Source organism: Pelagicoccus sp. SDUM812003, assembly GCF_031127815.1.
Classification (GTDB): Bacteria; Verrucomicrobiota; Verrucomicrobiia; order Opitutales; family Opitutaceae; genus Pelagicoccus.
Genome location: NZ_JARXHY010000003.1, coordinates 1 through 56,117 on the forward strand (window position 1 = coordinate 1; position 56,117 = coordinate 56,117).

Consider the following 56,117-nt stretch of genomic DNA (forward strand, 5'->3'; position numbering starts at 1 on the left):
GTTTGGACTGCGTTATAAAAAATGGTGCGGGTAGACGGTTCAGCCCAACGGGCTAGGCCCGCCATCGAACCTTGGTTCGATTCCCATGAAAGCGTCCGAACGCAAAAAAACGCAGACCGTTTGGACTGCGTTATAAAAAATGGTGCGGGTAGACGGAATCGAACCGACGCAACCAGCTTGGAAGGCTGGAGTTCTACCACTAAACTATACCCGCTTTGGTGGAGAGGGAGTAAACATCAGATCGTGGGGAGGCGCGTCAAGCCATTTGTGGCTCTTTTAGAGCGGCGGCTTTCGATTTTGCGACCGGCCTGTTGACGGTCGCGGGATCTCGCCCGGCTCAGCGGAAATGGGCGCCTTTCCCGCTCACGTACGGCGCATTCCAGACCCCTCTTAGGCGTTTAAACGTGAAAAGGGGCTTTTTGTGATATTATGAGGGTAAAAAATCTGCGAAGTGGACGTTTTTCCAGGAAGGAGAAAAGGGTTTTCTGGCGGTTCCTACTCAGTTTTTAGATTCGCTGCGGGTTCGGTGAGCCTCAAAGGGGCGCCTCAAAAGGTCTAAATCAGGGTCAAGCTCTAGGGTTTTGATGGAGGATACTCAGGTTGTTGCGCAGAATTAACCTTGAGTGGCCGATTTTTTACGTACTACCACTTAACGCGAAAGGATAGCCGTGCCGATAGCTTTTCTGCCAAAATGTGATATTCTCTTTTCCGGGTTTAGGATTCCGATCGAACTCATCTCTTCGGAGATGGCTAGGGTAACAGCAGGCTATATTCGATCGGGAGCTTTTGCTCACATACAAGAGTTGGATTCCTGGGCCGGCGATCTCAGATCGTCGGCCTTCTTGTTTTCCGGCATCGGCCGCGCCCCTGGTTTCTTATGGGGTTGCATGCGGCGCGGTCGCTGGGCAGAAGTCGAATCGCTGGCCTTATGCTGAGACCCTTCGCTACCGCTCTGATCGTGCTCTTGTTACTCGCCGTTTTGGTGGGCAGCTATGTTTTGACGCGGGACGAGGCCGCTTGGCGCGACGCTCAGGAACGCTGGCAGGCCTTTCAGGATAACGGCTTTCGGGCGCCTCGGGCGGATCAGGAAGGCTCGAGCGATGCGGCGACGGAAGATGGGGTTGGGACTGCTGAGGAAGAGGGAGCGGATTGGCGAAGCAGCCTGTCGCTCGGAGCGATCGACGAACGGGAGTTCGCGGATCGGCTGCTGGAGGAGAACGAGGTGGCGAGCGAGCTGCTGCTAGAGGCCTCTTTGAAAGACCTCGACGCTGCGGGGTTACAGGCGCGGTTCATCGAGTTGATGGCCCGGGATCTGGACGATCGGAGATCGGTGGAGTACGCTGGGCGGGTCTTGCGCGAGATCGCCAAGCTGGACCCTCAGATGGGGGTGGCTCTGCTTTACGAAATGACTCCGGCCGAGCGCGAGCAGCTGGTGCCGTCGCTGGCTCGCGGCTGGGTGGCGAGCGACCCCGCTGCGGCGTTTCGATGGATCGAGACGGCGTGGATCGACGTGGAGGGCAGCTTCATCGATCGGGATCTGCAGAACCGGCTTTTTGTAAACGCGATGGATGCCTTCCTCAGCGAAGATGGCGACTACGCCTTTGCTGCTTCGGTGCTGCATGGGGTGGTTGATCCTGAATTGAGGGAAACCTTGGTGCAACAGGTGGCAGAGCGCATGGTGATGGACGGGCCGGAGACGGCGTTCGCTCGACTGGCGGAGCTGGAAAACTCCATTTTGGATCAGTCGGTGTTGGACGCGGTAGCGGATCAGTGGGCGGCGCGCGACAGCGTGGGAGCGATGGAGTGGGCTTTGGGAAACGAGATGGATGTGAGCTCCAAGGCTGCTCGCAGCATCGCCAAGCAGCTTGTGCTCAACGGACAGACCGATTCGCTGCTGACGTTTTTCGCTGGCTTGGAGGATTTGGAAAAGCGCGACAGCGTGGCGGCGGAGGCGGCTCGCTTGTCGGCCCGACGCGACTTGGAGCGATCGGCGAACTGGGCTCTGGCGATCGAGGATCCGCTCGATCGGCGCCTGGCGGTGCAGGATGGTCTGAGAGAGCTCGGTTTCGAGAGTGTGCAGCGGACGGTGGCTTACGTCGAGGCGGTCTACGGCGAGCAGGGGGCGGATCGGGAGAGCCTGGTCTTCGAGTCGCTGGTTTCATGGCTCGAGGTGGATGAGGACGCTGTGGTGGACTTTCTTGGATCTGGGCGGGCGAATCTCTCTCAAGCGTCCAGCGAAGTCTTGTTGGAGCGCATCGGGCTCGCGCGGTAGCCGAGGCCTAGGACCGGTGTGGGGTCGCGCGGCTTGGTTTTCCGGAATCAGAGGCCTTGCCTTTGCGAGGCCTTGCGCGCTTGTGTGGCCGGTCTCGCGAAACGCGACAGTCGAAAATGAGAAACGTCATCTGCATGAAATGGGGCACGCGCTATGGTCCCGAATACGTGAACCGCCTTCGCTCCATGGTGCAGCGCCATCTGAGCTACGAGCATCGTTTCGTGTGCTTCACCGATCGTCCCGAAGGCATCGATGACGGAGTGGATGTGCTGCCGTTGCCCAAACTGGATCTGCCCGAGGGGGCGCCGGAGCGCGGCTGGAACAAGCTCACCATGTTTCCCGAGAAGCTGCACGATCTGGAGGGCGATACGCTGTTTCTGGATCTGGACGTGGTGGTGCTGGACAGCCTGGATCCGTTTTTCGAGGAGGAGGGCGAGTTTCTCATCATCAACGATTGGAAGTACCCGCGACGGGTGACGGGCAATTCGTCGGTGTTTCGCTTCCGTCCCGGAGCGCATCCCTACGTGCTGGACTACTTTCTCAACAACCTGGAGGAGGTGCGGGCCCGATTCCGCAACGAGCAGGCCTATCTGAGCGACCAGATCCACCAGCATGGCAAGCTCAAGTATTGGCCGGAGGAATGGTGCGTGAGCTACAAGTACCACTGCCTGCCCAAGGCTCCGCTCAACTACTTTTTGAAGCCGAGGTTTCCCAAGGGGGCCCGCATCGCCATCTTTCATGGAAATCCGAAGCTGCAAGAGGCCCTGGAGGGCACGAGCTTCTGGGTGCGCCGTTTCTCTCGACCCGCGGCATGGGTCGCGGAGAACTGGAAGTAGGGAGAGGCGTTTCCTACCGCAAGCGTCGGGCGGCTGCGGAGAGGTCGGCTACGGCGGCAAGGTGACTGCGGTTTTTGAGCGCGCCCGGAGGTCACGCTCCACCTGAGGAAGTTCGGGAAGGCGTCTGCGGCCGATTGTGAGTAAGTTTGTAAAGAATCTGCTTAACATCCCGCGAGCGGCTCGCAAGGTTTTGAGGCTATGTACGAAATGGTCGGAGCAGTTAAGGTTATCGAAGATACGCAGACGTTCTCTAGCGGCTTTTCTAAGCGGGAGTTCGTGATCACCACGGAGGACCGCTATCCTCAGGATGTGAAATTCGAGGCGACCAAGGAGAAGATAGAAATGGTGGACCGCCTGAAGGAAGGCGACCGGGTGAAGGTTTCCTTCAACATCCGCGGAAACGAGTACAAGGGGCGCTACTACGTGAACTTGCAGGCTTGGAAGATCGAGAACGCGGGCGGCGAAGTGGACCCGGCCTTGAATCAAGTGACCTCGGAAGCGGAGGGCGGCGGCAATTTGGACGACCTGGAAGAGTCGCCCTTCTAAGCGCTCGTCTCCGAGACCTGACTTTCGAACGCGGCTTGCTTGATAGCAGCCGCGTTTTTCGCGTCCGGGCGGTGTCCGAAAATGGAGGAAGACAGCGCGTGGCGCCGGTTAAAAGGGAGCCGCGTCGTCTTTCGGGTCCCAGTAGCCGATGGAGGAAATGTTGCCCGCTTCGTCGAGGGTGAAAACGGTGACCTTGCCTTTCTCCTGTGGCCAGTCGTCGAAGAGCCCGTCCTCGTCCATTACGAGGATGCGGTGGGCGTACTTGCGCATTTTCGGCAATGCGAAGGTGCTGGCGATGAGGCCCGGCATCCCATGGATGTTAGCCACGTAAACCGCGTCGTTTTCCGGAAGGAAGTCAGCTCCCTTTTCGTCCAAGTACTTGTTGGCCTGTTTCCCTGGCCCCATATCGAAGCTCACCAGCACGTAGCGCGTGTCTTGGGAAATCCCATACGGCTTTTCGTGTTGATCTTCCGCCTGCAGCTGCGGCATTGGGGAGCCGACCGAGAGGGGTTCGGCGAGCGAAAGGGAGAGTACGTTCAGGCCGATGGCGAAAAGGGACGCCAGGCGCAAAGGGTGTTTCAGCATGTTCATGGAGCCTTCTTAGCCGAGGAGCAGCGGATCTGCAACGTAGCTGTGGCTCTATGAATAAAAATTAATTTTTCGTTCAGAATCGGTTCATGAAGAGGCGCTAGGCTAGCGGTCATGATCAAGCCATTGGTTTCTTTCGCCGTCTTTTCTCTTTTGGCCGTGTGGGCCAGCGCCGGGTCCGTCGCGGTCGATCCGGAACGCTCCTCGGTGGAGGTGCAAGTTAAGGCGACGGGCCATTCCTTTCCGGTCGTTCTTACCGGCTATCAAGCGGATATCGAGTTGAGTCCGGAAGCGGAGGTATCGTCAGCCAAGTTCTCGTTTTCACCTACAAATCTCGTTTCCGATAACCGCAAGCGTGACAAGAAGATGCTCGGCTGGTTGGAAGTAGAAGCTTATCCGCGTATCGAGTTCGCCATGACAGGCGTTGAGCAGGATGGAAACGAAGGCCGCTTGCTGGGCGAATTGACTATGCACGGCGTGACGCGACCTGTGGAGGTGCCCTTCAAGATTGAACGGCAGGGCGAGCAGGTGACGATCTCCGGAACGTCGACAGTCAACCACGAGCCGTTCGACCTCGAGGTGATCACTATGCTGTTTTTCAAAGTGAATCCGGAACTCAATCTGACCTTCACCTTAGTAGGGTCGATCGTGGAGTAGCACATGACTATCTTGCGAACGGAACAGGAATTGGAGGAGGTCGTGCTGCTGGACGAGTCTGGCTGCGAGATCGGGACTCTCCCTAAAAACGAGGCACATCATAAGGCCACGCCGCTGCATCTAGCGTTTTCTCTTTTTCTCTTCGACGATGCCGGTCGCTTCCTGATCCAGCAGCGAGCATGGAGCAAGCTGACCTGGCCGGGCGTCTGGTCGAACTCCTGCTGCGGGCATCCTGCCCCCGGCGAGGCGATGGAGGATGCGGTTCGTCGCCGCGCTCGCTACGAGCTCGGAGTATCCATAGAACAGTTACGATGCGCGTTGCCTGACTTTCGGTACCGGGCGTGTTCCAACGGGATCTGGGAAAACGAATACTGTCCGGTCTGGATTGGGCAGGTGCTAGGGTATCCGGGCGAGCTTTGCTCGGACGAAGTAGCTGCGGTCTCTTGGGAGTCGTGGAACGACTTCGCCGCCGCAAGCGCTCGCCCGCAGGGAACTCGCTTCGCCGAGTTTTCGCCTTGGTCCTTGATGGAAGCTCGCCAGCTAAGAACCGCTCCGATCCTTGTCCAAGCTCTCGCTCGCTGGACCCGTTAACCATCTCTCAAAACAACCAATCACTCTTTTGCCGTATGCCATTCCAAACGTTGACCCAGCTTAAAGCGCTTCTGCCTGACCTAAGCCGCAGCGAGCGACACTTGAGAGATGCCTTGCTCTACGTGCTTGAAACGCAGGGCAGCTTGTCGCGAGCTCGGCTTGCTTATTCAGTCGGCTGCGAGCTGGAGCTCCCGGAGCATCGCCGAATCTGTCTCGCTGCGGGGATTGAGTTTTTTCATGTAGCGTCGCTTCTTCTGGATGACCTGCCCTGTATGGATGATGCGGATACGAGACGCGGGCGGATGTGCGCCCATCGTCGGTTTGGAGAAAGCTCCGCAATCTTGGCGGCCTTGGCATTGATCAACCGAGCGTACGCATTGCTTTTCGAGTCGTTTGTCGGACTCGAGCACGCGAGCTTGCGCGAAGCGAACCATCTTGCGGATGATTGCTTAGGGCTCGCTGGCATCGTCAACGGCCAGGCCTTGGACCTGAATTTTCAGGATGGATCACGAGATGCGGACGCGGTGGTCAGAGTGGCCTTGCTCAAAACGGGAGCGCTGTTCCGCCTTTGTCTCGTGTTGCCAGCGATCGTGGGAAACGCCAGTCGCTACGAAAAGATGCACCTTTCGCGACTCGCCGATGTTTGGGGCGTCGCCTATCAGGTGGCGGACGATTTGAAGGACGTGCTGCAGGGCGCACTGGTGACGGGTAAGAACGTGCAGCAGGACGAGACCCTCGGTCGACCGAACCTAGCGGTGTTGCTGGGGGTTGAAAAAGCGACGGGCGAACTGGGTCGGCTGTTGGGCGAAGCGGACGGAATTGTGCGAGCTCTCTCGGATTCCGAGGCGGATCGTTGGGTTGGCATTGCCCTGTTTCAAAAAGAGTTTCTCACAAAAGTGGAGCCTCTTCTAGCGAAGCAGGAAGTGGCATGAATTTCAGAAGGCTCGTCCTAATAAACGTATCCAGACACTGGGTGCGCTCGCTCATTGGGTGCGCGGGCATCGCTTTCGGAGTGGCGGCGATGCTCACCGTCTTGTCAGTGGTGCTGGGAGCCATTGGCATGTTCGAACGCATCCTCTCAAACGATAGTCACTACCTTGTTTTCGAGCGAAACGTTTCCGACCTGTTTTTCAGCAGTGTTCCGGAGGAGGCGGTCGAGGTAGTGAGACGTTTCGATTTGGTGGAATCTGCCAATCCGATGCTGTTCGGAATCGTCTCATCGGACGAAAGTCCGGTGATCACCTGTTTCGGCGTGAGCGCCCAGGACCCGAGAATGAGAGATTCGATCTGGCTGGAAGGAGAAAAGAAAGGCTTTGGCGAAGGCGACCGTTTGATCTACCTCGGTTCGCGAGCGGCGGCCTTTCTAGAAGCTAGGATCGGCGACGAAGTTCCTATCGGCAAGGAGTTGCTGACGGTGGGAGGCGTGCTGAAGATGGAAAACGGCTTCGAGGACGGAGGCGTCTTCATGCCGCTTCCGCTGGCGCAGGAGTTCTTTCATCGCGAAGGGTATTGTTCCGTGGTCTCGGTGAAGCTGAAGGACCGCGATCAAGGGGAGGCCTTCGAGGCGGCGGTAAGCGCGCGCTACGACGATCTGATCGCTTTGGAAAACGAGGAATTCAGCCAGAGCTACAGCCAGTTCAAAATTCTCTCCGCGACCGCATGGGCGGTAGGAGTGTGCGCGTTTTTACTTGGAGGTATGGGAGTTGCGAATACAATGCTCATGTCGGTGTTTAGCCGCATTCGCGAGATTGCTATCTTGCGGGTGGCTGGATTCTCCAAGTCACAGGTAGGGTTGATGATTATCGGCGAATCGCTCCTACTAGCGATCGGCGGGTCGACGGCGGGGTTCGGAATTGGCTATCTCGCTCTGCTGGTGATGAAGAACATCCCGCAGTTGAACGGCTATGTCAGTCCGCTCGTGGAAGCGCCGATCGTCGCTGGCGTGGTGGCGGTCGCCTTTCTCACTAGCGTGGCCGGTTCGCTCTATCCAGCCTGGCACGCGACGCGTATCCAACCGGCTGAGGCGCTTCGATATGAATAATCCGAGACGAATGAACAAGGCGCCAATCGTGGCTGTGCGCACTGTATCCAAAAGTTTCGACGATGGCACGATTCAGGTACTCTCCAACGTTACCTTGGATATTTATCCCGGCGAGATCGTGGCGCTTTGGGGGGCTTCGGGGTCGGGAAAAACGACATTGCTGCACCTGATGGGCGGTTTGGATGCGGCGGATTGCGGAACGATCGAGCTCGATGGACTCAATCCAGCGAGCGAGGAGGATCGCCTTCGCCTGAGGCGCGAGAAGGTTGGATTCGTTTTTCAACTACATAATCTGATCCCGGATCTTTCCATGCAGGAAAACTGCATGATCACTGCGGTGGCGACGAAGGGAGACGGCAAGGCGTACAGTCGACGTTTCAAGCAATTGAGCGAGCTGCTTGGCATTGATCACCGAAAGGATCGACGGATTCAGGAGCTATCCGGTGGCGAGCGCCAGCGGGTGGCGATTTGTCGCGCTCTGATGCATTCTCCCCGCGTGATTCTGGCCGACGAGCCAACGGGTTCGCTGGACGAGCAAACGGGGGAAGCGGTCTTCGATATCCTGAAGGAAACTGCTCGGCAGGAAGGCGTCACAGTGGTGATGGCGACGCACGAGCGGCGTTTTGCGGAGGCTTGTGATCGAATCGTGCAAGTACGGGGAGGCGTCGCCAAAGCGCTGTGACGGGATTGAACAGCAGTCAAATGGCGTTGATGCAACGACTGATCGCCAGAGTTAGTATTGCTTGGCTATTGTTGGCCAATGTGATCGGTTTGTGGCTGGCTAGCTTGTTGCTTTGGCCGCGGCTGGGCGATGGCGTCGCTCCGTTTACCTATGGGCGTTGGATGCCGCTGCACATGGATTGGCAGCTGTACGGCTGGTGTTCTCTGCCGCTGCTAGGCATCCTTGCTGTTTGGTATTGGAATCATAATGACAAGGCTCTCGAGCGAGCCCGCTTAGCATTCGCTCTTTGGTCGGCAGCGTTGCTGGTGGGTGGCATATACTGGTTGCTGGGCGAGGCCGTGGGGAAGCCGTTTCTGAATTGGGCCGGCGCTTCGAGATGGTTTTTCGCCGGTACGCTGGTGGCGATCTGGCTTCTGCTATGTCGCGGATGGTGGGAAGGAAGCAAACGGACGTTCCGATCGAAAGGGGAAAGGCTCGGGATCTGGATTCGCGGAATCGTGGCCGCAGCGTTGGGGGTGGTCCCGTTCGTATTGTATTTCGTTTCGGATACGCGAGTCTACCCGCCGGTCGACCCAGATAGCGGTGGGGCGACAGGTCATTCCTTGCTCGCCTCGACCTTGGGGATTGTCGCGCTGATGGGTGGATTGCCGCGTTTCGGTCTTGGACTTGGGATCGCTGCGGAATCGGAAAAATCGGCGATTCTTCGGGAGCGGGTATACTGGATGTTTTACGGGGTTTCGATTGTGGTGTATTTGCTGATACAGCACGGAGACGCTTCTAATCGGCACTTCGATCAGATCGCTGGCCTCGGTTCATTGCTCGTGTGGCCATTGCTTCTCTTGTGGTATTGGCGGGTATTTCAGTGGAGTCCTAGCTCCCGTTGGTGGAGAGTGGCGTTCTTTTTCTGGTGGGCCATGCTGGCTCTCGATGGATGGGTGAGCTTTCTCCCAGGGGTTCTGGAGTTTGTTAAGTTCACCAATGCCATGGTGGCTCATGCCCATCTGGCAATGGCAGGAATGGTGACCGGCCTCAATATGATCATCCTGCTGGAGCTAGGATCGGATGACGTTTCGCGGGCCAGCCTTTCGCGACCGCTTTGGTGTGTAGTGTGGAATTTCGCGTTGCTCGCATTTGTAGTGGTATTGACCCTACAGGGGGTGCGGGAGGGGCAGCAGCCGGGGCGCCTCTTCTACTTCGACGAAGCGACAGAGATCATATACGGAGTCCGATGGGCTTCCGGTGCTTTGATGGTGCTGTGCAGTTTGGTCTGGCTGGGCGGGCTGGTAAAAAGGAGGGACGTGAGATGAAGCGTATTCGTGATTGGGTATGTCTTGGCGCAGGGTTGATGGATGCGGGCACAGGCGTGATGCTGGTCGTGGCGCCGCTTTTCACTTACCGATTGATGGGCCTAAGTATCGAAGGCGTTGATTCAGCGTTCACGCGCTTTATAGGCGCGTTCGTTTTTTCGGTGGGCGGACTGTACCTCTTTGCTTTTCGGGAGGCGGTTGCGGGCCGTCGCCAGAGTTGGAATGCGCTTTGGCTCGCTACCGCCTGGATACGCCTATGGGTGGGAGTGGTCACCTTAGGGCTTATCTCAGCTGGAGGGCTCGAGTTCGCTTGGATCTCGGTGCCAGTGTCTGATTTGGCCTTGGCAGTGTATCAGTGGTCGAGTCGCGAGCGAAAGGATTGGGGAAACGATGTCTACTAGTCAGAATTGGAGTCGACGCGACGCCTGCATATCCGCAGCAGTGATCGCGTGCGCGTTCATTTATTTCCTTTTGTTCGCGCAGTTTGCCTTGCTGCATCGTATCGAAACGTTGGATGCGGAAAAGCGTTGGCTGCAACCGGTGATGATCTGCATGGGGCTGGGAGGCGTTTCAGGGAGCTTGTTGGCCTGGCGCCGTTTTCGGGTCTCCAATTCGGATCAGCAGCTCTTTTTCGGTTTCTTAGGGAGTGGCGTCATGGCGGTCCTCTCGACGCTCTGTTTTAGTCTTCCCTGTTTTCTCGGCGTCGGCTTTGGAGTAGGCCTCGCTCTTGGCTTTCTCACTGTCACAATTGTGCCCATTTTGCGACTACGCGTCGAACCGAAGAGATTGGGACGTTGTTGCGCGGCGGGAGTGGGGATTGCTTATGCGGTTTGTAATCTGCCATTTCTCTTCAAGGCAGCTCCGGATTTTCAATGCATGGTAGCTGCGATGGTTGTGGGTGTGGGCGCTTGCCTGCCGTTTGCATTTTCCGGTCCGGCCAAGAAGGCGAGAATGAGCGGCGATGCGGGGATGGAAGGGGAGCAGAACCTGGCGAAGGGAGCAGGAGTCTGGGGTGTCATTGTGATCTTCGCTCTGCTCGTGTGGCTGGATTCTGCGGCGTTTTACGTTATCCAAGAAACGGATACGCTGCGAGGCGTCACTTGGGGGGAATTCGAGCAACTTTGGATCTTGGCAGCTGGTCACTTGCTGGGAGCGGGTATCGCAGGATGCTTGATTGAAAACGAGAAACTGCTTTGGGTGTTGGGCTCGGCCTTGTCGTTGCTCGTTCTTGGTTCGTTTGGGATTGTCCATGGAGAAGGGCTCTGGTCGATGATTTCCGTCAGCGGATACGTGCTCGGAGTATCGTTCTATTCCACGGCTTTGGTCGCATTCGGAGCGTTGAGCGGTGAAGCGAACGGGGCCTGGCCGGTAGCGAAACGCGCCGGCATGCTCTTCGCTCTGGCAGGCTGGGTGGCCTCTGGGATGGGGATTGGCATGGCGCGCGATCTGAGCACCATCCCCGTCGGGTTTTTGGCGGCAGCGGTAGTGGTCGGCCTCGCGTCGCTTTACGGCTTGAAGCGTCTTCGGGTCTCGGGAGGTGTTTGGGGATGAAGCTTGTGGTGACATTTGCCGCATTGGCGCTGATGTCGGTTTTCGCGGCCCGCAAAACCAGCGCTCCCGTAGGGAGTCTGGAATTGGGCAAGCGCGTTTACGTCGCCGAAGGCTGTATCCACTGTCACTCCCAGTACTCGCGGCCAATCGATTTGGATGCTGATCTGTATGGTCCCGCAGCGGTCTTGCCGCTGCAGGAAGGACAATCGGTATTGATCGGAAATCGTCGGCAGGGACCGGATTTGAGCAGCGTCGGTTTACGGCGTTCCCGCGAATGGAATCGCTTGCACTTGATTAAACCAGCGGCGGTGACTCCTGGAAGCCGCATGCCCAGCTATGGCTATCTTTTCGAGGGGGAGGAAACGAAGGGGGAAGCGCTGTTGGACTACCTGCAGTCGCTAAAAGGGGCGAATGAACAAGCTTGGCTGCGGCATCGAGAGAATTGGACGCCCGCCAACACCACCGGATCGGGAAGTCTCGAACGCGGAAGGCGATTGTTCGCTGAATACTGCGCCCAGTGTCACGGTTCCCAAGGCGATGGGACTGGCGATATCAGTTCCAACTTTCGTCCCTCTCCGGCCGACTTGCGAGGCGATGGCTATCGGTTCGCGCCGAAGAGTCTGCAGCCCGAGCTGCGCAGGCTACGACTCCAGCGTATCGTGAAGTATGGAATTTTGGGTACGTCGATGCCGGGTCATGAGTATTTGACTGACCAGCAGGTTGTGGATTTGGTAGAGCTCTTAACGGATTGGTCCGAGACCGATCCCCGCAGCAGATGAGGATATTGATAGTCGAGGACGAGTCTCGAGTCGCACGTTTCATCGAAAAAGGTTTTCGAGAGAACGCGTATGCCACCTCATGGGCTCGGAGTTGCGCCGAAGCGAGCGACCTGCTGAGCGAGGGTGAGTACGATCTGATCGTCTTGGATTTGGGCCTGCCTGACGGCGATGGGCTGACTCTTCTTAAGGAGTGGCGCGACTGCGGTTTCGAGGAACCGGTGGTTATCTTGAGCGCTCGGGATTCTGTGGCGGATCGGGTGAGCGGTTTGAATCTTGGCGCAGACGACTATCTGCCCAAACCCTTTTCTTTCGACGAGCTGTTGGCTCGGGCCCGTTCGTTGATGCGGCGTCAAGGAAAGGTCCGACAGACGATCTTGAGGTATCGCAACGTGACGCTCGACCTATTGGCCCGTACCGCTCGCGTGGATGAGAAGGTGATGGAGTTGACCAATCGCGAGTTCGCCTTGTTGGAGCTGCTGATGCAAAACCAAGGCCGTGTGCTGACGCGCACCACAATCGGGGAACGCATTTGGGAAGCGCAGTATGAGATGCAGACCAACTTGATCGATGTATACATAAGAAAACTACGTCAGCACCTCGGCGACGAAGGCGATCCTCCGTTGATAAAGACGGTGCGAGGCGTCGGGTACATGATGCCATGAACTCGATTTCGTTTCGGCTCACGATTTGGTACGCTCTTGCGGCAACGATCACCGCGGCGTTGTTCCTCTGGGTGGGACGGTTCGCGTTGGAATCCAGCTACATCGCGGGAATCGACGATCTGAACGACAAAGAGCTGGAGGAAATCGCTCCGCGTATCGAAGCGAATTCCGGTTCGGACGAGGAAGTGGTGGCATCGGTATTGGAGCATACTGAGATCGATGCGTCTTTGTTTTTCTTTCAGATCGGAAGAAACGATCGCTCGGCGTTCTTCACCAGCAGCAACATGGCTCGTCACACGTTTCCCGAAGCGGTCCATGGTCAGCCGCGAGTCACCATCGAGGACGAGCACTTAGGGAGGCTTAGGGTCGCTGAGTATAAGGTGAGTGGATACGATCTGCACATCGCGTCTTCTTTGCAAGGTTGGGACACGCTCAATGCCGGTCTGGTAAGATTGGCCTCGGTGATCCTGGTGGGCGTCTTCGTCGGTAGCTTGGCGATAGGGTATCTGCTCAGTCGCCTGGCTCTCAACCCGATCGCCAATATTCAAAAGACGGCCAGTCGAATCGGCGCGGAGAATCTGAGCGAGCGTATCGCGGTACCGAATACGAAAGATGAGATCGCCCGTTTGACGGTGTTTCTCAACGAGATGTTCGAGCGCTTGGAAGCCGCGGTATTGCAGGCGCAGCAGTTCGCTGCCGACGCGTCGCATGAGTTGAAGACGCCTCTCTCGCTGGTTCGCTTGCGAACGGAGGAGCTCTTGAGCCGAACGGGCGACGGCTGGCCGGAGGCCCGGAGCGAGCTGGAAGGGCAGCTGGAGGACATTGAGCGGCTCACGCGTGTGATCGACGACCTGCTGCTTGTTTCCAAAGCGGAAGCGGGGGTGTTGAAAATGAATGCGCTCGAACGAGCGAGCAAAGAGTTTCTGGAGGACTTCGCGGAGGACGCTCGGGCGCTCTGCGAAGATGAAGGTGTGCGCTTCGAGCTTAGTTTGCGGGCGACCCCGCTGGTTAGTTTCGACGATGTCTGGATGAGGCACACGCTTTTCAACTTGTTGTCCAACGCTTTGAAGGTGACGCCCCGAGGGGGCGAGATCGCCCTTGTTTCCGACGTGAACTCGCACGCTTGGACGCTCGAATTGCGAGATAGCGGGCCGGGATTGCCCGCGAGCAAGCTCATCCGTATATTCGATCGCTTCTACAGCGAGGGATTTGATGAAGAGCGTAATCGGGGGACGGGGTTGGGCTTGGCTTTGTGTCGCTCGATCGTGGATTTGCACAAGGGCCGCATCTCGGCGCGAAATCGCAGCGAGGCAAGCGGCTTGATCCTGCGGATCGAGATTCCGCTGAAGGGAGCGTGAATGGAGGCGGGCGACAGGTGGAAAATACACTCTGGATTGAAGCTCGCCGAGGAAACAGGTAACGCGTATCCAGAACGTTGCGACGTAGAAGGATCGAGCGAGCTGCCGCAGATCGTCTGGTTGGGGCATGGTTGCTTCTTTATACGATGGGGAACGGCGCGATTGGTGATCGACCCTGTATTCAGCAAATGGATAGGGACAACGCGACGCCTAGTGCCAAGTCCCGATTGCATGCAGCTGAAACCAGTGGATCTTGTTCTGTTGTCCCACGGTCACATGGACCATTTGAACAGTGCAAGCGTGGCCGCTCTTGAGCCGAAGGGGATCGTCCTGCCTCGAAAGACGGAGCGTTTCCTCGCGAGGGCCCTTCGGCCCCTGACGACCGGGTTGAGCCTCGGCGAGCGTTTCCAATGCGAGGACATTGAGATCGAAATCGTCCCTGCCGCGCACGGCGGCTGGCGTTATCCTTGGCAGCGAGGGTATTTCGCGTGTGGATACATTCTTAGAAAAGATGGCAAGGCTTGCTACCTGGCTGGCGACACCGCTAATGGGCCGCACTTTGCGGAGATTGGGAAGAGGGATTGCATCGACGTGGCGGTCCTACCGATCGGAGCCTATGCGCCGCGTTGGTTCTTGAAGACGCGGCACATAAATCCGGAGGAAGCGTGTCGAGCGGCCTTGCAGCTCGGCGCGAAGCGGGTGATTCCCGGACACTTCGGCAGCTACCGTCTGAGTCTGGAGCCCATGGACGAGCCGATGCGGCGGTTCTTAGCGGAAGCGAAGCGGCTGGAGATCGACTGGAGATTGCCATACGCCCTTTAGCCGTTGCGCGATGCATTGCCGGAGAGGTTCAACGCGGGCTGATCGATGAGTACGGTCGGTTGAGTTTGCGGGCGGTCTTTTTGGCCTTGGCAGCGGTTTTGCGCAGCATGTCGTAGGGGAAGTAAGTCATGCGCCGCAGACCAGCCACGTTGGAGAGCGTGACGAAGGTTTGTCGCATGGACGAGATGACCTCCTCGCGCACCTGTTTCTCCTCAACGCTGCCGACTTCCTCCACCAGCGACAGGCGATGCAAGGAGTAGAAGCCGGCCAGGATGGCGGCGATGAAGACGAAATCCAGGCCTCGCAGGATGAGAGCTGGAATCTCCAGAGGTTCCAGACCCTGTGCCAAATCGCTTTGCCAAAAGAGGCGAATGCTGAGCTCCTTTTGGTCGAAGTAGTGACCGACGAGTCCGCCCACGATGGGGCCGATGGTGGCGGCGATGCCGCTGAAGAAGGCGTTGGTGGCAAGGTAAGCGGTCGCCTCCTTTCTCGGAGCCAGCTTGAGAGCGATGTTGGCGACGCAAAGGGTGAAGCCCGCGGTGGCGATGCCGCCGATCAAATGGATGAGCACCAGAATCGGCACGCTCAGGGAGTAGCGCTCCGGCATGGTGGTCAGCGGATAGAGCAGGATCATCAGCAGAAAGAGCGGGCTGGCCACCTGCAGAACGGATTTGTTGCTGAACTTGTCGGCGGTGTTTCCCCAGATGCGGAAGAAGAGAACGTTGGTGATCTGGCTGAGCACCGAGAGCAGGATCACCGTCGAGAGGCCGATCCCGATGCGGTTGAGCATATAGACCGCGAAGAAGGCGCCCGCCATGACGATGGTGAAGTTCCACGATGCGGTGAAGGCCAGCAAGCGGCGAAAGTTGCGGTCTCGCAGGGGTTTGATCAGCATGGCGAACAGCGAGACCTTTTCGGCCGGCTGGGGCACGGGCTCGGGAATTTTGTTTAGAGCCCGCACGCCGAAGAGCCCGATGAGGGCGGAAACGGAAAACAAAGCGGCGTATGGCAGGACCGGGTCGTCGATGCGCTCACGGGCCGCGTCCATGCCGAAAGCGGCTAGAATGGTGGCGGCGGCGACGAAGCCGGTGGCCAGAGCCATGCGTTTGCCCATGAATGAGCCGAAGCGATTCTCGGGGATGAAGTCGCGTATCCAGGAATTGAATCCGCACCCGCTGATGCCCGATAGGGCGAAGTAGACGCAGAAGAAAAGCAGGAAGGCCTTGAGGGCGAGCGTTTCCGGAAGCAGCCAGGCGCAGAGGGCGGCGGCGATGAGAAACAGGCGCCCGATCGCCGCGAAGACCACGGTCACGATCTTGCGGTTTTTGAGGCGCTCGACGATGAAGATGCCAGGAATCTGCATGATCTGGCTCAGGGGGCCGACCGCTGCCAGGAAGCCGATGACCAGATTCGAGGCGCCCAGCTGGATGGCGAGGGCGACCAGAAAGGCTCCTCCGGTGAGCAGGATCATGAGCTGGCCGCAGACCCCATCCACCATGAGCTGCTTGAGTCCGCTTTCGGTTTCGTCCGAGCTGATGTTTGGGCGTTGTTTGAAAGATTCCCACATGCCCACCGTTCAAGCAAGGAACGCGCCCGGGTTTCGGACCCTCGATGGGAAGGCCTTTCGACAGGGAAGATCGCCGGTCCGAAGCGCCCGGCTGGTGCGTCAGTCGATGTATTTGCTAAACAAATACGTGGCGACCTGATCCAGGTTTGCAAATGCCTGCGGCCCGCCGTCGTTTGTGGCGACGAGCACCGCCAGATCCTTTTCCGGCAGGATCCACATCATGGCCATCCACATTGTGTTCGAGCCCACCATCTGAAAGGCACGACCTCCGAAGGGCTCGATGTCGTGGGCCAGCCAGCCGCCGACGGCATGATTTTCGCTGTTTTTCAGAGTGGAGCGTAGCTTCGCCAGGCTGTTCGCGTCCTTCAGTAGGGGAGCCGGTTCTCCCTTCAAGTGGTAGCGAGCGAATTTGGCCCAATCCGTGATCGAGGCATGGGCGGTGGCGGCCGGTCCGATAGCGTCGGGATTGTCCGATTGCGGGCCCGGGGGCACGGCTATCCCGTTGCGATGGCCCCATGTCTCGTCGACAGCGCCGGGAGAAGCTGGAGCTCGGAAGCCGGCCGACTCCATGCCTAGGGGGTGGAAGACCTTTTCCGCGAGCAGCGACTCCCACGCTTGGCCGGTGACGGTTTCCAGCATGACCCCAGCGATAGCGTATCCAAGATTGGAATACACGGATCGAACGCCCGGCTGATAGCTGGGAGCGTTGGCGAGTAGATCGCTGGCGAAGGAGAGACGCTGCTCCGTCGGGGCAAGCTGGCCTTGATCCTTCCACGCTTTGAGCCATGTCGACTGCGGCGGATTGGCGGCGAATCCGCCGGTGTGGGCTAGCAGCTGGTCGAGCGTCACCGATGCGAATTCGGGATGGATGGTTTCGATTCTCGACTCGAGCGCTTCGCCGATGGTGGAATCCCAGCGAATGGATCCGCTTTCCACTAAGATGGCGGCGAGAGTCGCTGTCAGGCTCTTGGTGCAGGAGCCAAGGTGGTATTTGTCTTCGAGCGTCACGCGGGTGGGGTCGCCGATCTTTCGCACGCCCACCGCCGCGGAATCCAAGGTTTCTTGAGAGCTGATGGCGATGGCCGCAATGGAAGGCAAACCGCTGCTTTCGACCTGGGCTGCCAAGACCGATTCGAGAGAGCCTTCAGGTTCCGCAGCGTTGAGCGGAGCGAGGCAAAGGCCGACCGTGCCGGCGAGAAACGTGAGGTGGCGCTTGTTCATGCTTTTGGTTTGCGAAGCCAGGCGCGGGTTGTCGAAGTGATAATACCGAAAATTATGAGGTATCAGAAAGTGATACCTATCTAAGGCTTATGGAACTGGAATTTGGAAAAACGGAAGCGGGGCGATTGTTGAGCGCCTTGAAAGGCTTATTCAAGGAGCGGGGTCTTGGGTACAGCGAGCTTGCGGAGCGCTTGGAGGTTTCGTTGCCAACTATGAAGCGTCTGCTCAACAAGAGCAACTTGCCGCTGGACCGCATGCTGGAGCTTTGTCGCATCGCAGGGGTCGAGCTATCGGAGGTGATTTCGCGGGCGGAGGCGCAGCGTCCGCGGCATGCGCTGTTCACGGAGGAGCAGGACCGGCTATTCGCTGAGCGGCCGGAATTCATGGGCTTTTTTCTTCGATTGGTGGAGGAGGGGAAAACTCCGCTGGAGATCGAGCGCCAGGCAGGCATCAGCCGCTTGTCGACGGAGCGTTATTTGATTGGCTTGGAGCGGGTGGGATTGCTGGAGCGCTTGGAGGGGTTGCGGTGCAAAGCTCTGGTCCGGCCGCCCTTTGGCTTCGGTCCGGGGAGTCGCGTTTTGCGCCAGCAGCAGAAGCGGTTCATGGAGCGGGTGACCGCCAGCGTGGTGGAAGGGCAGTCTGGCTCGTTCGCATTGATGAAACCGCTTAGTCTGAGCCCCGGGCTGGCGCAGGAGATGCGGACCGAGCTGGTCGAGCTGCTGGATCGATACGCTTTTTTCAGCGCTCGGGCGGAATCTCGGGGCGCGGGTCATGACTGGAACCTCGCGGTGGCCCTGGCCCCTGCGGGAGATCCGGACCAGCTGCCGGCGATCGTGGAGCTGGAGCGACTGTAGGGGCTCTTGACGAGCGCTTTGCTAGAGTGTGGCGGAAGTGGACTGGCGCGAGGCCCAGGCTTCGAGGGCGTCGTGGTCGTGGCAGAGCTGCACCAGCTGGCTGAGCATGGAAAGCGGCTCCTCCGGGTCGTCGGTGGGGCTGACGATGAGGAAGACGAACTCCACCTGGGTGCGTCCGGATCGGGACGCCACCGGCGTTTCCAGCCAGCCTAGAAGGCAGATGCTGCGCTCCAGCACGGCGCTGTAGAGGTGGTGGGCAGAAACGTCCTCTCCGAAAATGGGCGATCGGCGGCGAGCCAGTTCGGCAAGTTCCTCGACCAGGGCCTTGCCATCGAGGCGTGGTTCCACGCTGAGGGCTTCGTCGCAGAGCTGGCGGTAGACCTCGTCCAGGTCTTTGGCCCCTTTGATGCGGAAAACGCCTCCGCGCTCGACCGCTCGGCCGAGACTGCTGCGCTGGCGGCTGAGGCGGAGCACCATGGCGTCTTTCTCTGGCTTCTCCTTTCGGTGCAGGGGGAGCAAGGCGCTGCCGTTGACCGACATGAGGGCGATCTCGTCCTCGGAAATCGGGTCCATGGAGAGTTTGAGGCGGGCTTTGCCTTTGTTGAGCTCTTCCGAGACGATGCTCGGTTGCGGCAGATCGTTGAAGACGGCGAAGGCGCTTTCCGTGGTTTCGGTGCCGGAGCGTTGCGACCAGGCGAAGAGATTGCTGCGGCCGACGAAGGGCTGCCAGCGGTTGGCGATCAGCTCGTTGAGGTCGGGGTTGTCGGTGAGGGCCAGCACCCGTCCGACATCCTGAAAGTGTTCGCTGTCGCGCAGGCTTTCCGCTTCTCGAGCGTCCTCGAGCACCGCGTGCAGGTCGAGCTGCTGGGCGGCGTCGATATTGCGCTGGTTGTTGTCCACCAGAACCACCGAGCGTCCACGATCGACCATGATGCGAGCGATGGCTCGACTGAGAGCGTGGGCGCCGACGATCAGCCAGCCGTCCGCCTTGCCGCGCGACACGCCGAGCTTGCGAGCCCACCAGCCGGCGCTCAGGCCTTGGATGACCACCGTGGCGCAGATGGTGGTGTAGACGAAGGTTTCCACGATGCTGGCCTCGGCGGCGTGCTGCGGCATCTGGTTGAGCTGCAAGGTGAAAAGGGACGCCATGGAGGCGGCTACGATGCCGCGCGGGGCGACCCAGGCTAGAAAGAGTTTCTCGCGACCGGTGAGGCCCGACCCGATGGAGCAAAGAGCGATGTTGAGCGGGCGCCCTACGATCATGACGATGCCCACCGCGAGTACCAGTTTCCAAAGGTGCTGCAAGAAGAGGTTGGGATCGAGTCGGCTGACCAGCAGCAGAAAGAGGGTGGCGATCAGGATGTCGGTGAGCTCCGCTTTGAAGGCCTGGATCTGTCGCACCTCCGAAGAGCGCCGTTGGCCGACGATGACGCCGGCCACCGTGACGGCCAGCAGGCCTGATTCGTGGGAAATGAATTCTGCGGAAGCGAACACTAGCACCGCTGCGGCGAGGGCGAACGGATTGGTCAACGAGTCTGGAATCCAGGCCCGCTTGAGACACTGCTGGATGATCACTCCGCCCGCGATGCCCAGACCGAGCCCGACGGCCAGACGCAGGAGCAGTCCGCCCACTGCGGATCCGCCACCTTTCGCCACCACTAGCTCGTAGCAAAAGACCGCGACGAAGACGCCCACCGCGTCGATCAGCACGCCCTCCCAGTGCAGTATGGAACCCAGCTTCGATTTCAGTCGCAGGCGGTGCAGCATGGGCACGATCACGGTGGGACCGGTGACGATGACCAGGCTGCCTGCCAGCAGGCTGATCTGCCAGGACGCTTGAAACACCAGGTAGACTGCCGCGGAGGCGCAGAGCCAGGTGACCAGCACGCCCACCGTGAGCAGGCGTTTGATGATGCGGGGCGAGGCCAGGTAGTCCTTCGGTTTGAGGGTGAGGCCGCCCTCGAAAAGTATGATGCCGATGGAGAGGGAGACGATGACGGGCAGCACGTGGCCCAGGCTCTCCGGTTGGATCCAACCCAGTCCCGCCGGACCGAGAGCCAGCCCGCCGGCGAGCAGCAGCACGATGGTCGGCAGATCGAACTTGTGAGCGATGACGGTGAGCAGGAGGCCGACCCCCAGAGCGAGGGTGATGGCGCGGAAGGCGATGTCGGATTCCATAGGAATGTTCGGGCTCAAGGCCCGCGGGAGATTTCTTTCTTGGTTGTAGCGGGTAGCCTAGGCCGCGCCACCCTGGGGGCGAGTCCCATTGCGCAAAGTTTTGATGCGCCGCGAGGGCGGCAGGCTATCAACGCGAACGCGCGGCAGGGGGGCTGCGATTGATTGGCCGTTCAATCGGGTTGCCAACGCGGGGTGTTGGGTTAAACTGGTCTCTTCCGTTCAACCCGCCTGCTTATGAAACGTCTATCGGTTTTCTTCGCGCTTTGCTCCGTGGCCCTGGCCTGGCCGCTGTATTCCACCCAGACTCAGTTCCCGGAAACCAAGGTGATCGTGCAGTCGATCGCAGCCTCGTCCTTCGCCAAGGACGCCCCTTGCTACATGGTTTACCCGGAAGGCCGAGCCTTGGAGATCTTGCAGGAATCGGGTGCTATCGACCAGCTCGAGTCGTCCCTGCGGGAGCTGGGGTACACCATCGTGCAGCGCGAGTCGGAGGCGGCGGTCTACGTGCGGGTGCGCTTCAGCGAGTTCGAGCCCTACGCCACCGAGCTCGATCTGAACGTGCGTCCGCGCATCGACTACTCCAACGCTTCCAGCACCCGCAACCACGCGGCGATGATGAAAGGAGGCCGCTATCAGGAGCTGGCGAACCCAGGTCGAAATCGCGACCGCAACATGGTCGGAGCGATTCTAGGGCCGGAGGGAGAGATTATCGATCCGTCGCGCATGGAGCCGACTGAACCCAAGGTCATCGAGACGGAAGTGGAGCCGTTCAGCGCCACGGTCTATCCCATCACGTTCGAAGTGTCGGCTTGGTCGCTCGATGGGGATTCGGAAAACCCGCTGCGTCAAGACTGGGCGGTGCTGGCGACCTACAACAATCTGCGGGACGAGGAAACGCAGTCCCAGCTGCGCGATCTCAGCGAAATCGCCACCCGCTTTCTCGGAAAGAATCTAAAGAAGGAAAAGCTGATCCACCGTCCCTAGGCGCGGCCGATTGATGCGAACCGTCAGCCCGCGCCGCTGATCCGCTCTAGCGGGCGTCGGCCGACCAGCGATCGCTTTGCAGCAAGCTGGCCCAGTTGGGCGGCGAGTAGCACACGTAGGCCCAGGCGGCGCGATCCAGACCGGCCTGGTCCTTTATCCAAATCATGCGCCGTTGATAGGCGCTCTTGACTCCAGGCGCGAAGTTTTCCCACTCGTCCATCTTGCGCAAGGCGTCGGGAGCGGGGGAGATTTCCATCAATTCGCCCTGGATCCATTTGCCTTCCGCGGGCTGGGGTGCGCTGGTCTGGGCGATCTGAGCAGCCCGCGCGGTATCAGCGAGCAGGTCGGCGCTGGCGTCGAGAATGGCGGTGTTGGGATCGATCTGCAGGATCGGATAGCCCTCTCGCAGCTTCCAAAGCGAACCCCGGGCTTGGGCCGGCTGGGTGGACAGAGGACGCTCGCAGTGGATGGCGTGCTCGGGCTGGGAGCTCATCAGAGTGCCGTAGGTGAAGAGCGGGATCGGATTCATTTTCCAACGGAGAGTGTGGGGCGTAAGCGCAGTTGCAAGCTGCGGGCGCGGTCAACTTCTAGTCGACAGGGCGGATTCGAGCCCGAGTTGACTGTAAAGCAAATAGAATCGAATCTCCCGGCGTGAAGCGTTTGCCAGCTTGAGGCGATTTTTGTGAAGTGGGCATTACGTAATAGGTGTTTCGCTTGATGCAATGTGGAGGCAGGCAAGCGCGTTCTCGCAGTAGAGGGGCGACTTCGACTCCACAGGACAGGACGACCGAACCTATGAAAGACGATGGCGAAAAGTTAGACGAGCTGTTGGCAGCGTGGGACGATGCGAGCATCGAGCACCCGCGGCTGGGGCAACGCGTGTGGTCGCGCATCGCGAACGAAGACCAGGACTCTACGGCGCTGCCCGGGTTCTTCCAGCTGGTGAGCTCGATTTTGAGCCGCCCGATCTACGCGGCCGCTTTCGTGGTCGGCTGCGTATTGCTGGGACTGCTGCTGGCGGAGGTGCGCGTTTCGCAGCGGCAAGTGGAGCGCGGCGAGCAGCTGGCGGAAAGCTACAAGCAGGTGATCGATCCTCTGCTGAGGGACACCTATCAATTCGAATAGCGTATGTGGAAGACCCTCACAGTAGTGCTGGCCGGTTTGGCCTGCGGGATCGGAGCCCATTTCGGCTATTTCAACGCCTACGCCCCGGAGTGCTCGATCGTGGCGGATTCCTGCGAGATGGAATGGCTGCGCGACGAGCTGGATCTTTCCGAAGAGCAGTACGCCCGGGTGACCCGGCTGCACAGCGACCGCGAGAAGCAGATCCGGGCCCTCTCCAAGAAGGTGCGCGAGCTGGAGCTGATTCTGGCGGAGTTCGAAGCGGAGCGTGTGCGCGAAGGCTATGTGGACTTTCTGGAGATCCAGAACTACCTGGAAGCAAAGCGCAAACTCGACGAAGCCTGCGAAAAGTCGACCAACGACTTGATCGCTTCGGTGGTTGACGTGATGAACGTCGAGCAAAGAAAGCGGTATTTTTCTATCGTAAGCAGTAGAATAAACTAGACCATTGTCTAGGCTACCTAGTAGCAAGCTTACCTACCCGCCTATCTCCGCGTCCCAGCAGACGACTTGCAATCTGCCTCGGACTTTTCCTCTGCCCCTTTACATGCCTTCCGATAACGAGACGGATCTCGCGTTGCTCGACGAGCTTCGAAAAGGTCGCGATTCTGCTCTGAACGAGCTGATGGTTCGTTGGCAGCGCCCGCTTCTGAGTTTCGCCTATCGCTACGTTCAGAGCGAAGAGGACGCCCGGGATCTGGTGGAGGAGCTCTTCGTGCGCGTTTATCGAAACCGGGACCGATTTCGGCAGGGGACCAAGTTTTCCGCTTGGGCCTTCACCTCGCTCTCCAACCTGTGCAAGAACTTCGAGCGTTGGAAGCGCCGCCACCCGGCCTTTGCCAAGGACAGCCTGACCGATGACTGGGCGACCAAGGAAGGCTCGCTGCATCCGCAGGTCGAAACCGGCGAAGCGGATCAGCCTGACCAGCGCGCCCTGAGCAACGAAAGGATTGCCATCGTGAAGGAAGCCATCGAGAAACTGCCTCACGATCTGCGGGTGACCTTGATTCTCTATCAGTACGAGTCGCTGAGCTACAAGGAGATCGGCGAAATCGTCGGCTGCTCGGTCAAAGGCGTGGAAACGCGCCTCTATCGAGCTCGCAAGGCCCTCAGGAACATCCTCAGCAGCAGGTTGGGGCCGAGTGGCGACCTCTGGGGCGAGGACGGCGTGGCCTAGGGGATGGGGCGTCTTTCCGGGTCGGCGCCTCGCCTCCGGCCTGGACGCGTCGGAGCGAAACGAGCCCTAGTCGGCCTCCACGGTGGCGAGTTTGCCCTCGCGGTGCTGAAAGGTCTGGCGGACCAAGGCGTTGGTGCGGTGTCCTTTGGATACCGGCGGCTGGAAGCGCCACTGAGCGACGGAGTCTAGCACCACGCGCGAAAAGTCGAGATTGGTGCCGCCTACGATGTTGGGGCAGCGCACGTCGCCAAGTTCGTCGATGTAGAACTCCACGGTGACCTCTCCCTCCAGCTCGTCGCTTGGCTCCACGATCTGCAAGGGCAGCGGGATCGCGTCCAGCTCCTCGATCGATCGAGCGGTGATGGGCTGCTCGATTTGGGCGGTCTGCGTGATGTTCGTTTCGGTGGGAGCCTGAAAGGTCTGCCAGCGCAGCTTCTTGTCCAATTCGAACTCGAGGTCGACCCGCACGGTGGACGGAAAGGGCTGACCGTTGTACAAGGCAGGCTCGAAGGTCCAGGTCTCGATCGACTTCAGGGCCGAGTCCGCGAAGGCTCGGCGTGAGCTTTCCACCACGAAGGCGTCCACGAGCTCTCCTTGCTCGTCGATGCTCAAGGCCAGCGATACCTTGCCTTCCTTCACTCCGATGGCTCGCATGGTGGCGGGAAACCTGACCTCGGAACGACTTGCGATCGTGGCGGCTTCGATCTCGATCTCGGTCGCGTCCTGGGCAGAGCAGGAAGCCAGCGCCAAGAAGCACGCGGCTGCGCGGAAAAGTCGTTTCAGAGTGGGTCTGGTCATTGGTCTCAAGGCAAACACCGATAGGGGGTGGCTCACTTCAGACCAATGGGATAGAGATTGGAGCGCAAGTGAAGCCCGGAAGGACTTTACCGTCGAGTGGAGAGCCGTGCCCGCTAGAGCGCCCCGAACAGGTCGTCCAGACTGCGCTCGAGTTTGATCGGAGCCGCTTCCTTCTCTTTGGCCGAAAGCAGCAAGGCGTCGAAGATCTTGGCCAGGCTGAGGGCTTGTTTGCCGGTGAAACGCGTTTCGCTTTCGCTCAGCACGGCGGAGACGAAAGCTTCCGCTTCGGCCCGATGACTGGCGGCGGGATCGAATGGCTCCGCGTACCCTTGGCTGGAACCGTTTCGCAGGAGCTGGCCCGTTTGCAGGTCGAGGCTGGCTTCGCTGCCGGAAAGCGTCAGCTCGATGGATTCGCTCGATGAGCCGAGATCGGCGTCGAGCTGGGCTTCGATCTGCAGGCAAGCTCCGTTTCGCAGTCGCACGAATCCGGCGATCGCGTCCTCTGCCACGCTCTCCAAGCTGCTGGCGTGCCTTTGGGAAAACCGATCGTAGCTCGCCGCCATCGCTTCCGTGGCGTCCGGGCATCCGAGGGCGAACCAGAGCGCGTCGATGGCTTGGGCGCCTGTCTCCAGCAGAGCGCCGCCGCCCCGCTCTCGGTCGAGTCTCCAGGAGGAGCCGTCGTAGGGCCAGGAGGCGACCTTGACGCTGGCTCGACCCATGAAGACGTCTCCCAGGGTCCCGCTTTCAACCAGCTCGGCCGCTTTTGCGAAACGAGGATCGAAGCGCAGGGGATTGGAGCCCATGAAGGTTTTTCCCACCAGCCCGGCAGAGGTCACGATGTGGGAGAGCTCGCGAGCGTTTGTCCCGATCGGCGCGGCGCAGAGCACGTGCAACCCGGCGTCGAACGCCGCTCCGATCTGGCGCTCGTGCAGGTAGGTCGGCGTGGCGATGACCACCGCGTCCAGCTGCCCGGCTCCGATCATTTCCTCCGCGTTCTCAAACTGGCTCGAGATGCGGTGGGAGTCCGCGAGGGGCTGGCGCCGCTCGCTGTCCGGATCCGCGATGGCGGCCAGAGTGACCTGGTCGATCTGGGCGAAGGCGGCAGCGAAGGCGGCCCCGTAGTTTGCTCCGGCGATTCCGATGCGAAGGGAAGGCATGTCCCGAAGGTGGGCGCGGTTTGACGCCATTGCAATGCAACGCTGCGTCCTCGAACGCCGCTCGATGCCTAGCGGCGGGGATCGAAGGGCCGTTTTCGAGATGGTATTTGGGTCTGACTCGGCTAGCGTTTGGCCCAGCAAGCGATGTTGAGGCTAGACGGATTGAGGTTTTTGGATTGGAGGGCGATTTCTCTGGCGATTTCGTCCGGAGAGGTGGCTTGCCTGATGGGCGGAAGCGGTTCTGGAAAATCGCTGCTGCTGCGGGCGGTGGCGGACTTGATCCCGCGCCAGGGCAAAGTCTGGCTGGACGACGAGGAGAGCGGCGAGGTCGAGCCGGGCCAATGGAGGCGTCGCGTAGGCTATTTGCCGGCGGAGACGCTTTGGTGGGAGGATCGCGTCGAAGATCACTACCTGAATCGGCCGGAGAACCAGGTCCTCGCTGAGCTGGGCTTGTCGGAGGAATGCCTGAGCTGGGAGGTTTCTCGTTTGTCGATGGGCGAACGACAGCGCCTGGGCATTCTGCGCCTGCTGGATCGCGGCCCTCGGGCTTTGTTGTTGGATGAACCGACTTCCAACCTCGACGAGCGAACGGCCCGGTCGGTGGAGTCCTTGCTGCTTGGATACGTCGAGAGAACCAACGGTTGCGCCCTTTGGGTGACGCATGACGAAGGGCAGGCCCGACGAATCGGCAATCGCAGTTTTCTGATGGCGAACAAGAGCGTGCAGGAGGTGGGGCGTGGCTAGCATCGATCTTTCCTATGGAGACTTGGCCCTCGCCGCCCTGATCCTGGTTTCCTTGGCGGCGCTGTTTTACGCCATGCGACTTGGGCTCTCTCGCAGCCTCTTGATTGCCGGGGGGCGCATGATGGTCCAGCTCGCTTTGATCGGCTATGTCCTGCGTTACCTCTTCGAATCCGGGCAATGGTGGATGGTGGCGGCCATGGCTCTGGTGATGCTGACGGTTGCCTCCAGAGAAATCCTCGCTCGACAGAAGCGCCGCCTTAGCGGCTGGCGCAGCTGGCGGCTGGGGGCTTCGACCCTTTTTGTTTCCTCGTTCGCCATTTCGCTTTTCGGCTTGGCGGTGGTGGTGCGGCCGGAGCCTTGGTACACGCCTCAATACGCCATCCCCATACTCGGCATGATCATTAGCAACACCATGAACGCCATCAGTTTAGGCATGGATAGGCTCACCGATTCCATTTTCACCAATCGCAACGTGATCGAGCAACGTCTTGCCTTGGGGCAAGCTCCTTCGGAGGCGATCGGCGGCTATGCGAGGGATTGTATCCGTTCTGGAATGACGCCGGTGATAAACTCGATGTCCACCGCTGGCATCGTGTCGCTGCCTGGCATGATGACGGGACAGATTCTGGCGGGCGCGTCTCCGGTAGAGGCAGTCGAGTACCAGATCGTGATCTGGTTGATGATCGCGGGAGGCTGCGGCTTTGGCATGACGGTGGCGATCAAGCTGCTCAAGGGGCAGCTCTTTGACGAGCGGGATCGCTTGCGCCTGGATCGCTTGCGGTAGGAGGGGGTAGGGGTTCGCCGCTGGGCTCAGGGGACGCCAGCGAGCAGGGCTTCGCGCGAGGCGAGCGCTTTGTTTCCCCTTGCTTCCTGGGAGCTTGCGCGTTGCATGAGGGGCGTGTCGGACGAGAATCTTGGCAAGGAATCAGATGGACAATCCATCCCGTGGTGGGACCGCGCATGGCGATGGTTCAAGAAGGGGGAGGACTGGTCTATCGCGTTGGCCCTTGGGGGCATGATGCTGCTGCCCCTGATGGAGATCGTGCTGCGTCAGTTCGACTCCGGGATATCTGGCAGTTCGTCGATCCAGCAGCACCTCGTTCTTTTTGTCGCTATGATCGGCGGCGTCATCGCGGCGCGGGAGTCGAGGCTTCTCTCTCTCTCCACCTTCACTGCGTATTTGAAACCTAGATACGCGGCCGCGGCCAAGAACGCGAGCAGCTCCATCGCGGTATTCGTGTCGGCTAGTCTTTGCGCGGGCAGCTGGAGGTTTGTGAGAAACGACTTCGCTGACTACGAGGCGGAGCTCTTTCCGGGATTTCCTCTCTGGTGGGCGAAGCTGATTTTGCCCTTTGGGTTTTTCATGCTCACCGTTCGCTTGATTTGGAAGTCAGGCGATCGGTGGTGGCTGCGTTTGATCCCGATCGTGGTTTCGGCGGGCCTGTTCGCGTTTGGCTTCTACGAGTTTGACGAGGTGGAAGGCTTTGTATGGCCGTTGCTGATACTTGTTCTGGTCGCGACGGTGCTGGGCGCTCCGATATTTGTGACGCTTGGGGGATCGGCTCTGGTCTTGTTCTGGGGTTGGGGCGGCTATTGGCCGGAGGAAGTGGGCCCGATCTTGGCTCTCAACCTCTACGATCTGGTGAAGAGCCCCATGCTGGTCACCTTGCCGCTCTTCACTCTAGCCGGCTACCTGCTGGCCCAGGGCCAGTCGTCGCAGCGTTTGATACGTTTGATCAACGCTGTGTTTGGCAGAGTGCGGGGAGGTCCGGCTATTGTGACGGTGCTGGTCTGCACCTTCTTCACCGTTTTCACCGGGGCTAGCGGGGTGACGATCTTGGCCTTGGGTGGCTTGCTCATGCCAGTGTTGACCGCGGCGGGCTACGACGACCGACGAAGCATCGGGCTGCTGACGGGAGCCGGTTCGCTTGGGGTGCTTTTCCCTCCCTGTCTCCCCTTGATCTTGTACAGTGTGGTGGCGTCTACTGCTCGCGTGAGCATTTCGCTCGAGCAGATCTTTCTTGGCGGTTTGCTCCCGGGCTTGCTGCTGCTTGTGTTGACGATTGGATACGGCGTTATACGACAGCCGAAAAGGGAAGCGATCCAAGGCGAGGCCCCGTGGGATTTCACGTCGTGGATTCGAGAATTGGGTCGGGCTGCCCTGGCGGCCCTTGGCGAGATGCTGCTTCCGATAGTGGCCCTGTTCGCGTTGTTCAGTGGCTATGCTACACCGGTCGAAGCGGCTTCGGTTTCCGCTTTCTACGCCATGTGCCTCTATCTTGTCGAAGCGAAATGGATACGAAAAGTGTCCATCGTGAAGGAGCTACCGGGCGTGATGGCGGAGTGCGGCTTGCTGGTAGGAGGCGTCTTGCTGATCCTCGGAGTTGCGATGGGATTCACCAACTATCTGGTCACCGCGATGGTGCCGACTCAGGTCGTGGAGTGGGCAACGGCCAACATCGACAATCCCTTGGTGTTTCTTCTGTTGCTCAACGTGTTTCTGATCATCGTGGGCTGCTTGATGGATATCTTTTCCGCCATCATCGTGATCGTGCCCTTGATCGTACCGCTCGGGGCGGCGTTCGGCATCGATCCGGTGCACCTTGGCATCGTTTTCCTGGCGAACTTGCAGCTTGGATACATCACTCCGCCGATCGGCATGAACTTGTTTCTTGCCAGCTATCGTTTCGAGAAGCCTATGAGCATGGTGATACGCGCAGCGATGCCGATGCTCGTGGTATTTGTCATCGGAGTGCTGGCCATCACCTATTGGCCGGCCCTCACTACTTGGCTGCCAAGCGTGGTGCTGGGAGAATAAGGAAATGGATACAGACGCGCACTGGGAGAAGTGGGGTGAGCTGGATCCCTATTACGCTGTGCTGACCAATGATTCCTATCGCTCGGCGAACCTGACCGATCAATCGAAGAAGGCGTTTTTCGATTCTGGGGAATCGCATTTGCGGGAGGTGCTTGCGAAGTGTCGCCATTATTTGGATGCGGAGTTCGAGCCAGCTTCCGCGGTGGACTTCGGCTGCGGCACCGGTCGGGTGCTGATACCGATGGGGCGTGAGGTGGAGACGGCGGTTGGGATAGACGTCTCTTCAGCGATGCTCGAGGAAGCGCGGAGAAACTGCCAGGCGCGCGGCTTAGGCAACGTGTCGCTAGTCAAGGGGGACGACCATTTGTCGGGGCTGGCGGGTGAGTTCGACTTTATCCATTCCTTTATCGTGTTGCAGCACATCCCCAAGGATCGGGGGATGCGGATCCTGAATCGGCTCCTCGGTCATTTGAAGTCGGGAGGTATTGGGGCGATCCAAGTTACGTATTCAAGATTGTACGACAGGAATACACGACGGTTCTCTCGGGGCATGCGGGCCCGGAGATTCGTGCGCCGATTGGTTGCTCGATTGCGGCGGGCGGTGAGGGGAGCCGGGAGCGAGCGGGAGCCGCCAATGCTGATGACTGCGTATGATCTGGGGGAAGTTTTCGATCTGCTCTGTGATCACGGAATCTCACGCATTTATTCCGAGGCGACGAATCACCAGGATACCCGCGGCGTCTTTCTGTATTTTCAGAAAGCTTGAACCCTTGGGGTGATGTGTTTCGCGCATGGGCTTGGCCTGGATGGGCGTTTCGAGGATATATCGTCAACCCGATTCCTAGTTCGAGGCAGGAGCCTCTACGCCTGTCCTGCGCTGGAGCTGGTCTTGATAAATCGACTGGGGGATCAACGATTCGCCGCGGTCGATGCCCTCGGAGAAATCGACAGGCGCGGTGCGTTCGGCGGAGCCGGGACGTTTCTCAGTCAGTCTGATCGCCGAGGCATTGCCGCTGGTGCCGATGATGTATCCGTGGCCGAACTGCTGGCTGTGCACGATGTAGTCGGCTTTCTCGTGGTAGGCGTCGCCTCTGGTGTTCCAGAAAAGGGTTTGGCTGGAGGTCATGCCATGGTCCGGGTTGCCTCCCCAGTCTCCCCGATAGGCGGCCTCGAGGTAGGCTCGTTCTACCCGATTGCTGTCGAAAAGGTTCGAGTGGGAGAAAACGCCATGGTGGTCGCTGCCGATGCCGGCGGTTGGCTGAGGCGATGTGTCCGCGATCTGGATACCGCTGTTGTGATCGTAGCAGCGCGTGATGACGTTGCCCGAATTCTCCATGCGCCACATGACGATGCCGTGTCGGCAATGTCCGACCTCGGAATCGGCCACTAGGCATTCGTTTGCCGAGTTGAGCCGGATCATGTATCCGTTTCCGCCACCCCCTCCGTATTGGGCGTGGGAGAGATGCAGGCGTTGGAGGGTGATGTTGCGGGACCATTCCAGCTTTACGCCGTTTGAGAGGAGGTGGGCTCCATTGTCGTTTTTCGGGTTGAAGGAGCGTATGTCTTGTATCCATCCGTTTACGACGCCTCTCATTTCGATAGCGAAGGAATCGTGTGCATGATAGGCGGGTTTGGAGGGATCGGTATAGTCGGTTTCGCCCCATTCGCTACCGGGAACGCGGTGGTTTCCTATGGAGAACTGTTCCAGCCCGACCTCCGAAAGATGGGAGGCGGTGCGGTAGACTCGGGCTCCGTCGCGAGTATTGAGCGCCCAGCGAGTAGGGATATCGAGGGTTATCGCTTTGTTGTCTGTATCAATCGCTACGATACGACGCAAAATGCGTGGGCCGCCCAAGGAATCCGCCTGGTCGAGCCAGGAGACGCCGTCGGCTCCGATGGCCATGTTGAGCTCCTTTACGAAGGCGTTAGTGGCTGGGTTGTGGACGACGATCCAATCGCCTACGGAAAACCCTTCGGTCTGCTCGAGCGCAATGGTCCTGGTGGGACCTAGAGCATCGGCAGCGAGAAGAACCTCCTGGGAGGTCTCGCTCGTCCAGGATCCCCAGTCCGGTGGACGAACGCGGATGATTTCCGCGTTCCTCATTGCAGTGGTTGTATTGAAAAGAAAGGTACGTTCTGTCCCGGCCCCGCGCAGAATGACGTTGGAGGCATGAATGCTAAGACAGGCGTCGGCGTTCGGGGGCAGCGAAAGCCTATAGCTCCCTTGCTGCAGAAAAACGATGCCACCTCCCTTTTGCGAAGCCGCGTCTATGGCCATCTGGATGGCTGCCGTCGAGTCCGTCTCCCCCGTGGGATCGGCAGCGAAGGCCTCCACCGCGTCGAACACCTTCCATTCAGGTTGGGGAATCGGCTGTTCGCCTTGACGATAGCCGGCGTAGGAGAAGTCCTGCAGAAAGAGATCGTGGATGAATGATGGGGGATTGTCGGCCTGGTGCGGAGCGACCCAGTCCTCAGGGTAGAGCGATGATCGCCAGGCGTTTTGGGCCGGGAGCGAATGGGCGAGGATGCCGGCGACTAGCAAGGGTAATACGCGATAGGGAAGGAAGGGCATGGGTTGTGAGGTCGTTTGCTTCGGGCTATTTTCCTCCGGTGGTGGTGATGCCTTGGATGAAGGTTTTCTGTGTGAAGAAGAAAAGAACGATCAGGGGCAGGATGACCAGTGTGGAGGCGGCCATGAGGTAGTGCCATTCGGTGCCCCCAGAGCGGGACTGGAACGCCTGGAGGCCGAGGGCCAAGGTGTAGTTTTCCTGGCTGTTGATGAAAATGAAGGGAGCGAAGAAATCGTTCCAGCAGTGCATGAAAGTGAAGAGAGCGATCACCAGGAGAGCGGACTTGCTCAGCGGCAGAATGATTTGGAAGAAGATCCTCAGTTCGCTGCAGCCGTCGATGCGAGCCGCTTCCGTAATTGATTTCGGGATACCGAGGAAAAACTGTCTTAAAAGAAAGATGTTGAACGCGTTTCCAAGAAAGAAAGGCACGTAGAGCGCTTTGAAGGTGTCAATCCAATCCAGTTCCCGGAAAAGGGCGTAGGTCGGTACCATGATGACAGGAAAGGGGATCATCATGGTGGCGATGCAAAGGTAGAAAACCTGGTCTCTGCCACGCCATTCGATACGCGAGAATCCGTAGGCTGCAAGGGCGCTGGAAAGCACGGATCCGACTACCGACATGAGAGCTACGAAAAGCGTGTTGCCGGCGTAGCGCCAGAAACGGCCCATGGAGTCGATGGCTTCGGGAAAGTTTTCCCATTTCCACTCCGAAGGAATCCAGACTGGAGGAAGGGCCATGGTTTCTTCCAGCGGCTTGAAGGCGGTCGATAGCATCCAGGCGAAGGGGGCCGCGAATTGGATGGCGAAAAGGATAAGAAGGGCGTAGAGGATGAGCCTTCCGAATAGACTGAGCTGATGCGTGGGCACGGCTATGAGTGATGATGTAGGAACGGAGAACTAGGAAGCGCAGTTCGTATTCACTTTTCTACTTCCCAAGGTAGTGTACGCGGCGCTCGGAGAGTTTCATGAGGGTTAGGGTGAGGCTTACGATAAGGAGGAAAAAGATCAGGGCCATGGCGCAAGCGTAGCCCATTTCCCAATCCTGGAAGGCTTTGAGATAGATGTAGGTGGCGGCGAAAAGCATGGAGCCGCCAGGCCCGCCGGGTGGTTCATTGACTCCGTCCATCATGACGAAGGGCACCGCGAAGACCTGGAAGGAGGCGATGAAGCCCATGATCATATTGAACAGAATGTAGGGCGAGACCATCGGGAGCGTGACATGGCGGAGCTTGGTCCAGAACCCCGCTCCATCCAGTTCGGCCGCCTCATAGAGCTCCACGGGCGCTTCTTGGAGACCAGCAAGGAAGATAACCATGGCATGGCCAAGCCCCCAGACGGAAGCCACCACCAGTCCGAGTTTCGTAAACTGAGGATCCTCCAGCCATGCAGGGGTATTGAAGCTCGTACCGAGGACCGCGTTTGCGAAATCGGCGAAAGGGGAAAGGAACTGGTTCACCAGGCCGACCTCTCCATTGAGCAGCCATCGCCAGATGATGCCTAGGCAGACCATTGGGACGAGCGAAGGCAGGAAGAAAGCGGTGCGGAAGACGCTTTTCCCCACGACGTTGAAGTTGAGCAGGATGGCGAGAAAGCAGGCGATCGCGGTGTTGATCGGTACACTCAACGCAGCGAAGAACACTGTATTGAAAACTGCCTTACGAAAGCTCAGATCACCGGCGAGCTCTTGGTAGTTTTCCGCCCCTATGGGTACGGGAGGGGCGAGCACGGAATAGTCGGTGAAGGAAAAGTAGATCGTCGCCACCAATGGATAGAGGGAGAAGGCGAGGAAACCAAGGATCCATGGGCTGATGAAAAGTAGCCCCTTGAGCGTATTCTGTTTTTCGGTACGAGTCACTGTGGAAAGGGGAGGTGCTGTTTGGAAAGGCGGTGTCGGCTCACGGGGATTGTCGCCACAGCTTCTGGTAGGCGTCTTCTACGCGACGCCAGCGAAGCAGCTTCTTGTCTAGGGCCCGTTGCTGCTTGTATTGGAGGAGCGATAGCGCTTCGTGAGGCGTCTTCAATCCGTAGGTGATGCTGTTGACGGCCTCGTTGGTTTCGGTGAAGTAGTTTTGGAAGTGCGCGAGTTGGGGTCTCGGTTTGGCGTGACCGGAGTTCGCGACGTCCAGAAAAACGTTCAAGTGCGGATTCGGGTGTTTGTCATAGAAATTTGGAGACACCTCCTTGAGTGATGTCATCTTCCCGTGAGCGAGCGCGAGCTTTTCGAGAGGGGCGACAGCGCTGAGGTATTTGATGAAGGCGAAAGCTTCCCGAGCTCGCTTGGCTCCTTTGGGGATGACGATCAGGTCGGCGTCGGCAATGGCGAAGTAGGGGCGATCCGTGTCTTCCGCTGCGGGGAAGGGAGCGCATCCGTATTCGAAATCTTCGGACGCAAAGGTTTCCACGAAGCGATTCATCCAGATGCCCTGCAGCACCATGGCGACCTTGCCTGCGAAAAAGGGATTTTGAGGCGAGCTGAAACGTCCGAAGCCGGAGCGGAGCTTGATCAGCTCTTCCGAACCGAAGCGTTCGTGGTAGGATGCCAGCCAGTCGCCGGCTCGCAGCCAACCTTGCTCGAGGAAGAGCATCTCATCCTCGCCGTCGAAGGAGCCTTGGCCGAACCAGTTGCTCCACTCCGGCCTCCACCATCCGGGCTCCAGTGGAAAGTGGCCGATGCGTTCGATCGATCCATCGTCGCGATGCTGCGTAATGATGTCGTTGATACGTTCCAACTCCTCGATTGTTTGCGGGGGATGCTCCGGGTCGAGACCGAGTTCCCGAAAGATCGCTTTGTTGTAGTGGAGCGTGGTGACGGAGCAGGTGAGGGGAAGAGCCCAGATATGGTCGCGGTAGGTAGCGGTTTCCCAGAAGGTTTTGACATAGCGCTCGGGGCCGATGTCGGCTTCTTCGCAAAAGTGGTCAAGCGGGGTGAGGGCGTTGTTTTCCGCGTAGGCGGGAATGTACTGGTTGCTCATGATGGCGATGTCCGGCGGATTTCCGCCCGCGGTGGCCAGCATGATCTTGGTATTGGGGTCGGTGATATTGAGGCAGCGGATGAAGAGCGAGTCCTGCGAAGTGTTGAAGTCGTCAACGACCGCGTCGATGCCAGCGCGCTCGGTCCCCGTCCAGCTGGTCCAAAGGGTGACGATGACTCGCCCGTCCTCTGTCGTTTCTTTGTCGATACGCGAGCAAGCGACGAGTGGCGCGAGGGCGCATGCGAAGAGGAGAAGCGGTGTTTTTAGACCACGAAAGAGCACGGATACGGGTGAGGTTTGATTCTGAGATGCTAGGCGTGGCATTGTTGATAAACGCTCGCAGCGCTTGAGCAAAGCAAGAACTGAGCGGGAAAGGGATTCGCGTCAGCGGGGACTAGAATTCTTGACCAGGTGGAATCTGGGATTCGAAAAGGAGCTGTTCGTCCACTCTGCGGGCAAGGCGGTCGCGGTTCCTTCGGATGATTCCCTGATCGCTTTCGGCAACGGCTTTTTCCGCTAGAATGAGAGCCTGGTCGAGGTCCTGCTCCCGCTCCGCGGCCAGCGAGAGGTTGTAGAGGATCTTGGCCTTTAGGAAGCCAGGTTGCTCGAGCGGGAGCAGGCTCTGCCAGATCTCGACGGCGTCTTTCCAGTAGGCGGAACTGGCGAAGCGTTCGGCGGCCTCTTCAAGTTGCTCCTTATGGCGGCTGCTGGAGTCGACAAGGATCTTGCGTGATACGGAGATGGTGTGCGGGGTGAGGGAGCGGGCGAAATCGTTGATGGCCGTCTCGAGCGACCGTTCGAGCAGGGCGTCGCGCATGGCCGCAATCCTGCGGCTGCTGATGGAGCTTCCATAGTCGCTCCACTCCTCCTTTGACTGCGAGGAGGTCGTCTTGAAGTCGACCCAAAGCCCGGACAGCGGGTCGTAGACACGGAAGACCACAGTGCAGGTGAGACGGAGCCAGCCGTCGTAGTAGGTCTTCTTCTTGACCTCGTCGTTCTTGGATTTCTCTTCGACGATGCGTTTCTCTTCGTGCTCGCCCACCACCACTTCGACGCTTTCCAAGGCGAGCAGGATGTCGGCCGAATGCTGCGCCGCGAGCGCTCCCACTTCGGAGGCGGCAAGCGGGGGAGGCAGCTCTCCAAAAGCGGTGTTTTCCGGTTTGGAGATGGCGGGAGGGCTGGTCATGAGCATGACCTCATATTTCCCGAACTCCTCGAAGATGGTGACGAAATCGATGGCGAGGGAAACGCTCAGGAGCGAGGCCAAGGCCGTTCGGATGGATTGCTCCTGCGACCTGCTGTGCCGCTTGTGAAGCTGTTTGATGAGAGGGGTGTTTTTGACGATGAACGAACCGACCAGCGTCCGATCGGCCTCGTCTTGATAGTGGGTCCAGTGGCGGTCGATAAGAAGTATGCGTTCTCCCGCGAATGGCAGCTCGTCCGTGGCCGGTTTGCTGATCCGATAGGTGGCGTGGTGGCTGGCGCAGCTTGTCAGGAGGCACACCAGCGCGATCGCCGCCAGGCTTCGCAAGGGGAGTGGGGGTAACATGTTGCGACGCTAGTGCATCGAGACTGATTTGAAAAGGACAAGCTTGCTTGGAGTGGCTTCGTCCCTTGACGAGTGGGAGGAGTTTGCGAGGATGCGAAGGATGAATATTGTCTTGTTCGAAGAAGGCGAAATCGAGGCGGGGTATTTGCCAAACAACGACGATCGGGTCGAGCATGTGAAGAAGGTGCTGCGACGCGATGTCGGGGAGAGCTTCGATGCGGGGCAGATTCATGGCAAAAGGGGGAAGGCCACGGTGTTGGAGTACGGGAGCGTTTCCATGTCGCTGCGCTTCGATTTGGAGATCGAGGAGCCAAAACTGCTGCCGATCGATTTGGTGGTGGGATTGAGTCGCCCTCAAACCATGCGCAAGATCCTCAACGAAGCGACTTCCTTGGGAGTTCGCAGTATTCGATTTGTGGTGACGGAGCGTGGCGAGCCGTCCTACGCTCAGTCGCGATTGTGGACCACGGGCGAGTGGCGTCGGCATGCCCTGGCAGGCGCTGCCCAGGCCTTCACCACCCGTCTGCCTGTGGTGTCCTGGGGGATGCCCTTGGAGGAGGCCCTAGGCGCCTTCGGCTGTTCCGACGAGCGCCTGTTGGCGCTCGACAACTATGAGGCGATGACGCGGCTCGGCTTGGCGGTAGGGGACTGCGAGGCTATCGCCCTTGCGGTCGGGTCGGAGCGGGGCTGGACTGGACCGGAGCGCCAGCTCCTGCGCGAGCGAGGCTGGCAGCTGGTCGACATGGGAAAGCGCGTGCTCCGCACGGAAACCGCGGTGGTGGCTGCGGTGGGAGTGGCCCGGGAGTTGATGGAGTTGCCGCTCGGCTGAATCGTGCGCTACCGTTACGAATCGGACACGGATCTGAAACGCCACGTGGCGTTTCGTTACGGGAGGAAAACGATTTGGTAAAGCGGTTTTCATCGCGTTGACAGGCCTGGGCCTGGCCGGTTGAGAGCATGTCGTTGCGCTATGGGTTAAACGTCTTTCCCGGACGCGTATGCAGACATCAACTACAACTGACTAGGAAATGAAAACTACCGCACTACTGATACCCGCGGCGTTGATATCGGCTGGACCGCTGCTGGCCCAGAGCGACAATCAAAGCATCTCAGACGTCACTGAGCTCGAGGAGGTCTTTGTCTTCTCTCAATCCACTACGCAATCGAACGCAGTGCTCAGCCTGGAGCAGCTGGAACTGGCCTCGCCCATGACGAGCGCCTTGGATCACATCGACCGATTGCCGGGCGTGGTGGTTCAGGAGGGCGACGCGTATGGAGGAGACGACTGGTCAACATCAGTCAGTATCCGTGGATTCCAGACGGATCGAAACTCCAGCCAGCTCGGCTACACCATCGATGGCTTGCCGAACGGCAACACCAACTACGGAGGCGGGGCCAAGCCAAACCGCTTCATCGACTCGGAAAACATCGGCAGCGTGGTGGTTTCCCAAGGCGCGGGCGACATCGCTTCGGCTTCGACCACAGCGCTCGGCGGGACCATCCAGTACATGATGATCGACCCGGGCTACGAGGAAAGCGTGTCGGTCCAGTACTCGACTGGGGACAACAACATGCGTCGCTATTTCCTCCGCTACAACACGGGCGAGATAGGCGAGAATACGCGAGCGTTCATCAGCCTCTCCGACTCCTTCCACAATCGTTGGACCTCCGAGGGAGAGAATGGCCTGGCGGACCGGTTGCACGTGGATTCCAAGGTAGTGAGTAAATGGGGACAGGTGAATGTTGAGGCACGGCTCTCCTATGACGACATTCACGAGGACAACTACAATGGCGTCACCTTGGAACAGTTCGCGGCCAATCCGAACTGGGACTACTTGACCGGAGAATGGACCGGGATGCCAAATCCGGACCAGTATTTCGTCGAAGGCTGGTCGACGGTGCGCGAAAACACGCTCGGCGGCTTGAAGCTCGACATGCCTTTAGGCGACAATGGCACCTTGATGCTGCAACCGTATTTTCACTCGCAAAGCGGCGAGGGGCACTGGATCCCGCCTTATCAGCGGCGCGGTTGGGATGAAGAAGGAAACCCGACCTCCATCGCCCAGCTCGCAGCCACCGAGGCTCGCGTTTTCTTCTACGATGCAGCGGGAAATGACATCCTCCCTTTGGATGAGGACGGAAACCCGCTCGCGAATCCCTTCGACATCGAGACCTATCCAGAGGCGGTGCAAGCCGGAGCGGTGCCTGCGTCGTCGTTCCGTACGTCGCACTACGGCAACAGCCGCATCGGCGCGCGGGCGAACTATACGCTGAAGACCGAGGGGAACACCTTGGATGTCGGATTTTGGTACGAGCAGCAGGAGCGCGATTCGGGCCGAGACTGGCACAAGATTCTCGATGCGTCGGTCGGCATGGAGTATGACTATCGCCCCTACTGGACCGATTTCGACCAGACCTTCGACACGGACACCACAATGCTCTACGTGCAAGACACCATCGAGTGGGGCAGCGTCACGGCGCAGATCGGACTGAAGCAATACTATGTAGAACTTTCTGGATACGACAACATCGCCAGCGAATCTCTTGGCTCCCTCGATAGCGACTCCGACCTGCTGCCAAGCGTGGGCTTGCTCTATGACCTGGGAGACCACGCCGGGCAGCTCTTCGCGAATTACACCGAAAACTTCAGCGCTATCAACGACAACGTTTTGCTGCGCGACGCGAGCCCTAGCCTCGCTCCGGAACAGAGCGACAGCATCGACTTGGGATACCGCTACACACGCGATCGATTGTCGTTCACGGCTTCCACCTACATGATCGAGTTCGACAACAAGATCTCTTTTGTGGACCCGGGCGATGACGACTTGACGGAGATCGACTACGACATCGGGACCGGTGGCGGATTCGTCAACGTGGGCGGTATCGAGTCGAAGGGCTTGGAGCTGGCGGCGAACTATCAGTTCAATTCCGCGTTCTCTGGTTACGTAAGCGCTACGTATAACGATTCCGAATACACGAAGACCGTTCCGGAAAACGGAGTCGTCGCGGGCAACGAGGTAGTCGGCTCGGTGAGCGAGCTCTTGACCGCGAGTCTGTTCTACCGATCCGAAGCCGGCTACTACGCAAGTCTTGCAGCGAAGTGGACGGGTGATCGTCAAGGCACGTTGGACAACAGCGAGCAGATGGAAGCCTACACCAAGGTGGACATGACCTTCGGCTATCGCCGAGCTTTCGATACCGATGACGGTTTCGTCAAGGCGCTTCGAGCAGAGCTTAGGGTTTACAACGCTTTCGACGCCCGCTACCTTGCTACTCCTGATGGAGACGCCCGAGTCAGCGCCGGCGCCTACTTCATCGGCGCTCCCCGCAACGTGTCGATGACGTTTGGATTGGAATTCTAGTTCTGAGTTTCGGCGTCTGGGCTTCGAGTGGTCCAGGCGCCGTTTTCTGATTCTCTCAACCGAAATGAACTCTCTTTCTTCTTTTCTGGTAGCCGTCTGCGTCGGGGCTTCGTTGACCCAAGCTGCCTGGGGCGAGCCGATTACGCGCATCGCGTTTGGATCCTGCGCCGAATCCAGCAAGCGGCAGCCCATTTGGGAGTCGATTCTCAATGACGATCCGGAGGTGTTTGTCTTGCTCGGTGACAATATCTACGGGGACACGACGGAGGTCGAGGTATTGAGGGAAAAGTATCGAGAGTTTGGTGACGTAGGCGGATTCAAGCGATTGAGGAATGAGGCCGAGGTGGTGGCGACTTGGGATGACCACGACTATGGGATGAACGATGCAGGGCGGGAGTATCCCTTGAAGCGCGAGTCGCGCGAGGCGTTTTTGACTTTCTTTCGAGAGGAGGAGAGCAGTCCTCGCTGGACGCAGGAAGGTGGGATCTACACTTCCTATCTTTGGGGAGAGCCCGGGCGTAGCGTTCAGCTGATTCTTTTAGACTTGCGCTGGGACCGAACGCCTCTGGCTGCGGTCGACGCGGAAACCTATCGAAAGAAATGTCGCCCTGCGAAGATGGGGCCTTACCTACCGCAAGAGGATGATTCGGCCCGGATCATGGGCGAGGCCCAGTGGCGGTGGTTGGAAGCCCAGTTGGAGAAGCCGGCGGACATTCGGATCATTGGCTCGAGCATCCAGGTTCTTTCGGACTTCACGGGGTGGGAGGCTTGGGCGAATTTTCCCAAGGAACGTCAACGGCTGTTCGCGCTGATCGAGAAGGCGCGAGCCCATGGTACGTTCCTGATCAGCGGCGACACGCATTGGGCGGAGTTTAGCCGGCTGGATTTGAAAACCGGCTACCCCTTGTGGGAGTTGACCTCCAGTGGATTGACCGAGGAATGGTCGGACGTGAGTCCAAACAAGAACCGCATCGGGCGTCCCTACAGCAAAGCGAACTATGGCTTGATCGAAATCTCGTGGAACGCTCCGCAGCCGCAGGTGACTTTGTCGGTAAAGAATGTGAATGGACGTATCGAAATGCAGAATACAATTGTTCTGTCCGACCTGAAGTTTTAAGCAGCATTGTGAAATGAACAGACGTAACTTTTTCCGAAACACGGCTCTGGCCACTGGCGGACTGCTGGTGGGCAATGCCAGCGCCAGGGCGGACGTGGTGAAACCGCGACGTTCTTTGCGCATCGCGCACCTGACGGATATTCACGTGATGCCAGGCAAGGGAGCTGCCGAAGGGATGGCGAAGGCGTTTCAGCACGCTCAGTCCCTGTCTGACCGTCCTGACTTCATCTTCAATGGCGGTGACTGCATCATGGATGCCTTGAAACATGAGAAGGCGGAGGTGGCGGCTCAATGGAGCGAGTGGCAAGGCGTCTTGAAGAACGAGCGGGAGCTGCCTATGTATTCCGCCATAGGAAATCATGACGTTTGGGGCTGGGCTCTTAAGGACCGGGCTCGTCGAGGCGACTACGGAAAACGCTGGGCCATGGAAGAGCTCGGACTCGACAGGCGATACTACGCATTTGAGAAAAAGGATTGGCAGTTTGTGGCGCTAGATAGCGCTCACGTGGATTTGAATTCGGAACGTGGATACACGGCTCGATTGGATGAAGAGCAATTCGCTTGGTTGCAGGACACGCTGGAGCGGTTCGATGCAAACAAACCCGTTTGCGTGCTCTCGCACATTCCGATCATCAGCTTCTGTCCGTTCTTCGACGGAGAGAACGAAACGTCTTCCGATTGGGTGGTCCCTGGTCCGTGGATGCACATCGACGCGCGTCGAATAAAAGACCTGTTCGCGCGTCATCCGAACGTGAAGGTGGGATTGAGCGGCCACATCCATCTCGCTGACGAAGTGAAGTACCTCGGCGTGACCTATCTTTGCAACGGCGCCGTCAGCGGCGGTTGGTGGGACGGCAACTACCAGGAATTTCCGCCCGCTTATGTCATCGTCGATCTGTACGAGGACGGAAGCGTGCGAAGCCAATACGTGCCCTACCTGGCCTAGGCGGCATCGAAGACGTCAGAATGCGCGCTGGGGTCGGCTAGTTCTGCTGGTACTCCGGAACGGTGACGCGTTCGACTTCGTCGAGCGTGGTGAGACCGAGCAGGGCCTTTTTCAGCGCGTCTTCGCGCAGGGAACGGAAGCCGACGCGATTGGCAGCTGCCTGCAGCTCGTGAAGGGGGGCTCGATTGGTGATCATCTCCCGCATCTCCTCCGAGACTTCTACGATTTCATGCACCGCGATGCGTCCGCTGAAGCCGGTTTGGTGGCAGCTCGTACAGCCTTTGCCGCGGAAGAATGCGTGTTTTCTGATGGTGTCCTCCAGAAAGTACTGTTCGAGCACTTCCGGCTTTGGCTGATAGGCCTCTTTGCAGTGATCGCAAATTTTGGATACAAGTCTCTGGGACATCACTCCGTTGATCGCAGGCGCCACCATGTAGGGATCCACGCCGATCTCCACTAGTCGGAGAATGGCTTGGGTGGCGTTGTTGGTGTGCAGGGTGGTGAGCACCATGTGACCTGTCAGAGCGGCTTCGGTGGCGATCTTGGCGGTTTCGTGGTCTCGAATTTCGCCGACGAGTATGATGTCCGGGTCCTGTCTGAGCGCTGCTCGAAGAATGCTGGCGAAGTTGAGCCCGATGCCGTGCTTGACCTCGAAATGGTTGACCCCTGGAAGCTGGTATTCGACCGGGTTCTCGATGGTCATAATATTGCGATTGCGATCGTTTAGGTAGTCGAGAGCTGAATACAGGGTTGTAGTCTTACCCGATCCTGTCGGACCGGTGACGATGAAGATGCCGTTCGGTTTGGCGACCACGTTGCGGAAGCGCTTCATGTTCGGCTTCGAGAAGTAGAGTTCGTCGAAGCTGGGGAGGCCTTTTTTTCCCGCTTGGCCAAGGATTCGGATTACGGCTTTTTCTCCGTGCAGTCCTGGGCAAGTGGATACGCGAAAGTTTTGGCTGAACGATGCGATGTTGATAGAGAATCGTCCATCCTGGGGAAGGCGCGTATCCGAAATGTCGAGCTCGCTGAGAAACTTGATGCGAACCAGCAGGGCTTGGTGTATCTCCTTGGGGAGTTCGATGAGGTCTCGCAGGTGTCCGTCGACGCGTAGTCGTATGATGCCGTGATTCTTGTGAGCTTCGATATGGATGTCGCTGGCTCGCTGGCGAAAGGCCGAGTAGAGCACGTGGTTCGAGAGTTCGACCATGGAGCTGGACTTGACCATTTCCAGCAACTCGGCGCTGTCCTTTTTCGCCATCGCCTCGCCTGCGGTGAAGGCTTCTAAGGTCTTCAAGGCATCGTCGAAGGAGATGTTGGTCTGATAGTGAAGATCGATGGCGTGGGAGATGTCTTCCGGGTGGGCGAAGACGGGACTGACGCGGCACTGCAGGTAGCGCTCGAGGGATTCGATCAACTTGTGGTTGGTCGGATCCTCCATTGCGATAGTCATGTATCCATCGAACTTGTACAAGCCGATGGCCTTGAGGCGGCGAGCCATCTCGATGGGGATCCGGTCCGAATCCTTGCAGGTGATTTCGATGGAGAGCGGATCGACGAAAGTGACACCTAGGGCTCGGGCCCAGAGCTCGCCAGCGAAGTTGCGCTTCAGGTAGCCTTTTTCGACCACTTCCAAGAGAAGGCCGCTGTGGTCCTTGTTGAAGCGGTTTACGAGAGCGTTTAGGGTGGAAGGCTCGATGAGCTTTGAGGCTTCAACCAGTTCGATGAATTTCGGAGAATCGATTTCGCGCATGGCTTTAGTTCCCCTCGTTGAAGAGCTCGGAGATGTTGTCCTGGTCGATCAGCTCGCGATTGGTGACGACGGTTTCGAATTCGGCGCGGGCCTCGTCGAGCAGTTTCCCCATATCGTAGCGCACCACGCAATCTGCGAGGCTCTCGAACGTTTTCTTGGCGGGCGTGTTCGGTTCGTCGTTCATATCGCTTTCTTGGTGTGGTCGGGTCTAGACGCTGACCGAGAGCGTCTTGATGATGAGCTCGCGAATCTTCTCCGGATCCTGCGTTTTGAGGATGTAGTGGGTGGCGCCTTGGTTGCGCGATTCCTCCACCACGTCGCGGGCTGACACCGCGGTCATCATGATGACTTTGGCTTTTGGATCGATCTCTCGGATGTGACCCAGGGCGTCGATGCCGTTCATCTTGTTCATGTTGATATCCATGAGCACGACGTCCGGGGCGTACTCCTTGTAGGCTTCCACCGCGTCCATGCCGTTTTGCATGAGGTAGATCTTTTCGATGCCGATATCCATCAGCATCAGTTTCAGAAAGGTCCTCATATGCGCTTCGTCGTCGGCGATGAGGGCCGACATGTGGGAGAAGCGTGTATTTGGTACGTTTGGTTTTTCCGGTGTCATGGCTAGTATCTTGGTAAGCTGAGCGTGAAGCGGGCTCCGCCGGTTTCGCGGTTCGCGGCGGTGATGCTGGCGTTGTGCTGCTGTGCGATGCGTCGCACGATGAATAGGCCGATGCCGCTAGAAGACTCGCCTCCGGTGGGCTGGCTGCTGGTGCGGCTGAACTCCTTGAAGAGGCGGTCGAACTCGTCGGGCGGGATTCCCGGGCCCTCGTCCTCCACGATGATGTCGACCATGTCCAAGGAGGCTTCGATGCCCACGACCACCTTTGTTTCGGGGAAGGTGAACTTGAGGGCGTTTGAGACAAGATTGTCGAGCACGCGGGTGATGAGCTTGCGGTCCACGGGAGCGGTTGCCCCTTCGGAGCGGTCGTCGATGCTCAGGTGGATCTTCTTGCGATCGGCGGCGGCTTGGTGGAGGCGTTTGGCGTTCTGGACCAGCTCGGCCATCACGGTCTCTTCTATTTTCAGTTCGAAGTGGCTGGACTCGAGTTTCGAGATTTCGAGCAGGTCCTCCACCAGCGTAAGCATGAAGGAGCTGGTATCGGCGATGGTGGAGATCATCTCGGTCTGACCTTCGTTGAGCGGTCCGAAGCGCTGGGACTGCAGGTACTGGGAGATGCCGCGTATCGAGACCAGCGGGTTTCTCAGGTCATGCGAGGCCACGCCAAGAAAGCGGTTTTTGGTTTCGTTGAGCTGACTGAGGTTGCTAATGCGCTGTTGGGCTCGCTGGCGTTTGTGGAATTCGGAAATGTGGTGACGGGCTCGGCTGACCAGTTCGATTTCGTGCAGCGGCTTGGCCACATAGTCGTTGGCGCCTGCGGAAAACGCGTCGCCGATCGGCTTGGAGGAGCTGAGGGCGGTGAAGACGATGATGGGGATTTCCTTGGTGGACTCCTGTTTGCGCAGCATGTGGCAAAGCTGCAGTCCGCCCATGCCCGGCATGTTGATGTCGGTGCAGATCAGCTCCGGCACGCGCTCGTGCAGGTAGTCGAGCGCCGCTTCCGCCGAATCGACCGTGTCGCAGCTGAGTTCGGCTCGCTGGAAAAACTTCTTCGCGATCACGCGGGTGTCGCGACTGTCGTCCACGACGAGAATCGTGGCGGCCTTTGGCGGAGCCTCCGCGGTGGCGGTCGTCGTTTCTTCGGTGTCGGCGCTGGACCGTGCGTTGTTCATGGTTTCGTGTGCTGCGTTGGTGGCGCTAGGGCCGCAAGATGCGGGGCAACTGGTCACGAAACGATTGCTGCAGGAGGTCGTAACCGGTGCTTTCCGAAGCGCTGGCGAGGGCATGCCGACTCGGCGAGCCGGAGATGCGATAGGCTAATATCGGCGCGAACGGCTTGAACGAAAGCGAAGTCGAGCAGGGAATGAGGGTTCCTGCCTCAGGATCGAGCGTCCATCGCGCCTCGTTTTCCTCTGCATCCGGGTGGAATTGGGCGGTTCCGGCGGCGTCCGCGAAGCCAATGATCTCGAATCGACCTTCCCGCAAGGCCTGGGAGAGCTCGGCGAAAGCGGCTGCTTGGCGCGCCAGTCGGGCTTCGGCGATGGACTGTAGCAGAGCGGAGAGGCTGGGGTTTTTCGCGGCGTCGGGGCCGAGAGCGATCCAGCGGGTGGGGGAGATGGCGGTGGGCGAGTAGTCTCGAAGCTCTTCCCGAACGCCTTGCAGGGCCGGTATGTTGCGCAAGGGCCAGCGCTCGGGATGCAGGGCCATGAGCTCCTCCAGCTGCTGGATCCAGTAGAGGCGGAAGAGCGGGGAAAGGTCGGTTTCGGACGCGAGTCGAGCGATCAGGTCGATGGGGCCGGTCGGGGTGGGAGCGGCTTTAAGGGCCCGCAGACTTGGAATGAGGGTCTCGGCAAAGAAGCTCGCTTCCGGGGTCAGGACGGAGCTTTCGTAGGCGTGACCAGTCGCCGTTCCGTCGGCGGAGCGGCTGAGGTTCGCGTTGAAGGATTGCGGAAGCGGTTGGCCGTCTTCGTCGAAACCGCGCACTGCGTAGGTGACGTTGGTGCGCGTGCCGATGGTTCGCTCCGAGGCCTGGACCGGTTCGGAGAGGTAGGCGAGGTGAACGCTTTGAGCCTCGGAGGCGTTGTTGAAGTAGCGAACGGTGGAAACCCACACCTGGGCCAGAGTCGGCTGATCGATGAGTTGGTCGATCAGGGCGCGTTCGTCCGCTTCGAGGGCGGGGTCTTCCAGCAGGCAGGCCCGAAGGGGCGAGTAGGGAGCGATGTCGTCGAAGCGAGTGAGGTCTCGAATCGAGGATTCCAAGGCTGTCTGAAGCGAGAGCATGCCGCTGATCGCCTGCCGCTCTTGGAAACCGAGATCGCGGGATTCCGCCACTTTGGCGAGTCCGGCGAAATAGTCGGGGAGCGAGGCCGCCTCCGCGATGAGGCGCAGGCTGGAGCGCCGCGTCGCGTCCATGGCGACGGCTGCGTCGAGTTGGCTCGATAGTTCGGTGAGCTTTTCCTGCTGCGCTGCGGGATCGCTGGCTTGAGCCGAGAGGCTCAGAGCGTCTTCCAATGCCTGCTTGGCTGAGGCCCGGGCGGATTCGAAATCTGTTTCACCCACCACCTCAAGGGCGTTTATGATCGCTTGGCTGGCAGCGGCGAGGGCTTCGCGCGCCTCCGCTGCTCGTTGATCGAGGTAGAGTTGACGGGCGGCGCCGATGGCGTTTTCCGCAGCGTCTATCTTAGAGAGCCACTCGTTTCTGCGATCGGCTGATTCGGCCAGTTGGCGGGACTGGACCAGCAGGTCCTGGATGGCGCTTTCCGAGTCGGGTGAAAAAGGAGCGTTCGCAGCCGCCTGCAGTTTGCCCACGAGCTCTGTCAATGGGTCCTTCTGGGAAACGCTGGCTGGAACGCTAGCCGGCTCGTTGACGGAACGCGCTGTTTCAGCTGGCGAGTCCGAATCCCCGGAAAAGACCAGGAAGCCGATGGCTGCGGCTGCGGCGATGCCACCGCCCGCCATCATCAGCAGCTTGGGGGAGAAGGCGGAGGCCGACGCTCCGGCGGCAGTTTTTTTAGGGGAGGGCAAGAGCGCTTTGCTGGCCTCGATCCTGGATTGGAGATCCGAGGGCAGGTCGACGCGGAGCTGCTGCAGGCAGTCGAGTTGCTTGCGGAAACGGTCGGCCAAGGCGGCGTCCTTGGGGCTAGCCTGCACCTGCTCGACGGTGGCGGAAAGGGCGGTTTCGGCATCATGGGCGTCGCGCAGGGAGCCAAGCGTCGTCCGCGCCGCTGCGAGGGATTCGCTCAGCTTTTCGCGATCCTGCGGTAGCAGAGCAGCGGCGGAAATCTGGTGTTCGAGCTGGAAGAACTCCGCTTCCAGCGGTTTCCAATCCGAGCTGGCGTCGAGCTGCTCCAGCTTCGGCAGCAGTTGGGTGATCTGCAGTCGCAGCTCGGAATGGCGCAGGCGGCTCTCGTCCCGGAGAGCGTCCTGGATGGGTCCTGATTCCTGGGAGATTTCGAATCCGGTTTCGCGGTAGCGCTGCACGGTCGCGATGCTTTCCTCGGTGGCGTTGGAGCTGGTGGTGCAGACGATCAGATCCGCTTCCATGGCCCGGATCAGGTCCTTGCCAACCGTTTCGAGCTGGGTTTGCAGCTTTTCGTCGCTCGGGAAGGCCTTCGCGAGCAGTCGGATGATCGGGTAGGCTGCTAGGGGGCCCTTGGAGCGTTTGCGACGGGCGAACTCCTCGGTCAGCGAGGCGCGATGGCTTTGGATGTCCTTGAAGGCGTCGTTGAGGATTTCCGAAATGCTCCGCTTGAGCGTTTCGGGATTCGCCCAGGAGAAGGCCTTGCAGCGCTCGCTCCAGTCGGAGCCGAGGTCGTTCTCGAGGGTTTCGATGGTGGAGAGCAGGCTTCGATGGGAGACGAAGGACACGTAGGCGTCGGTCGCGCTGTCTTGACCCAGCCGATTGGCGCAGCTCTTCAAGGTTTCGTTGGCGAGAGCGACGGTATGGGCGTACCGCCATGCGTCTCGAGAGGCTTCGAAGCCGAAGCTCTCTTCGCTCAGGATGGATCTCACGCGGCGCGCGATCGCTTGCGCGTCGAGGGGATGAGGGACCGGAGTGGACATTTTCGATCGCGATGATGAACAGAGTTAGGAGATTTCCCTAGGTTTGGGAGAGCCCACGGGGAGGGCCGTAACTAAGTAAGTCGACCGCTGGGACCGAAAGTTTACCTAAGTTTTTTGGAGGTGCGTGAAGTCACGGAGGCCCTAGCTTATCGCAGGTATTACTCGCGGTTTTTAGGCAGGGCTTTTTGGAGCGATTTGCAGGAAGTGACAGAAATACCCTAGGAATTTCCTTAATTCCTGTCGTTTCGGAACGATTGAGAAGGGAAAAGCATCCGCTGCTGCTGGGGTGAATTTGGTCCAATCGGATCGAATTTCCCGCTGGCCGCTTCGATTCCCCAATACCCAAAACAAAGCAAATCTGATTATGTACCCTAAGACTCTCGCATTCCTTAAGCCTGCTTTGGCGTCGTTGCTGCTTGGATTGATCCTCGCCACGGGAGCCAATGCGGTAGAACCCATCCTGCGCCCCGATGGCATCGTCTTTCCGGCCGTCCCGCGCGAAAACATCCAGACCGGCTCGGTGGAAGTGATGGTCGCGGTGGATGAAAACGGCGACACTGCCAGCGTGACGGTTCTCTCCTCGACGCATCAGAGCCTGGAGGACTCGGTCCTGGCCGCGGTCAAGCGATGGAAGTTCGAACCTGCCACCAATGGAGGCAGGAGCACTATCGGCATGTATCGACATGCGTTTCGTTTCGAGGATGGCCACTTCGTTTTGGACGACGCCTTGATCGCCGCTTTCGCGAATTCGACCGACGAACCGAAGATCCGGCCCGAGGGCATCGTCTTGGCCAAGCTGCCGCAATCTCTGGAAAAGGTTTCTGGCGTCGTGCAGTTTCAGGTGGCGGTCAATGGCGAAGGCCGCGTGGTCGACGTCGTCACCGCCTCGTCGACCGACGCCGCTTTGGAAGGCGTGGTCAAGAGCGCCGTCTCTCAATGGCGCTTCGATCCGGTGACCCGCGATGGGATGCCGGTCGGCGGTCTGTACCATCACACCTTTCGCTACGATGAGGGGCAGGAGCAGTTTGACGGAAAGCTTTGGCGCGTGCTCAGCGCCGCGTCTCATGTGCCCACGCTGCGGGCCGACGGCATCGTGCTGCCGGAGTTGCCTGAAGGGGTGAAGGCCAATGGCAAGACTGAGGTTCTGGTGGCTGTGAGCGGCGAAGGCCGCGTGGCCAGCGTGGTCTCGGTGGCTTCCACCGACGAGCGGGTGGCGAAGGCCATGAAGCAGGCCATCACCCAGTGGCGTTTCGATCCAGCTCTGAGCAACGGTCGCCCAGTGGTCGGACTTTATCGTCATGCCTTCACCTTCGAGGATGGCCGCTATGTTCTGAGCGACGAAATCTGGAGCGCGTTGAGCCGGGATCCGGTGGAGCCGGAACTACTCCCGGTCGGTTTGGACCTGCCGAAACTGCCGCGTTCCTACAGCGACGCCACCGGAAAGATCAGCTTGATGGTCGCGGTCGATCTGCAGGGCCAGGTGGTAGACGTGATGGCCAACTCCGCCACTGACGAAGGCTTGGTGGAAACGGTTTCCGATGCGGTTGGCAAGTGGCGTTTCCGTCCTGCCGCCCGCGGTGGCGAAGCGGCCATCGGGCTGTTCGAATACGTTTTCCGCTACGAGGATGGCGAACCGCTGATCGGACCGAAACTTTGGAATGCCATGCGCCAGTCGATGACTGCTCCCGAGCCGGTGGCCAAGTCCGAGCCGGTCAAGGAGGAGCTCCCTGAACCGCAGGTCGAGATCCTGCCTGAGCCGGAGCGCATTCCCTTGATGGGATCGCATCCGGTCAACGCTGATCCCTCCATCAAGGACCTGAAGGATTCCGGGTACGAAGTGTTCCGGGCGGTCGAGCCAGAGCTCCCGGCCGAGCTGCGCGGCATTTCTGGATACGTGAATCTGGTTTACGATCTGACGGCTCGCGGTTCCTCGCCTGCTATCGTGGTAGAAAGCTACAGCCACGAAGAGCTGGTCGAGCCGGTGATTCGGGTGGCTCACCGTTGGCGCTTCCAGAGCGATGGACGCGGCCAGGCCGGAAAGATCCGCGTGCCCATGGTGTTCAACGAAAAGCGCGATACGCGCTACGTTTTCGATCGTCTGGTCGACGCTGACTTCGGAAATGTGGATACCAAGCCCAAGCCCATTCGCCGCTACGTACCGACCATACCAGCATCGCGTCAGAACGCCAGCGGCGAGGTGCAGGCCCTCATCGCGGTGGACACCTATGGTTACGTGACCGCGGTCGAGATCGAGAACGGACTGGACCGCCGCGTGGACAACGAAGTGGAGGAAGCTCTGTACCGCTGGAAGTTCGAGCCCGCTGCCATCGCCGGACGGGCGGTGGACTGCAAGTTGCGTCTGAATCTTAAGGTGAACAACGGCCTCGCCTCCATCGAGGCGCCTCGCGTCGACACCGTGGCGGAGGCCCTGAGCTCGCCACAGCCGAGAATCAATACCAGCGACCCGCGCAACCATGGATTCGTGCTATTGCGCCTGCGCGTCGACGAACGAGGCTTCGTTACGGACTCGCGCGTCGTCGAGAGCACCAACGATCGTCTGGATGGTCCAAGCTTGGAAGCGTCTAAGGACTGGCGCTTCACCCCGGCCCGCGCTGGAGGCAAGCCAGTGGCCTCCACCGTTTCGGTACCCTTCATTTTCTCCAGCGACGGTTAAGTCGCGGACAATGTAATTGTTTTCTAGATACTGAGATCAAGACGGCGAGCCGTGGCACGGTTCGCCGTTTTTTTGTCGATAAGAATGGGGCGACCGCATGAGGTTCGCCAGTCCGATCGCCGTATTCAGGATCTTAGTTCATGAACTCGGCATTGGTCACGCGCTGGACTTCGTCGAGCGTGGTGAGTCCGAGCAAGGCCTTTTGCAGGCCGTCCTCGCGCAGGGAGCTGAAGCCGATGCGCCGCGCTTCGTGCACGATGGAGTGCAGGGGGGCGGAGTAGGCGATGAGCTCGCGCATGCTTTCCGAGACTTCGATGATTTCGTGCAGGGCCACACGTCCTTTGAAGCCGCTTTTGAAGCAGTGCTTGCAGCCGCGACCGCGGTAGAAGGTGACGGCCTCGCTGAGGCTTTCCTCGGTGAAAAACTGCTGCAGCACCTCGCGCTTCGGCTGGTACGCCTCCTTGCAGTGTTCGCAGATCTTGCCCACCAGTCGCTGCGACATGACCGCGTTGAGGGAAGGGGCGACGAGATGTGGATCGACTCCGATTTCGATGAGACGGATGATGGCTTGGGCGGCGCTGTTGGTGTGCAGGGAGGTGAGCACCAAGTGACCGGTCAAGGCGGCTTCGGCTGCGATGTTGGCGGTTTCCTCGTCGCGAATCTCACCGATGAGCATTATGTCTGGATCCTGGCGCAGGGCGGAGCGCAGGAATCGAGAGAAGTCCAGGTTGATGTTGTGCTTCACCTCGAAGTGATTGACCCCAGGGATTCGATACTCGACCGGATTCTCGATGGTCATGATGTTTCGGGAATCGTCGTTTAGGTATTCGATCGCCGAATACAGTGTGGTCGTTTTTCCGGAGCCGGTTGGACCGGTGGTGATGAGGATACCGTTTGGACGGGCGAGGGCGGTGCGGAAGCGAGTCAGGTTGGTTTTGGAAAAATGGAGTTCGTCGAAGGTCGGCAAGCTCTTCGCTCCAGCGAGGCCCAGGATGCGCAGCACGGCTTTTTCGCCTTCGATGCCGGGGCAGGTGGATACGCGGAAGTTTTGTTCGAAGGAGCCGATGGTGAGGGTGAAGCGGCCGTCTTGAGGCATGCGGGTATCCGCGATGTCGAGCTCGGACATGTACTTGATGCGCACCATGAGAGCTCGATGGATATGGGTGGGCACCTCGGCCAGAGGGCGTAGGTGGCCATCGATGCGCAGGCGAATCCGGGCCGCGTTGCGCGTTGGCTCGATGTGGATGTCGCTGGCTCGCTGCTTGAAGGCCGAGTAGAGGATGCGGTTGGTGATGTCGATCAGGGCGTTGGCCTCGACCAGGTTGGTAAGGGCCTCGCGATCGTCCGCGGAGGCTTTGACGGAGGCGGTGTAGGCTTCCAGCTTCTGCAGGGCTTCGTCGAAGGATAGATCCGCGTGGTAGAACAGGTCGATGGCGTGCTCGATGTCCTCAGCGTGTGAATACACGGGGCTGATGCGGTATTGCAGAAGGCGTTCGAGCGACTCGATGAGCTGGAGGTTGGTCGGATCCTCCATAGCCATGGTGATGTGGTCGTTGATCTTGTACAGGCCGATGGCTTTGATCTTGCGAGCCATATCGATCGGGATGCTACGCGTCTCTTCGCAGGTGATGGATATGGACAGCGGGTTGACGTAGGTGGTGCCGATGGCCCGGGCCCATATTTCGCCGATGGGGTCGCGACGTACGATGCCTTTGTCGATGGCGTCGATCATCAGGCCGCTGTGGTCTTGGCCGTGCTTGCCGACCAAGGCGCTCAGAATGGTGGGCTCGATCGTTTCTAGGTCCTCCAGCAGCTGGATGAACTTATCGCATCTTATTTCGCGCATTGAGCTTTTCCTTGATGTTGAAGACTTGCTTGATCGATTGCTGGTCGACCAGCTCGCGGGCCGCGAAGGAGATGTCGAATTCGAACTCCACGTTGCGCTTCATTTCTTTCAGGTCGTACTTGATGGTGAGATCGGCCAAGCTTCTCAGCTTGGTCGGCTGGGCGGACGAGGGCGCTCCGTCGAGGGGAGCGGGCGAGGAATCGCTTTTGATTTGTTCCGACATAGGAATTTGGATACGAGCTTAGGTCTGGCTTCTCAGCGCTTCGATGACTTCGGAGATCTGTGCTTTGATGTCTTCCGAGTCCTGGGTTTTCAGGATGTAGTAGATGGCTCCGCTGTGGTTGCTACGTTCGATGGCGTCGCGGGTGGACACGGCGGTCATCATGATGACGATGGCGTCCGGATTGATCTCCATGATGCGTTCGAGGGCGTCCAGGCCGTTCATCATGTTCATGTTGATATCCATGAGCACGATATCGGGCTGGTACTCCTTGTAGGCTTCCACGGCGTCCATGCCGTTTCGCATCAGGTAGGACTTGGTGATGCCGAGCTCGACGAGGAGAAACTTGAGAAAGGTGCGCATGTGCGCCTCGTCGTCGGCGATCAGGGCGGTGAGCTCTTTATTCATCGGTAGCGTGTTTTGGCAGAGTGAAGGAGAAGCAGGCTCCTCCCTCGGGCAGGTTGCGGGCGGAAATGGCGCCATGGTGGGCTTCCACGATGCAGCGGCAGACGTAGAGGCCGAGGCCGTGGGAGCTTTCGCCGGCGGTAGTTTGGTTGGAGGTCTTGCTGAATTCCTTGAACAGTTGCGCGAACTCGTCGACCGGAATGCCTGGGCCCTGGTCCGATACGGAGATGCGGATGTGGTCGGTCTCATCGGCTGCGGTGATGGTGACGGCGGTTCCGGAGGGGGAGAACTTGACCGCGTTGGTGATGAGGTTGTCGATGACTCGCGTGAGCAGTTTCTTGTCCACGGGGGCGCGCAATTCGGGGGGGCATTCCTCCGCCTTGATTTCGATCTGCTTTAGGTTGGCGGATCCGGAGTGGAGGGCGCGGGCGAGCTGCAGCAGGGGTCCGATCTCTTCTTCCACTCGGTTGATCCTGTTCAGGGAGCTCTTGAACTTGGAGACTTCCATCAGTTCCTCGACCAAGGTCAGCATGGCGTCGGAGCTCTGGTTGATGGCTTCGATGAGCTCGTTTTGCGTTTCGTTGAGCTTGCCGAAGATTTCCGATTTCAGCTGCTTGGACAGTCCGCGGATGGAAACCAGCGGGTTTCTCAAGTCGTGCGAGGCCACCCCGAGGAACTTGGTCATGGTCTGGTTTCTAGTGTCGAGCGTGTGTATGACGTTTCGGTCTTCGCGGCGAAGCCGGTACTGCACGATGTGGTGCTGGGCGCGACTGGCGATTTCGAAGGGTTGCAGCGGTTTGATGAGAAAATCGCAGGCTCCGGCGTCGAAGGCCTTGCCGAGCAGTTCCGGGTCGGAATGAGCGGTGAAGAAAATGACAGGGATGTCCTTCAGCTCCTCGTCGGCCTTGAGCCGGATGCAGAACTCCATGCCGTTGATCTCTGGCATGGAGACGTCGCTCATCACCAGCTCAGGCTGGACATCGCGGATCATATCGAGGGCTTCGATGGCGGAAGACGCTCCGAAGTAGCGGTAGCCGAGCTTTTGCAGAATGGTTTTCACCATGAGGTGCACCACGGGGTCGTCGTCGACGACCAGAACGGGGGTGTCGGTGACGTCGTGGAGGTCTTGATGGGACAAAGTGTTTATACCGATGGAATCCATGGGTGAAGGTCTTGAGTTGGTTGCCGTTGGTTCCTTGTGGAATCGACTCTAAGGGGCCTGTGTTTAGCTCCTCGCGGCTTTTGGGCGGAGCCTTCGCCAGAGGTGCGATCAGGCGGCGCCGTGTTTCGAATCGGCGAGGCGCGACGGGGTCGATCCTGCTTGGCCGTTTAGAAGATGGGATGCGCAAGCCACAGAACCACAGGGCTTTGGAGAAATGAGGCGAGCGCGAGCGCGAGCTGGAAAGAGATGTGGCAAGGGGCTTCGAGCGGGTGGGGCTGAGTCGAAAGGGCGTGGATCCATGCCCGGGACATACGGGGAATTTTTGGTAAAAATCCGACGTAAGGACATCACCTTAGACCACTAGCTAGGAAGGAATCCTCACCCTTAGCCTTGCCGTCGTTTTCGGATAGCGATGGGTGCTGGACGCGAAAAAGCCCGTCCTTTTTTGGGGACGGGCTTTCGGAAAAGGGTGTGGCGGTCGCTCCTAGTAGAGCTGCTCGTCGAGGAGGGCGAAGAGCTCCGCCTCGGTGATTCTCTTTTGCTCGGTGGTGTCGCGGTCGCGCAGGGTGAAGGTCTGGCCTTCCTTTTCGATGGTGTCGAAGTCGATAGTGACGCACCAGGGAGTGCCGATTTCGTCCTGACGGCGATAGCGGCGGCCGATGGCGCCGGAGACGTCCCAGAAGACGTTGTACTTGCGCTGCAGCTTCTCGTAGAGCTTGCGGGCGAAGTCGACCAGCTCAGGCTTGTTTTTCACCAACGGGAGCACCGCGACCTTGTACGGCGCGATGCGCGGATGGAACTTGAGCAGGTTGCGCTTTTCGCCGCCGATCTCGTCCTCCGCGTAGGCCGCGGTGAGGATGGCCAGCAGCACGCGGTCCACGCCAAGGGATGGCTCGATGACGTGGGGCACGTACTTCGACTTGGTGGCTTCGTCGAAGATCTCCATGGACTTGCCGGAATGTTCGGCGTGTTGGGTCAGGTCGAAGTTTCCGCGGCAGGCGATGCCCCAGAGCTCCTGTTCGCCGAATGGGAAGTGGAAGGTCAGGTCGGTGGTGCCCTTGGAGTAGTGGGAGAGCTTTTCCTGCGGGTGCACGTCCTCGCCGATCTTTTCCGCGGGGATGCCCACGGAGACCAGCCAATCCTTGCAGGCGTCGATCCATTCGCGGTGGCCGGCTTGCCAGTCCGCGTCGGGGGAGATGAAGTATTCGATCTCCATCTGCTCGAACTCGCGGGAGCGGAAGATGAAGTTGCGCGGGGTGATCTCGTTGCGGAAGGCCTTGCCGATCTGGGCGATGCCGAAGGGGATTTTGACGCGGCCGGTGTCGACCACGTTCTTGTAGTTGGCGAAGATGCCTTGGGCGGTTTCCGGGCGCAGGTAGGCGGTGGCTGAGTTGTCGCTCAGGGCGCCGACCTTGGTTTCGAACATGAGGTTGAAGTCGCGCGGAGCGGTGAGGCTGCCCGGCTCGCCGGTGGCGGGCGAGGGGATGAGGGCGTATTCGTCCGGAGTGGCCTCGGTGTAGTCCTTGAGCACGATGGGCTCGAGTTCGCCTT

51 protein-coding genes and 1 tRNA gene (1 of these 52 running past the window's edge) are annotated in these 56,117 nt (G+C 59.2%); 29 read left to right on the forward strand and 23 right to left on the reverse strand.

What is annotated here, in order from left to right; all coding sequences use genetic code 11:
• Window positions 1-140 precede the first annotated feature (140 nt).
• Window positions 141-214, reverse strand: a tRNA-Gly gene (locus QEH54_RS04410).
• Window positions 215-928: 714 nt separating this feature from the next.
• Between QEH54_RS04410 and QEH54_RS04415 the strand changes: the two genes are divergently transcribed.
• From QEH54_RS04415 to QEH54_RS04425, 3 genes are all read left to right on the forward strand, one after another.
• Window positions 929-2,272, forward strand: a complete 1,344-nt coding sequence (locus tag QEH54_RS04415) for a hypothetical protein (protein WP_309017421.1) — start codon at window positions 929-931, stop codon at window positions 2,270-2,272.
• 116 nt (window positions 2,273-2,388) lie between these two features.
• Window positions 2,389-3,108, forward strand: coding sequence for a hypothetical protein (locus QEH54_RS04420; RefSeq protein WP_309017422.1), 720 nt, complete (start codon window positions 2,389-2,391; stop codon window positions 3,106-3,108).
• A gap of 198 nt (window positions 3,109-3,306) precedes the next feature.
• Window positions 3,307-3,654, forward strand: a complete 348-nt coding sequence (locus QEH54_RS04425) for a DUF3127 domain-containing protein (protein WP_309017423.1) — start codon at window positions 3,307-3,309, stop codon at window positions 3,652-3,654.
• Between the two features lie 108 nt (window positions 3,655-3,762).
• Here QEH54_RS04425 and QEH54_RS04430 read toward each other — a convergent pair whose 3' ends face one another.
• On the reverse strand, window positions 3,763-4,239 hold the full coding sequence (locus tag QEH54_RS04430; RefSeq protein WP_309017424.1) for a hypothetical protein: 477 nt from the start codon (window positions 4,237-4,239) through the stop codon (window positions 3,763-3,765).
• A gap of 117 nt (window positions 4,240-4,356) precedes the next feature.
• On the opposite strand from QEH54_RS04430, the gene QEH54_RS04435 reads away from it, so the two are divergent.
• From QEH54_RS04435 to QEH54_RS04490, 12 genes are read left to right on the forward strand one after another with little or no spacing between them, the layout of a single operon-like run.
• Window positions 4,357-4,899: a YceI family protein gene (locus QEH54_RS04435; protein WP_309017425.1), complete on the forward strand. Its 543-nt coding sequence runs from the start codon at window positions 4,357-4,359 to the stop codon at window positions 4,897-4,899.
• A gap of 3 nt (window positions 4,900-4,902) precedes the next feature.
• A complete protein-coding gene (idi, locus tag QEH54_RS04440; protein ID WP_309017426.1) occupies window positions 4,903-5,490 on the forward strand; it encodes an isopentenyl-diphosphate Delta-isomerase in 588 nt (195 codons plus the stop codon).
• Window positions 5,491-5,525: 35 nt separating this feature from the next.
• Window positions 5,526-6,422, forward strand: a complete 897-nt coding sequence (locus tag QEH54_RS04445) for a polyprenyl synthetase family protein (RefSeq protein ID WP_309017427.1) — start codon at window positions 5,526-5,528, stop codon at window positions 6,420-6,422.
• On the forward strand, window positions 6,419-7,531 hold the full coding sequence (locus QEH54_RS04450) for an ABC transporter permease (protein WP_309017428.1): 1,113 nt from the start codon (window positions 6,419-6,421) through the stop codon (window positions 7,529-7,531). The genes QEH54_RS04445 and QEH54_RS04450 overlap by 4 nt, the downstream gene beginning before the upstream one ends.
• Before the next feature lie 10 nt (window positions 7,532-7,541).
• A complete protein-coding gene (locus tag QEH54_RS04455; protein ID WP_309017429.1) occupies window positions 7,542-8,213 on the forward strand; it encodes an ABC transporter ATP-binding protein in 672 nt (223 codons plus the stop codon).
• 29 nt (window positions 8,214-8,242) lie between these two features.
• The gene (locus QEH54_RS04460) at window positions 8,243-9,520 is read left to right on the forward strand and encodes a hypothetical protein (RefSeq protein ID WP_309017430.1); all 1,278 of its coding nucleotides are present in this window, start codon (window positions 8,243-8,245) and stop codon (window positions 9,518-9,520) included.
• Window positions 9,517-9,921 (forward strand): hypothetical protein, encoded by a 405-nt coding sequence (locus QEH54_RS04465; RefSeq protein ID WP_309017431.1) that lies wholly within the window; start codon window positions 9,517-9,519, stop codon window positions 9,919-9,921. Before QEH54_RS04460 ends, QEH54_RS04465 begins: the two co-directional genes overlap by 4 nt.
• A complete protein-coding gene (locus QEH54_RS04470) occupies window positions 9,911-11,071 on the forward strand; it encodes a hypothetical protein (RefSeq protein ID WP_309017432.1) in 1,161 nt (386 codons plus the stop codon). The genes QEH54_RS04465 and QEH54_RS04470 overlap by 11 nt, the downstream gene beginning before the upstream one ends.
• Window positions 11,068-11,850 carry a cbb3-type cytochrome c oxidase subunit II gene (locus tag QEH54_RS04475; RefSeq protein WP_309017433.1) on the forward strand — a complete coding sequence of 261 codons (783 nt, stop codon included), beginning with the start codon at window positions 11,068-11,070 and terminating at the stop codon, window positions 11,848-11,850. Before QEH54_RS04470 ends, QEH54_RS04475 begins: the two co-directional genes overlap by 4 nt.
• The gene (locus tag QEH54_RS04480; RefSeq protein WP_309017434.1) at window positions 11,847-12,512 is read left to right on the forward strand and encodes a response regulator transcription factor; all 666 of its coding nucleotides are present in this window, start codon (window positions 11,847-11,849) and stop codon (window positions 12,510-12,512) included. The genes QEH54_RS04475 and QEH54_RS04480 overlap by 4 nt, the downstream gene beginning before the upstream one ends.
• Window positions 12,509-13,870, forward strand: a complete 1,362-nt coding sequence (locus QEH54_RS04485) for an ATP-binding protein (RefSeq protein ID WP_309017435.1) — start codon at window positions 12,509-12,511, stop codon at window positions 13,868-13,870. Before QEH54_RS04480 ends, QEH54_RS04485 begins: the two co-directional genes overlap by 4 nt.
• Window positions 13,871-14,692, forward strand: coding sequence for an MBL fold metallo-hydrolase (locus QEH54_RS04490; protein ID WP_309017436.1), 822 nt, complete (start codon window positions 13,871-13,873; stop codon window positions 14,690-14,692).
• Between the two features lie 28 nt (window positions 14,693-14,720).
• On the opposite strand, the gene QEH54_RS04495 is transcribed toward QEH54_RS04490, so the two are convergent.
• Together QEH54_RS04495 and QEH54_RS04500 are read right to left on the reverse strand one after the other, a co-directional pair.
• Entirely contained in the window at window positions 14,721-16,259 is a 1,539-nt protein-coding gene (locus QEH54_RS04495; RefSeq protein ID WP_309017437.1) for an MFS transporter, read from the reverse strand.
• 99 nt (window positions 16,260-16,358) lie between these two features.
• Window positions 16,359-17,480, reverse strand: a complete 1,122-nt coding sequence (locus tag QEH54_RS04500) for a serine hydrolase domain-containing protein (protein ID WP_309017438.1) — start codon at window positions 17,478-17,480, stop codon at window positions 16,359-16,361.
• Window positions 17,481-17,569: 89 nt separating this feature from the next.
• On the opposite strand from QEH54_RS04500, the gene QEH54_RS04505 reads away from it, so the two are divergent.
• Window positions 17,570-18,334 (forward strand): helix-turn-helix transcriptional regulator, encoded by a 765-nt coding sequence (locus tag QEH54_RS04505; protein ID WP_309017439.1) that lies wholly within the window; start codon window positions 17,570-17,572, stop codon window positions 18,332-18,334.
• Window positions 18,335-18,355: 21 nt separating this feature from the next.
• Here QEH54_RS04505 and QEH54_RS04510 read toward each other — a convergent pair whose 3' ends face one another.
• Window positions 18,356-20,512, reverse strand: a complete 2,157-nt coding sequence (locus QEH54_RS04510; protein ID WP_309017440.1) for a sodium:proton antiporter — start codon at window positions 20,510-20,512, stop codon at window positions 18,356-18,358.
• Window positions 20,513-20,746: 234 nt separating this feature from the next.
• Between QEH54_RS04510 and QEH54_RS04515 the strand changes: the two genes are divergently transcribed.
• The gene (locus tag QEH54_RS04515) at window positions 20,747-21,496 is read left to right on the forward strand and encodes a hypothetical protein (RefSeq protein WP_309017441.1); all 750 of its coding nucleotides are present in this window, start codon (window positions 20,747-20,749) and stop codon (window positions 21,494-21,496) included.
• Window positions 21,497-21,542: 46 nt separating this feature from the next.
• On the opposite strand, the gene QEH54_RS04520 is transcribed toward QEH54_RS04515, so the two are convergent.
• A complete protein-coding gene (locus QEH54_RS04520) occupies window positions 21,543-22,025 on the reverse strand; it encodes a gamma-glutamylcyclotransferase family protein (protein WP_309017442.1) in 483 nt (160 codons plus the stop codon).
• Between the two features lie 266 nt (window positions 22,026-22,291).
• Between QEH54_RS04520 and QEH54_RS04525 the strand changes: the two genes are divergently transcribed.
• The 3 genes from QEH54_RS04525 (at window position 22,292) to QEH54_RS04535 (ending at window position 23,795) form a co-directional block, all read left to right on the forward strand.
• A complete protein-coding gene (locus tag QEH54_RS04525; protein ID WP_309017443.1) occupies window positions 22,292-22,621 on the forward strand; it encodes a hypothetical protein in 330 nt (109 codons plus the stop codon).
• Window positions 22,622-22,624: 3 nt separating this feature from the next.
• Entirely contained in the window at window positions 22,625-23,062 is a 438-nt protein-coding gene (locus QEH54_RS04530) for a hypothetical protein (protein ID WP_309017444.1), read from the forward strand.
• 103 nt (window positions 23,063-23,165) lie between these two features.
• Window positions 23,166-23,795: a sigma-70 family RNA polymerase sigma factor gene (locus QEH54_RS04535; RefSeq protein ID WP_309017445.1), complete on the forward strand. Its 630-nt coding sequence runs from the start codon at window positions 23,166-23,168 to the stop codon at window positions 23,793-23,795.
• Window positions 23,796-23,861: 66 nt separating this feature from the next.
• On the opposite strand, the gene QEH54_RS04540 is transcribed toward QEH54_RS04535, so the two are convergent.
• Window positions 23,862-24,593 carry a TonB family protein gene (locus QEH54_RS04540; protein ID WP_309017446.1) on the reverse strand — a complete coding sequence of 244 codons (732 nt, stop codon included), beginning with the start codon at window positions 24,591-24,593 and terminating at the stop codon, window positions 23,862-23,864.
• A 113-nt stretch (window positions 24,594-24,706) separates the two neighbouring features.
• Window positions 24,707-25,750, reverse strand: a complete 1,044-nt coding sequence (locus tag QEH54_RS04545) for a Gfo/Idh/MocA family oxidoreductase (RefSeq protein ID WP_309017447.1) — start codon at window positions 25,748-25,750, stop codon at window positions 24,707-24,709.
• 144 nt (window positions 25,751-25,894) lie between these two features.
• Between QEH54_RS04545 and QEH54_RS04550 the strand changes: the two genes are divergently transcribed.
• The 4 genes from QEH54_RS04550 to QEH54_RS04565 all read left to right on the forward strand — a co-directional run bounded on the left by QEH54_RS04550 (window position 25,895) and on the right by QEH54_RS04565 (window position 30,078).
• Window positions 25,895-26,494, forward strand: coding sequence for an ATP-binding cassette domain-containing protein (locus QEH54_RS04550; RefSeq protein WP_309017448.1), 600 nt, complete (start codon window positions 25,895-25,897; stop codon window positions 26,492-26,494).
• Window positions 26,487-27,278 carry an iron export ABC transporter permease subunit FetB gene (gene fetB, locus QEH54_RS04555; protein ID WP_309017449.1) on the forward strand — a complete coding sequence of 264 codons (792 nt, stop codon included), beginning with the start codon at window positions 26,487-26,489 and terminating at the stop codon, window positions 27,276-27,278. Before QEH54_RS04550 ends, fetB begins: the two co-directional genes overlap by 8 nt.
• Window positions 27,279-27,383: 105 nt before the next feature.
• The gene (locus QEH54_RS04560; RefSeq protein ID WP_309017450.1) at window positions 27,384-29,312 is read left to right on the forward strand and encodes a TRAP transporter large permease subunit; all 1,929 of its coding nucleotides are present in this window, start codon (window positions 27,384-27,386) and stop codon (window positions 29,310-29,312) included.
• 4 nt (window positions 29,313-29,316) lie between these two features.
• Window positions 29,317-30,078 carry a class I SAM-dependent methyltransferase gene (locus QEH54_RS04565; RefSeq protein WP_309017451.1) on the forward strand — a complete coding sequence of 254 codons (762 nt, stop codon included), beginning with the start codon at window positions 29,317-29,319 and terminating at the stop codon, window positions 30,076-30,078.
• A 75-nt stretch (window positions 30,079-30,153) separates the two neighbouring features.
• Here the strand turns inward: QEH54_RS04565 and QEH54_RS04570 are convergent, their stop codons facing one another.
• The 5 genes from QEH54_RS04570 to QEH54_RS04590 form a co-directional block, all read right to left on the reverse strand.
• A complete protein-coding gene (locus QEH54_RS04570) occupies window positions 30,154-31,884 on the reverse strand; it encodes a glycosyl hydrolase family 28-related protein (RefSeq protein WP_309017452.1) in 1,731 nt (576 codons plus the stop codon).
• A gap of 25 nt (window positions 31,885-31,909) precedes the next feature.
• On the reverse strand, window positions 31,910-32,749 hold the full coding sequence (locus QEH54_RS04575) for a carbohydrate ABC transporter permease (protein WP_309017453.1): 840 nt from the start codon (window positions 32,747-32,749) through the stop codon (window positions 31,910-31,912).
• 58 nt (window positions 32,750-32,807) lie between these two features.
• Window positions 32,808-33,737: a sugar ABC transporter permease gene (locus QEH54_RS04580; protein ID WP_309017454.1), complete on the reverse strand. Its 930-nt coding sequence runs from the start codon at window positions 33,735-33,737 to the stop codon at window positions 32,808-32,810.
• 40 nt (window positions 33,738-33,777) lie between these two features.
• Window positions 33,778-35,178 carry an ABC transporter substrate-binding protein gene (locus QEH54_RS04585; RefSeq protein ID WP_309017455.1) on the reverse strand — a complete coding sequence of 467 codons (1,401 nt, stop codon included), beginning with the start codon at window positions 35,176-35,178 and terminating at the stop codon, window positions 33,778-33,780.
• A 70-nt stretch (window positions 35,179-35,248) separates the two neighbouring features.
• Window positions 35,249-36,403: a DUF6340 family protein gene (locus tag QEH54_RS04590; protein WP_309017456.1), complete on the reverse strand. Its 1,155-nt coding sequence runs from the start codon at window positions 36,401-36,403 to the stop codon at window positions 35,249-35,251.
• A gap of 100 nt (window positions 36,404-36,503) precedes the next feature.
• On the opposite strand from QEH54_RS04590, the gene QEH54_RS04595 reads away from it, so the two are divergent.
• The 4 genes from QEH54_RS04595 to QEH54_RS04610 all read left to right on the forward strand — a co-directional run bounded on the left by QEH54_RS04595 (window position 36,504) and on the right by QEH54_RS04610 (window position 41,828).
• Window positions 36,504-37,232, forward strand: a complete 729-nt coding sequence (locus tag QEH54_RS04595) for an RsmE family RNA methyltransferase (RefSeq protein WP_309017457.1) — start codon at window positions 36,504-36,506, stop codon at window positions 37,230-37,232.
• A 199-nt stretch (window positions 37,233-37,431) separates the two neighbouring features.
• Entirely contained in the window at window positions 37,432-39,765 is a 2,334-nt protein-coding gene (locus tag QEH54_RS04600; RefSeq protein WP_309017458.1) for a TonB-dependent receptor, read from the forward strand.
• A gap of 64 nt (window positions 39,766-39,829) precedes the next feature.
• On the forward strand, window positions 39,830-40,882 hold the full coding sequence (locus tag QEH54_RS04605) for an alkaline phosphatase D family protein (RefSeq protein ID WP_309017459.1): 1,053 nt from the start codon (window positions 39,830-39,832) through the stop codon (window positions 40,880-40,882).
• Between the two features lie 13 nt (window positions 40,883-40,895).
• Entirely contained in the window at window positions 40,896-41,828 is a 933-nt protein-coding gene (locus QEH54_RS04610; RefSeq protein ID WP_309017460.1) for a metallophosphoesterase, read from the forward strand.
• A gap of 37 nt (window positions 41,829-41,865) precedes the next feature.
• On the opposite strand, the gene QEH54_RS04615 is transcribed toward QEH54_RS04610, so the two are convergent.
• From QEH54_RS04615 to QEH54_RS04635, 5 genes are read right to left on the reverse strand one after another with little or no spacing between them, the layout of a single operon-like run.
• Window positions 41,866-43,578, reverse strand: coding sequence for a GspE/PulE family protein (locus QEH54_RS04615; RefSeq protein ID WP_309017461.1), 1,713 nt, complete (start codon window positions 43,576-43,578; stop codon window positions 41,866-41,868).
• A 4-nt stretch (window positions 43,579-43,582) separates the two neighbouring features.
• Window positions 43,583-43,762 (reverse strand): hypothetical protein, encoded by a 180-nt coding sequence (locus QEH54_RS04620; protein ID WP_309017462.1) that lies wholly within the window; start codon window positions 43,760-43,762, stop codon window positions 43,583-43,585.
• Between the two features lie 24 nt (window positions 43,763-43,786).
• Window positions 43,787-44,197, reverse strand: a complete 411-nt coding sequence (locus QEH54_RS04625) for a response regulator (protein ID WP_309017463.1) — start codon at window positions 44,195-44,197, stop codon at window positions 43,787-43,789.
• Between the two features lie 2 nt (window positions 44,198-44,199).
• Window positions 44,200-45,369 carry an ATP-binding protein gene (locus tag QEH54_RS04630; RefSeq protein ID WP_309017464.1) on the reverse strand — a complete coding sequence of 390 codons (1,170 nt, stop codon included), beginning with the start codon at window positions 45,367-45,369 and terminating at the stop codon, window positions 44,200-44,202.
• 25 nt (window positions 45,370-45,394) lie between these two features.
• Complete coding sequence (locus QEH54_RS04635; protein ID WP_309017465.1) at window positions 45,395-48,259, reverse strand: hypothetical protein; 2,865 nt, start codon at window positions 48,257-48,259, stop codon at window positions 45,395-45,397.
• Window positions 48,260-48,623: 364 nt separating this feature from the next.
• Between QEH54_RS04635 and QEH54_RS04640 the strand changes: the two genes are divergently transcribed.
• Window positions 48,624-50,933: a TonB family protein gene (locus tag QEH54_RS04640; RefSeq protein WP_309017466.1), complete on the forward strand. Its 2,310-nt coding sequence runs from the start codon at window positions 48,624-48,626 to the stop codon at window positions 50,931-50,933.
• 133 nt (window positions 50,934-51,066) lie between these two features.
• On the opposite strand, the gene QEH54_RS04645 is transcribed toward QEH54_RS04640, so the two are convergent.
• The 5 genes from QEH54_RS04645 to QEH54_RS04665 form a co-directional block, all read right to left on the reverse strand.
• The gene (locus QEH54_RS04645; RefSeq protein WP_309017467.1) at window positions 51,067-52,779 is read right to left on the reverse strand and encodes a GspE/PulE family protein; all 1,713 of its coding nucleotides are present in this window, start codon (window positions 52,777-52,779) and stop codon (window positions 51,067-51,069) included.
• On the reverse strand, window positions 52,757-53,002 hold the full coding sequence (locus QEH54_RS04650) for a hypothetical protein (protein WP_309017468.1): 246 nt from the start codon (window positions 53,000-53,002) through the stop codon (window positions 52,757-52,759). The genes QEH54_RS04645 and QEH54_RS04650 overlap by 23 nt, the downstream gene beginning before the upstream one ends.
• Before the next feature lie 18 nt (window positions 53,003-53,020).
• Entirely contained in the window at window positions 53,021-53,407 is a 387-nt protein-coding gene (locus tag QEH54_RS04655) for a response regulator (RefSeq protein ID WP_309017469.1), read from the reverse strand.
• Window positions 53,400-54,566: an ATP-binding protein gene (locus tag QEH54_RS04660; protein WP_309017470.1), complete on the reverse strand. Its 1,167-nt coding sequence runs from the start codon at window positions 54,564-54,566 to the stop codon at window positions 53,400-53,402. Before QEH54_RS04660 ends, QEH54_RS04655 begins: the two co-directional genes overlap by 8 nt.
• A gap of 484 nt (window positions 54,567-55,050) precedes the next feature.
• On the reverse strand, window positions 55,051-56,117 hold the 3' portion of the coding sequence (locus QEH54_RS04665; protein WP_309017471.1) for a glycine--tRNA ligase. The gene runs 448 nt beyond the window's last position; 1,067 of the gene's 1,515 nt are visible here — the last part of the coding sequence; the start codon falls outside the window, past its right edge; its stop codon occupies window positions 55,051-55,053.

Excerpts from the sequence above, each read along its gene's own strand:
- QEH54_RS04450 (WP_309017428.1), top strand. The coding sequence starts at position 6,419 with ATGAATTTCAGAAGGCTCGTCCTAATAAACGTATCCAGACACTGGGTG.
- QEH54_RS04520 (WP_309017442.1), bottom strand. The coding sequence starts at position 22,025 with ATGAATCCGATCCCGCTCTTCACCTACGGCACTCTGATGAGCTCCCAG.
- QEH54_RS04585 (WP_309017455.1), bottom strand. The coding sequence starts at position 35,178 with ATGCCACGCCTAGCATCTCAGAATCAAACCTCACCCGTATCCGTGCTC.
- QEH54_RS04620 (WP_309017462.1), bottom strand. The coding sequence starts at position 43,762 with ATGAACGACGAACCGAACACGCCCGCCAAGAAAACGTTCGAGAGCCTC.
- QEH54_RS04525 (WP_309017443.1), top strand. The coding sequence starts at position 22,292 with ATGAAAGACGATGGCGAAAAGTTAGACGAGCTGTTGGCAGCGTGGGAC.
- QEH54_RS04610 (WP_309017460.1), top strand. The coding sequence starts at position 40,896 with ATGAACAGACGTAACTTTTTCCGAAACACGGCTCTGGCCACTGGCGGA.
- QEH54_RS04415 (WP_309017421.1), top strand. The coding sequence starts at position 929 with ATGCTGAGACCCTTCGCTACCGCTCTGATCGTGCTCTTGTTACTCGCC.
- QEH54_RS04635 (WP_309017465.1), bottom strand. The coding sequence starts at position 48,259 with ATGTCCACTCCGGTCCCTCATCCCCTCGACGCGCAAGCGATCGCGCGC.
- QEH54_RS04495 (WP_309017437.1), bottom strand. The coding sequence starts at position 16,259 with ATGTGGGAATCTTTCAAACAACGCCCAAACATCAGCTCGGACGAAACC.
- QEH54_RS04625 (WP_309017463.1), bottom strand. The coding sequence starts at position 44,197 with ATGACACCGGAAAAACCAAACGTACCAAATACACGCTTCTCCCACATG.
- QEH54_RS04565 (WP_309017451.1), top strand. The coding sequence starts at position 29,317 with ATGGATACAGACGCGCACTGGGAGAAGTGGGGTGAGCTGGATCCCTAT.
- QEH54_RS04535 (WP_309017445.1), top strand. The coding sequence starts at position 23,166 with ATGCCTTCCGATAACGAGACGGATCTCGCGTTGCTCGACGAGCTTCGA.
- QEH54_RS04470 (WP_309017432.1), top strand. The coding sequence starts at position 9,911 with ATGTCTACTAGTCAGAATTGGAGTCGACGCGACGCCTGCATATCCGCA.
- QEH54_RS04460 (WP_309017430.1), top strand. The coding sequence starts at position 8,243 with ATGCAACGACTGATCGCCAGAGTTAGTATTGCTTGGCTATTGTTGGCC.
- QEH54_RS04660 (WP_309017470.1), bottom strand. The coding sequence starts at position 54,566 with ATGGATTCCATCGGTATAAACACTTTGTCCCATCAAGACCTCCACGAC.
- QEH54_RS04605 (WP_309017459.1), top strand. The coding sequence starts at position 39,830 with ATGAACTCTCTTTCTTCTTTTCTGGTAGCCGTCTGCGTCGGGGCTTCG.
- QEH54_RS04560 (WP_309017450.1), top strand. The coding sequence starts at position 27,384 with ATGAGGGGCGTGTCGGACGAGAATCTTGGCAAGGAATCAGATGGACAA.
- QEH54_RS04615 (WP_309017461.1), bottom strand. The coding sequence starts at position 43,578 with ATGCGCGAAATCGATTCTCCGAAATTCATCGAACTGGTTGAAGCCTCA.
- QEH54_RS04570 (WP_309017452.1), bottom strand. The coding sequence starts at position 31,884 with ATGCCCTTCCTTCCCTATCGCGTATTACCCTTGCTAGTCGCCGGCATC.
- QEH54_RS04600 (WP_309017458.1), top strand. The coding sequence starts at position 37,432 with ATGAAAACTACCGCACTACTGATACCCGCGGCGTTGATATCGGCTGGA.
- QEH54_RS04640 (WP_309017466.1), top strand. The coding sequence starts at position 48,624 with ATGTACCCTAAGACTCTCGCATTCCTTAAGCCTGCTTTGGCGTCGTTG.
- QEH54_RS04430 (WP_309017424.1), bottom strand. The coding sequence starts at position 4,239 with ATGCTGAAACACCCTTTGCGCCTGGCGTCCCTTTTCGCCATCGGCCTG.
- QEH54_RS04595 (WP_309017457.1), top strand. The coding sequence starts at position 36,504 with ATGAATATTGTCTTGTTCGAAGAAGGCGAAATCGAGGCGGGGTATTTG.
- QEH54_RS04550 (WP_309017448.1), top strand. The coding sequence starts at position 25,895 with ATGTTGAGGCTAGACGGATTGAGGTTTTTGGATTGGAGGGCGATTTCT.
- QEH54_RS04545 (WP_309017447.1), bottom strand. The coding sequence starts at position 25,750 with ATGCCTTCCCTTCGCATCGGAATCGCCGGAGCAAACTACGGGGCCGCC.
- QEH54_RS04505 (WP_309017439.1), top strand. The coding sequence starts at position 17,570 with ATGGAACTGGAATTTGGAAAAACGGAAGCGGGGCGATTGTTGAGCGCC.
- QEH54_RS04630 (WP_309017464.1), bottom strand. The coding sequence starts at position 45,369 with ATGAACAACGCACGGTCCAGCGCCGACACCGAAGAAACGACGACCGCC.
- QEH54_RS04510 (WP_309017440.1), bottom strand. The coding sequence starts at position 20,512 with ATGGAATCCGACATCGCCTTCCGCGCCATCACCCTCGCTCTGGGGGTC.
- QEH54_RS04515 (WP_309017441.1), top strand. The coding sequence starts at position 20,747 with ATGAAACGTCTATCGGTTTTCTTCGCGCTTTGCTCCGTGGCCCTGGCC.
- QEH54_RS04480 (WP_309017434.1), top strand. The coding sequence starts at position 11,847 with ATGAGGATATTGATAGTCGAGGACGAGTCTCGAGTCGCACGTTTCATC.
- QEH54_RS04445 (WP_309017427.1), top strand. The coding sequence starts at position 5,526 with ATGCCATTCCAAACGTTGACCCAGCTTAAAGCGCTTCTGCCTGACCTA.
- QEH54_RS04455 (WP_309017429.1), top strand. The coding sequence starts at position 7,542 with ATGAACAAGGCGCCAATCGTGGCTGTGCGCACTGTATCCAAAAGTTTC.
- QEH54_RS04500 (WP_309017438.1), bottom strand. The coding sequence starts at position 17,480 with ATGAACAAGCGCCACCTCACGTTTCTCGCCGGCACGGTCGGCCTTTGC.
- QEH54_RS04475 (WP_309017433.1), top strand. The coding sequence starts at position 11,068 with ATGAAGCTTGTGGTGACATTTGCCGCATTGGCGCTGATGTCGGTTTTC.
- QEH54_RS04645 (WP_309017467.1), bottom strand. The coding sequence starts at position 52,779 with ATGCGCGAAATAAGATGCGATAAGTTCATCCAGCTGCTGGAGGACCTA.
- QEH54_RS04655 (WP_309017469.1), bottom strand. The coding sequence starts at position 53,407 with ATGAATAAAGAGCTCACCGCCCTGATCGCCGACGACGAGGCGCACATG.
- QEH54_RS04540 (WP_309017446.1), bottom strand. The coding sequence starts at position 24,593 with ATGACCAGACCCACTCTGAAACGACTTTTCCGCGCAGCCGCGTGCTTC.
- QEH54_RS04590 (WP_309017456.1), bottom strand. The coding sequence starts at position 36,403 with ATGTTACCCCCACTCCCCTTGCGAAGCCTGGCGGCGATCGCGCTGGTG.
- QEH54_RS04465 (WP_309017431.1), top strand. The coding sequence starts at position 9,517 with ATGAAGCGTATTCGTGATTGGGTATGTCTTGGCGCAGGGTTGATGGAT.
- idi (WP_309017426.1), top strand. The coding sequence starts at position 4,903 with ATGACTATCTTGCGAACGGAACAGGAATTGGAGGAGGTCGTGCTGCTG.
- QEH54_RS04425 (WP_309017423.1), top strand. The coding sequence starts at position 3,307 with ATGTACGAAATGGTCGGAGCAGTTAAGGTTATCGAAGATACGCAGACG.
- QEH54_RS04490 (WP_309017436.1), top strand. The coding sequence starts at position 13,871 with ATGGAGGCGGGCGACAGGTGGAAAATACACTCTGGATTGAAGCTCGCC.
- QEH54_RS04435 (WP_309017425.1), top strand. The coding sequence starts at position 4,357 with ATGATCAAGCCATTGGTTTCTTTCGCCGTCTTTTCTCTTTTGGCCGTG.
- QEH54_RS04650 (WP_309017468.1), bottom strand. The coding sequence starts at position 53,002 with ATGTCGGAACAAATCAAAAGCGATTCCTCGCCCGCTCCCCTCGACGGA.
- QEH54_RS04530 (WP_309017444.1), top strand. The coding sequence starts at position 22,625 with ATGTGGAAGACCCTCACAGTAGTGCTGGCCGGTTTGGCCTGCGGGATC.
- QEH54_RS04485 (WP_309017435.1), top strand. The coding sequence starts at position 12,509 with ATGAACTCGATTTCGTTTCGGCTCACGATTTGGTACGCTCTTGCGGCA.
- QEH54_RS04420 (WP_309017422.1), top strand. The coding sequence starts at position 2,389 with ATGAGAAACGTCATCTGCATGAAATGGGGCACGCGCTATGGTCCCGAA.